36 protein-coding genes and 4 pseudogenes are annotated in these 47478 nt (G+C 68.2%); 27 read left to right on the top strand and 13 right to left on the bottom strand.

Annotation, left to right across the window (positions count from 1 at the left end):
* Positions 1 to 180 precede the first annotated feature (180 nt).
* Positions 181 to 1128 (bottom strand): hypothetical protein, encoded by a 948-nt coding sequence (locus ACH5AC_RS37245; protein WP_398866794.1) that lies wholly within the window; start codon positions 1126 to 1128, stop codon positions 181 to 183.
* Between the two features lie 622 nt (positions 1129 to 1750).
* Positions 1751 to 4051 carry a hypothetical protein gene (locus ACH5AC_RS37240; RefSeq protein WP_398866793.1) on the bottom strand — a complete coding sequence of 767 codons (2301 nt, stop codon included), beginning with the start codon at positions 4049 to 4051 and terminating at the stop codon, positions 1751 to 1753.
* Between the two features lie 137 nt (positions 4052 to 4188).
* On the opposite strand from ACH5AC_RS37240, the gene ACH5AC_RS37235 reads away from it, so the two are divergent.
* The gene (locus tag ACH5AC_RS37235; RefSeq protein WP_398866791.1) at positions 4189 to 5298 is read left to right on the top strand and encodes a three-Cys-motif partner protein TcmP; all 1110 of its coding nucleotides are present in this window, start codon (positions 4189 to 4191) and stop codon (positions 5296 to 5298) included.
* Between the two features lie 33 nt (positions 5299 to 5331).
* On the opposite strand, the gene ACH5AC_RS37230 is transcribed toward ACH5AC_RS37235, so the two are convergent.
* Positions 5332 to 6090 (bottom strand): DUF5131 family protein, encoded by a 759-nt coding sequence (locus ACH5AC_RS37230; protein WP_398866790.1) that lies wholly within the window; start codon positions 6088 to 6090, stop codon positions 5332 to 5334.
* Between the two features lie 164 nt (positions 6091 to 6254).
* Positions 6255 to 6950, bottom strand: a complete 696-nt coding sequence (locus ACH5AC_RS37225; protein WP_398866789.1) for a hypothetical protein — start codon at positions 6948 to 6950, stop codon at positions 6255 to 6257.
* A 611-nt stretch (positions 6951 to 7561) separates the two neighbouring features.
* Between ACH5AC_RS37225 and ACH5AC_RS37220 the strand changes: the two genes are divergently transcribed.
* The 6 genes from ACH5AC_RS37220 to ACH5AC_RS37195 all read left to right on the top strand — a co-directional run bounded on the left by ACH5AC_RS37220 (position 7562) and on the right by ACH5AC_RS37195 (position 17935).
* On the top strand, positions 7562 to 8713 hold the full coding sequence (locus ACH5AC_RS37220) for a hypothetical protein (protein ID WP_398866787.1): 1152 nt from the start codon (positions 7562 to 7564) through the stop codon (positions 8711 to 8713).
* Complete coding sequence (locus ACH5AC_RS37215; protein ID WP_398866786.1) at positions 8710 to 12024, top strand: hypothetical protein; 3315 nt, start codon at positions 8710 to 8712, stop codon at positions 12022 to 12024. Before ACH5AC_RS37220 ends, ACH5AC_RS37215 begins: the two co-directional genes overlap by 4 nt.
* Positions 12021 to 14648 carry an RNaseH domain-containing protein gene (locus ACH5AC_RS37210; RefSeq protein ID WP_398866785.1) on the top strand — a complete coding sequence of 876 codons (2628 nt, stop codon included), beginning with the start codon at positions 12021 to 12023 and terminating at the stop codon, positions 14646 to 14648. Before ACH5AC_RS37215 ends, ACH5AC_RS37210 begins: the two co-directional genes overlap by 4 nt.
* A 226-nt stretch (positions 14649 to 14874) precedes the next feature.
* On the top strand, positions 14875 to 15420 hold the full coding sequence (locus tag ACH5AC_RS37205; RefSeq protein WP_398866784.1) for an SLATT domain-containing protein: 546 nt from the start codon (positions 14875 to 14877) through the stop codon (positions 15418 to 15420).
* Positions 15421 to 15429: 9 nt separating this feature from the next.
* A complete protein-coding gene (locus ACH5AC_RS37200; RefSeq protein WP_398866783.1) occupies positions 15430 to 16299 on the top strand; it encodes a nucleotidyltransferase in 870 nt (289 codons plus the stop codon).
* Positions 16300 to 16687: 388 nt separating this feature from the next.
* Positions 16688 to 17935 carry a nucleotidyl transferase AbiEii/AbiGii toxin family protein gene (locus ACH5AC_RS37195; protein WP_398866782.1) on the top strand — a complete coding sequence of 416 codons (1248 nt, stop codon included), beginning with the start codon at positions 16688 to 16690 and terminating at the stop codon, positions 17933 to 17935.
* Positions 17936 to 18089: 154 nt separating this feature from the next.
* Here ACH5AC_RS37195 and ACH5AC_RS37190 read toward each other — a convergent pair whose 3' ends face one another.
* From ACH5AC_RS37190 to ACH5AC_RS37180, 3 genes are all read right to left on the bottom strand, one after another.
* On the bottom strand, positions 18090 to 19199 hold the full coding sequence (locus ACH5AC_RS37190) for a hypothetical protein (RefSeq protein ID WP_398866781.1): 1110 nt from the start codon (positions 19197 to 19199) through the stop codon (positions 18090 to 18092).
* Between the two features lie 179 nt (positions 19200 to 19378).
* Positions 19379 to 22447 (bottom strand): hypothetical protein, encoded by a 3069-nt coding sequence (locus tag ACH5AC_RS37185; RefSeq protein WP_398866780.1) that lies wholly within the window; start codon positions 22445 to 22447, stop codon positions 19379 to 19381.
* A 727-nt stretch (positions 22448 to 23174) separates the two neighbouring features.
* Positions 23175 to 24347 carry a hypothetical protein gene (locus ACH5AC_RS37180; protein WP_398866779.1) on the bottom strand — a complete coding sequence of 391 codons (1173 nt, stop codon included), beginning with the start codon at positions 24345 to 24347 and terminating at the stop codon, positions 23175 to 23177.
* A gap of 173 nt (positions 24348 to 24520) precedes the next feature.
* Between ACH5AC_RS37180 and istA (ACH5AC_RS37175) the strand changes: the two genes are divergently transcribed.
* The 9 genes from istA (ACH5AC_RS37175) (at position 24521) to ACH5AC_RS37135 (ending at position 32318) form a co-directional block, all read left to right on the top strand.
* Positions 24521 to 25282, top strand: a complete 762-nt coding sequence (gene istA / locus ACH5AC_RS37175; RefSeq protein ID WP_398866778.1) for an IS21 family transposase — start codon at positions 24521 to 24523, stop codon at positions 25280 to 25282.
* 117 nt (positions 25283 to 25399) lie between these two features.
* Positions 25400 to 26470, top strand: coding sequence for a tyrosine-type recombinase/integrase (locus tag ACH5AC_RS37170; protein WP_398866777.1), 1071 nt, complete (start codon positions 25400 to 25402; stop codon positions 26468 to 26470).
* Entirely contained in the window at positions 26470 to 26790 is a 321-nt protein-coding gene (locus ACH5AC_RS37165; RefSeq protein ID WP_398866776.1) for a helix-turn-helix domain-containing protein, read from the top strand. The genes ACH5AC_RS37170 and ACH5AC_RS37165 overlap by 1 nt, the downstream gene beginning before the upstream one ends.
* A gap of 385 nt (positions 26791 to 27175) precedes the next feature.
* A complete protein-coding gene (locus tag ACH5AC_RS37160; RefSeq protein WP_398866775.1) occupies positions 27176 to 28333 on the top strand; it encodes a hypothetical protein in 1158 nt (385 codons plus the stop codon).
* Positions 28334 to 28592: 259 nt separating this feature from the next.
* Positions 28593 to 29072, top strand: a complete 480-nt coding sequence (locus ACH5AC_RS37155; protein ID WP_398866774.1) for a hypothetical protein — start codon at positions 28593 to 28595, stop codon at positions 29070 to 29072.
* Between the two features lie 286 nt (positions 29073 to 29358).
* Positions 29359 to 30159 (top strand): Mu transposase domain-containing protein, encoded by an 801-nt coding sequence (locus ACH5AC_RS37150; protein WP_398866773.1) that lies wholly within the window; start codon positions 29359 to 29361, stop codon positions 30157 to 30159.
* Entirely contained in the window at positions 30156 to 30953 is a 798-nt protein-coding gene (istB, locus tag ACH5AC_RS37145; RefSeq protein ID WP_398866772.1) for an IS21-like element helper ATPase IstB, read from the top strand. Before ACH5AC_RS37150 ends, istB (ACH5AC_RS37145) begins: the two co-directional genes overlap by 4 nt.
* 79 nt (positions 30954 to 31032) lie before the next feature.
* Positions 31033 to 31614 carry a suppressor of fused domain protein gene (locus tag ACH5AC_RS37140; RefSeq protein ID WP_398866771.1) on the top strand — a complete coding sequence of 194 codons (582 nt, stop codon included), beginning with the start codon at positions 31033 to 31035 and terminating at the stop codon, positions 31612 to 31614.
* A 131-nt stretch (positions 31615 to 31745) separates the two neighbouring features.
* Entirely contained in the window at positions 31746 to 32318 is a 573-nt protein-coding gene (locus ACH5AC_RS37135) for a TIGR02391 family protein (RefSeq protein WP_398866770.1), read from the top strand.
* A 113-nt stretch (positions 32319 to 32431) separates the two neighbouring features.
* On the opposite strand, the gene ACH5AC_RS37130 is transcribed toward ACH5AC_RS37135, so the two are convergent.
* On the bottom strand, positions 32432 to 33562 hold the full coding sequence (locus ACH5AC_RS37130; protein ID WP_398866769.1) for a hypothetical protein: 1131 nt from the start codon (positions 33560 to 33562) through the stop codon (positions 32432 to 32434).
* Positions 33535 to 33816: a hypothetical protein gene (locus tag ACH5AC_RS37125; RefSeq protein ID WP_398866768.1), complete on the bottom strand. Its 282-nt coding sequence runs from the start codon at positions 33814 to 33816 to the stop codon at positions 33535 to 33537. The genes ACH5AC_RS37130 and ACH5AC_RS37125 overlap by 28 nt, the downstream gene beginning before the upstream one ends.
* 217 nt (positions 33817 to 34033) lie before the next feature.
* Here ACH5AC_RS37125 and ACH5AC_RS37120 point away from each other — a divergent pair.
* From ACH5AC_RS37120 to ACH5AC_RS37090, 7 genes and pseudogenes are all read left to right on the top strand, one after another.
* A pseudogene (locus ACH5AC_RS37120) lies at positions 34034 to 34570 on the top strand (hypothetical protein); the annotation flags it as partial.
* Between the two features lie 154 nt (positions 34571 to 34724).
* The gene (locus ACH5AC_RS37115) at positions 34725 to 35468 is read left to right on the top strand and encodes a hypothetical protein (RefSeq protein WP_398866767.1); all 744 of its coding nucleotides are present in this window, start codon (positions 34725 to 34727) and stop codon (positions 35466 to 35468) included.
* Between the two features lie 140 nt (positions 35469 to 35608).
* Positions 35609 to 35713 (top strand): DUF6207 family protein, encoded by a 105-nt coding sequence (locus tag ACH5AC_RS37110; RefSeq protein ID WP_398866766.1) that lies wholly within the window; start codon positions 35609 to 35611, stop codon positions 35711 to 35713.
* Between the two features lie 91 nt (positions 35714 to 35804).
* Positions 35805 to 37625: an IS481 family transposase gene (locus tag ACH5AC_RS37105; protein ID WP_398866765.1), complete on the top strand. Its 1821-nt coding sequence runs from the start codon at positions 35805 to 35807 to the stop codon at positions 37623 to 37625.
* A gap of 331 nt (positions 37626 to 37956) precedes the next feature.
* Positions 37957 to 38721 (top strand): TnsA-like heteromeric transposase endonuclease subunit, encoded by a 765-nt coding sequence (locus ACH5AC_RS37100; protein WP_398866764.1) that lies wholly within the window; start codon positions 37957 to 37959, stop codon positions 38719 to 38721.
* Positions 38718 to 39839 carry a hypothetical protein gene (locus ACH5AC_RS37095; protein WP_398866763.1) on the top strand — a complete coding sequence of 374 codons (1122 nt, stop codon included), beginning with the start codon at positions 38718 to 38720 and terminating at the stop codon, positions 39837 to 39839. The genes ACH5AC_RS37100 and ACH5AC_RS37095 overlap by 4 nt, the downstream gene beginning before the upstream one ends.
* A complete protein-coding gene (locus ACH5AC_RS37090; RefSeq protein ID WP_398866762.1) occupies positions 39820 to 41037 on the top strand; it encodes a M20 family metallopeptidase in 1218 nt (405 codons plus the stop codon). Before ACH5AC_RS37095 ends, ACH5AC_RS37090 begins: the two co-directional genes overlap by 20 nt.
* Before the next feature lie 565 nt (positions 41038 to 41602).
* On the opposite strand, the pseudogene ACH5AC_RS37085 reads toward ACH5AC_RS37090, so the two are convergent.
* Positions 41603 to 41839, bottom strand: a pseudogene (locus tag ACH5AC_RS37085) (transposase); the annotation flags it as partial.
* Between the two features lie 338 nt (positions 41840 to 42177).
* On the opposite strand from ACH5AC_RS37085, the pseudogene istA (ACH5AC_RS37080) reads away from it, so the two are divergent.
* The 4 genes and pseudogenes from istA (ACH5AC_RS37080) to ACH5AC_RS37065 all read left to right on the top strand — a co-directional run bounded on the left by istA (ACH5AC_RS37080) (position 42178) and on the right by ACH5AC_RS37065 (position 45867).
* Positions 42178 to 43772: pseudogene (gene istA / locus ACH5AC_RS37080) on the top strand (IS21 family transposase).
* On the top strand, positions 43769 to 44527 hold the full coding sequence (gene istB / locus ACH5AC_RS37075) for an IS21-like element helper ATPase IstB (RefSeq protein ID WP_398866761.1): 759 nt from the start codon (positions 43769 to 43771) through the stop codon (positions 44525 to 44527). The pseudogene istA (ACH5AC_RS37080) and the gene istB (ACH5AC_RS37075) overlap by 4 nt, the downstream one beginning before the upstream one ends.
* A gap of 340 nt (positions 44528 to 44867) precedes the next feature.
* Positions 44868 to 45671 (top strand): class I SAM-dependent methyltransferase, encoded by an 804-nt coding sequence (locus tag ACH5AC_RS37070; RefSeq protein WP_398866795.1) that lies wholly within the window; start codon positions 44868 to 44870, stop codon positions 45669 to 45671.
* Positions 45672 to 45735: 64 nt separating this feature from the next.
* The gene (locus ACH5AC_RS37065) at positions 45736 to 45867 is read left to right on the top strand and encodes a hypothetical protein (RefSeq protein ID WP_398866760.1); all 132 of its coding nucleotides are present in this window, start codon (positions 45736 to 45738) and stop codon (positions 45865 to 45867) included.
* Positions 45868 to 45878: 11 nt separating this feature from the next.
* Here the strand turns inward: ACH5AC_RS37065 and ACH5AC_RS37060 are convergent, their stop codons facing one another.
* The 3 genes and pseudogenes from ACH5AC_RS37060 to ACH5AC_RS37050 all read right to left on the bottom strand — a co-directional run bounded on the left by ACH5AC_RS37060 (position 45879) and on the right by ACH5AC_RS37050 (position 47291).
* On the bottom strand, positions 45879 to 46538 hold the full coding sequence (locus ACH5AC_RS37060) for a hypothetical protein (protein ID WP_398866759.1): 660 nt from the start codon (positions 46536 to 46538) through the stop codon (positions 45879 to 45881).
* A 129-nt stretch (positions 46539 to 46667) separates the two neighbouring features.
* A pseudogene (locus ACH5AC_RS37055) lies at positions 46668 to 46975 on the bottom strand (transposase); the annotation flags it as partial.
* Between the two features lie 130 nt (positions 46976 to 47105).
* A complete protein-coding gene (locus tag ACH5AC_RS37050) occupies positions 47106 to 47291 on the bottom strand; it encodes a hypothetical protein (RefSeq protein WP_398866796.1) in 186 nt (61 codons plus the stop codon).
* Positions 47292 to 47478 lie beyond the last annotated feature (187 nt).

The raw sequence follows: 47478 nt of genomic DNA, 5'->3' as shown, positions 1-47478 counted from the left end.
GATCTTCCCACTCCCGGCACACAGACTGCCCAGCCCATTCAAACTGCTCGTCCGCACCTAACCCGGGCGAACCTTTCCGGTCACAGCACTAGCCGATCCCAACTGCCAGGGGTCGTCGCGCACGCTGCGAGGGCTCCGTTCGCTGGTACTTCACGGCTTCCCGGCGCCGAGACCGGGCGGCTATGAGGAGTGGTTGTAGATCTCGTGGACCTGCTCGTCCGAGGAGAGAAGCCACGCGCGGGTGAGGGCGTCGGGGTGCTCGGCGGTCAGCTCGGACAGGAGATCCCGGGCCAGCGGCACGGGGATGTCGGTCATGGGCGGGGGTGTCTTGCCTGCAGCGTGCCGGGGCAGCTCAAGGCCTGGGGGCCGCCAGCCCATCCGTGCGTCGATCAACAGCCCGGTGGGCAGTCCCAGTTGGTACGCACGGCGGAGCTGGCCGGGTTCGTTGTTCTTGCGCTTGTGCTGGGCCAGTTTCTCGGTGATGGGGGCGGCGAGGATCTCCCGGATGTTGTCGGTGTTGTGGCCCCACCCCCACGGCGTGTTCTGCAGCCGCCAGGACATGGGGTGCGTGGGGATGGACACGGTGATCGTCAGGGGCTCGGCCGGGTTGGTGGGCGGCCACGGTTCGGCGACCGGGAACGGGAAGCGGGGATCGTAGTCGGGGGCTTGGGGGTCGTAGACGGGCCGCCCGGTTTCGGCGGCCTGCCGGCCGAGGGCGGCCAGTCGTTGGAAGTAACGTCGGCGCTCCTTCGGACTGCTCTCGGTCTGTGGCGTGACGGTGATGCGCAGGCCGCCGGTAGGACTGATCAGCGTGGACGCCGCGAGTTCTCGCCGCAGTGCCTCCTCGGCCGTGCGGATGGCTGCCGTCACCCGGGGGCCTCCGGGAGCACGGAGCGTGGTGTGATCGACGAACCAGGCTTCACCGGAGATCGAGACGTGCGCATCCACAGTGAGCACGCCGCGTGCCAGCCCGTAGAGCTGCTGGTAGTGCTCCTCCTGGTGATCAGGACTGCCGAGGAGGGCAACTGGCGTGCCGGCCGCTTCAAGCGCCGTGGCCCAGATACGGAAGGCCGAGTACTCCTGGGGATTGGACGCGAGGAGCTGCCACGGGTCGAGCTCTCGCGGCATGCTGCACCAACTCCCCAGGGCAAGGGCGGATCGGAGGGGGACGTCCGGGAGGACTCTGCGTCAAGTGTCGCAGCAGTGGCGGCGGGACCTATGTTCTGGCCGACACGGAGGACGTACCCCATGTGGAACAGGGCCACACGCCCGCGGCGAAGCCGCGGTCACGTTGGCGGGAGGACGCCGAACTGGCCGTCCTTGCCGGGTAGTCGAGGAGCTGAGGTGGTTCTCGTCACGTCGCACCTATGCCCTGAGGAGCCTGAGCGGTCCCACCGAGGTGGAGGCGGAGCGCACCTGTGAGTTCTGCGGCGCACGCGGCCGCATCCGCACCCGCGATGACCAGCCGGGAGGATGACGCAAAGCCGCATGTGGCCCTGCCATATCGCCTGGTCGGCGACCAGATCATGATCGTCCAGGGTGTCGTGCGGGAGCGCATGGTAAGGCCATCAGCCCGGCGGCATATCGGGCAGACGGACTGAAGGGCAGACCGGACGCAGCGACGCCTGTTGGACTGTCCCTCAAGCAAGAACGTGATCAATGATCAACAGTTCGCTGTGCTTGACAAAGTCGGCGTTGGACGTAGTCGCTGTCGACCGCCAAACGATGCCGCGCCCGGCCGTACGACGCTTCACACCAAGCCGATCTGCCCCAGCAGGCGGCGTGTGTCGGGAGAGGTGTCTTCGAGCGTGTGCCCGTGTTCGAGGCTTTTCAAGACCACACAGCCCGCGGGGACGCGGTCGGCATGGAAGGTCGACCAGGTGCGGCAGGTCGGGCAGTCCCGGCCGATCAGGAACGGGCGCAGCAGGTGCAGCTCGCCGTCGGTGTCGCGGAGGTAGAGGCTGCCGGTCTCCAAGTCGTTGCTGGGTGAGGTCATGGTGCGGGTCGGGACGACGGGGTGGTCGCCGGCCAGTTCCCGGTATTCCACGCGGGCGCTGCGCGCGAAGGCATCCCAGCGGACGTCGGTGATTTCCAGCAGGGGCAGGTCGGCCAGGAAGCGGGCCCGCTCGACCAGGCGGGTCAGGTCGGCGAAGGCGACGTCGATGGCGTGGGGCAGATCGATCGGGTCAACTCGCCGCAGGTGGGCCTGGTTGTTGCGGCGTTCGCTCAGGGCTTGGCGGGCCTTCTCGGCGTCCTGGTGTGCCAGCAGGGTCCGGATGTCGTTGAGGGGGTGGGCTTGGGGAAGGTTGTTCAGCTGCTTGCTGGTCGCGGCTTCATTGAGCACATTGGCCCAGTCGCCGAACCCCGGTCCGCTGCGCCCGCCGGCGAGCTTGTCGCGGATCGCCGTCACGGAGCCCAGGGTGATCTGTCGGGCGTGGGTGAGGGCGAGGACGAGCTGGGCGATGTAGCACAGCAGTTCCTCGGCCGTGTCGAGGATCGCGGCGTAGGCGGCCTGGGCGTCACCTGCGCTGATGCGGGCCTCGGTCTCGCGCCAGCGGTAGGCGATGGGATAGGGGAAGCGGGTGCGGACGCTGTGCCCAAGGTCGTCGAGCAGGGAGGCCGCCTCGACGCGCAGCCGCAGGGCGCGGCCGGAGTCGATGACGCGGGCGCGTGCACGGGCCGCGGTCTTCTCCAGGAAGACGGATTCGATCACCGAGTCCGCCTCCTGCTCCCACCGTTTGAACTGCTGCTTGGCAGCCGTCAGTTCATCGAGGGCCTTGGTCAGCGCCTCATCGGGCTGCGGGACAGGCAGCGCGGACAGCGCTTCCATGCTGGTGATGGCCAGTCGTGGCCCGGCCAGCGTCAGGGCGAGCGGGGTACGCAGGAACATGCTTATCAGGCGGGCCTGCGGCCGGGAGAGCGGCTTGATGGGCCGCAGGATCACCACTTGGTCGGATGCCGCGGCGGGCAGGTCTTCCTCGCTGACCTCGGCGGTGAAGAAGCCGTGCGGAGGCACCATGTTCAGGGCGTTCATGCGGCGGAGCACCAGGTCTCCCGCGGCGAGTTGCTGATCCGCGGGGATGGTCGCCCACAGAGTTTCCTCCGACGGTGGGGCGATCGTGCCGTCCCTGGCGATGTCGCGCGGCCGAATCATGCGCACTGCGCCGGGAGCCTTCGGGGACGTCAGCAGCTTGCCTCGTTTGAGGGCTGCGTCGCTGAAGGAGGAGCGGCGGAACGTGAAGAGATCACCCAGGGCGTTGACGGCTCCGAAGCCAGCGAGGTCCTCGCGGCGTTGGAGGATGTGCGGGTCGAAGCGGTCGAAGTAGAGACTCTGTTGGGGGCCGGGGATCTCCCGCAGCACATAGCCGTACTCTCCCCTGCCGCCCTGACGGTGAAGCAGCCGCTCGAAGTCCTTGACGACAGCCGTCTCGTCGGGGCGGGGGCGCGGCACCTGGAAGAGCTTCAGGACGGGCCTGGTCTGCGCGCGGGCCCGCAGGAAAACAACCGCTGATTCCACGTTCGCCGAAAGCTGCGTCAGCATGCCGATCCCGTAGGCGAGGAGCAGGATGTCCCAGTGCTCGGCGATCTTGGTGCGCATCTCGGCCGCCCAAGGCTGATCCGACACCCACGGGTTTGCCGGCAGCAGCACCGCCATCACGGCGTCGGGTGATGGCGGCCGGCACGCAGCCATGACCTCGACGTAGTAATCCGGAGGCCCAACTGCGCGACGCCTTTCCGAGTCCGTCCTTCGTTCCCAGGTCGGCACCAGGAGCAACGGCCCCTGGGTGAGCAATTCTGCTGCGCGCGGCGCCAGTTGCTCCCACGACGGCTCGCGTACGCTCTGCCAGTCTTCCGGTGCACTGAAGGCCAGCTCGCCGGCCAGTGGGGAGCTGCTCAGCACGGTCGGCGCGCCCTGGGCAAGCCGCTCGAACCCGATGCCGACCAGCTGCTCACTCAACGATGACAACCGCGCGGTCCCCACCACGTTCCCCCCACCCCGGCATGCGCTCTGCTGCGGAAGGAAGCCTAGAGGCCTGCCGATCATCAGCAAACTTCGGCGTCGGCCGTGCCCGTACCGGTACTTGGCGGCTCGTATGTGCTCTTTACACCAAACCGGGTTGCTCTCACCATCAGTGGTCTAGGGGTGCGGCTGGCACATGCCCGCCCATCGACCTGGAGGGGGCCGGGATGGGTGTGTTATGGAAGCTGGAACCGGCGACGGCCGCCAAGCACCGCCCGTACCAGCGCTACTTGGACGCCTGGTGGCCCATTCTGCTGCAGACGTCCCAGCGCACCGGCTACTCCCGCCCCCGCGTCACGCTCCTGGACGCGTTCGCCGGTCCCGGCCGCTACCAGGACGGAGAACCAGGCTCGCCGATCTTCATCCTCGAACGCCTGCTGAACCACAGCGCGGTCGACCGCATGCACCTCAGCCCCCGGCGCGTGCACCTGATCTTCATTGAGAAGGACCATGCCCGGCATCAGCACCTGCTGGGCGAGCTCCACGCCCGCTTCGGACCGTTGCGCGACCTGCCGGTCCACATCGAAGTCCAGCGCGGCGACGCGGGCACCGACAGCCTCCCCCTGCTCACCCGGCTGGGTGCCTGGGGCCAGCCCATCCTCGGCATCTTCGACAGCTGGGGCAGCGTCAATGTTCCGCTGGACGTGATGCGGCGCATCGCCCGCAACCCCTCCAGCGAGGTCGTCACCACTTTCGGACCCAACTGGTTCAGTCGACGTGAGAACCTCAACCCGGACGTCCTCGATACCGTCTTCGGCGGCCGGGCTTTTTGGACGCCTGCTGATGCAGAAAGCCGTCCTGACGAGCGGTGGCGTGTGTGGCTGTCGACCTACCGGGACGCGCTGCGCCGGTCGGGCTTTCCCTACCAGCTGCAGTTCGAACTCGTCCCCCGCACTGGACAGCCTCTCTACCTCGTCTTCGGAACCGGCAGCACGGCCGGTCTGAAAGCGATGAAGGAGGCCATGTGGAAGGTCGACGACCGGGACGGTGAGAGCTTCCGCGACCCGCGCACGCGCGGTGCGATCCCCGACGGCCAGATCGACTTGTTCCAGGCCGCTGGGCTCGCCGACACCGAACTGCTGGAACTGGTCGCGCAGCGCCTGTCGATGGGACCGGCGACGGTGGAGACGGTCGGCGAGTGGCTGCTGACCGAGACCTCGCGCTGGATGCCGAAACACGCGCTGCAGGCCATACGGGAGATGCGGCAAAACGGCCAGGTGACCCTGCTCTCCAGCGGGAAACTCACGACGAAGAGCCAGGTCAGCCTGCCCGCCTGAGGCGACCTCTCGCGATGACGCGGGCAGGGCTGGTCACACGGGGACGCGTGTCCTGGTGTATTCACGTACCCGCAGCGCGGCGGGGAACCGGCTGATCTCCTTGTGGTGCTTGCCCCAGCGGGAGCCGAGCTGCTTCACGAACGGAGCACAGCCGGACTGGCGGGAGCTGGCCACCACGTCCTGTGCCCAGGCCAGGTCCATGGGGCGGGCTCCCGGCCCGGATTCTCCGCCCACGATCACCCAGTCGATACCCGCCAGGTCCAGGCCGGTCAGCGGGCCGAGCAGCGGCTCGCACGACAAGAACCGCACCGCGGCCGGCACCTGGCGCAGGTCCTCGATGCGGGGCAGATCCCTTGCGCTCTCCACCGAGACCCCCATCCACAAATTCGCCGGCCACTCCAGCCGCCCAGCGATCTGCCGCAGGCGCCGGGCGCGCTTGGTGAGGACTTGGTAGGTGTGCTGCGGCGTCTCAGCGATCACCGCAAAGACCTGCCGCACGTAGTCGAGTGGCACCCGGGCGTGGAACAAGTCGCTCATCGAGTTCACGAACACCGTCCGCGGACTCTTCCACCCATAGGGCACGCGCAAGGTGTCCGGATGCAGCGTCAGTCCGAAGCCGGGACCGGACGTACGCGGATCACCGTCGGCCTGGTACTTGGGCGAGCCCATCGCCTTCAGCCGCTTCGCCAGCGTCAGCGCATAGCAGTGATCGCACCCGGCGGAGACCCGGTCGCAACCCGTTGTAGGGTTCCACGTCGCCTCGGTCCACTCGATCGCGCTGCGGTCACTCACCGGCCGGCCCTCCATCCCCTCGAACCGTGCCTCGCCCCGGCGGCAGGATTCCAGCCGCCGCCTTCCCAACGACCCGGCTCATCCCGGGTCACCGGCACCCGACCTCGCCCCGCGCGCCGTAGCCGCCACCCACAATAGAACCTTTGTTTTAATCCTGGCGACTGTCACGACGCTGCGGGCGGCTGCGGCGTCCGGCCCGCGCACGCTGCACGAGGTGTGACGTCGAGGCCCCTGGCGGGACACAGGAGTTCCTGCACAACGACGGGCGGCGCAACCAGGGTGATGACGCCTGCGGCCCAGTCAGCGGTGGTCTTGTAGGCGGCGAGCGCGGCGATCTCCCACATCGACAGCGGCTCCACCAGCCGAAACCCGTCCCCGTCCGGCCCGATGGGAGGAAGCCGCACGCTGACCTCTGCGGTCGCTGTGCTGCGCCCGGCGATGCCGGCTCGTGGAGGGTGCAGCCGGGCGTCCTTGTCGTAGTAGGCGTAGTCCGGGCTGGTGGTGAAGCCCCAGTCCTCCCTCTGCCGCCACGCCTGCCAGAGCTGCGCCGCCTGCTCGGTGGACTGCTCGCGCTGCTGCAGAGCAACGGCGGCCCTCTCGAGTGTGGCCGTGTCGATGAGGGTCCGCTGTTCCTCGCACCGGCGTTCTACATGAGCTGCGGCACGCGTCAGCGCCGGACGCGCCCAGTCGTGCAGCCACGGGTGCGCTCTCACGCCCTCGGCGGCCACCGACAGCCGGAACTGCAGATTGCGCCAGTGGTCACGGTTGAAGTTGGGCCCGAGGAAGTCCGGTACATAGTCCGGTTCTTGACGGTGTTCTGCTTCTTCGGCCTCCTCCTGGAGCACCTCATAGAGAGTCACGAGGTCGGAGTCGGCGTCCGCTAGGCCGGCGTCCGCAGCCACGGACTCCACACGGCAGCAGCCGCACATACTGAATGCGTTGTCCGGGCCGAAGCGGACACGGCGTGTTTCCCCGGGGCCGGTGCCTATCGCCTCGCGGCACGCGGGATTGCTGTGTACGAAGTTGTCGTCGTCCCAGGTGACCATATCCATCAGCCGCCCGTAGAACCTGTCAACTGGGATGCCGCACTGCCTCATCAGGCCAACCGGGACGCTGTTCCCTAACTCACTTTGCACCCGCCCCAGAGTAGACCGGCGGTGCCGTTGCAGGGGGAGGAATGGCGACAGTGCCCCGGATCGGTCGAGCGGGTCCGTCCGCAGCGGCAGCGTCGGCAAGTCCCCATGTGGCCAGGGCTCACGCGTGCAGCGGCACGTGGGACGACCGCTCCGCGCATGAATACGATCGAGATATTTGCTTTTTTACCCCTCCCCGACATCCACCCGGGGCGTGAATTGATCATTTCTCATCTCAACCCGCGTATGTCAGTGGCCCCTTGTACGGTCTCGGCTGTGGTTTCCGAACCCATGCAGCCCCAAAACCTTCGGTGGGGTGTGGAAAGGGGGGCCTCGCGATGAGCGATGCTCAGTACGCCCTCGGGCGGAAAGTGATCAGTGCAGCGTTACGTGCCGGGGTGGCCTGGACCCGGCGGCTGGAGGAGCCGCGGGCCTGGCGTGAGATCTCCTGCATGCACGGCGTCATCCTGGGACACCTCCCCGTGGGTGCCGGCCCCGAGACACCTGCCGGCCTGGTCGGCAACCTCACTCGTCCGCTGCGTTCTTGGATCCCTCTGAACTGGTCCGCCCTGCCTGCAGAGATGGGCGACCTGGTGATTTTAGAGGACGGACACGACCAGCAGTCCGCGCAGTTGACCGAGGATGCCTTCGAAGTCGGCTGCTCCTACCTCGAGGTGCTCTTCGACCCTGCTACCGGCGGACTGGACGGCGGGCGGGACTGGCTGCCGACCTGGTCGTGGCAGACGGCGGAGCAGACGGAACACGCGATCTACCGGCAGTTGGCCAGCGGCAGCCAGTCTCAGTACGTCGCCGGCCGGCTGATGCTGGTGGAAGTACCTACCGGTACCGAGGACAGCATTCTCGAGGAGTACGCGCGGCGTGGTGGTGCGCGTATGCAGGTCTACCGGCCGCTGCCGGCGGAGCGCAGCTGTGTGCGAGGGGGTGCGGTGTGGTGGTGGCCGTGCCCGGTGTGTGCGTATCCGATGCGGCTGACGGGTGAGTTGCTGCGCTGCGACTTTCTGCCGCACCAGCGCAAGGCCCGCGTGCTGCTGCGGCCGGGGCGGCGTCCGGGCGATCCGCCCGAGGTGGTGAACGGGCCCCCGGGACTGGCTGCTTGCCGCGGTGAGGGTGTGCTGTGCCTGGACTGGCCGGTGTGGCGTCATCTGACCGTGCCGGGGCTGACCGAGGTGGATCTGATGCGGTGGCTGGAGCGCAAGGGGCTGGACGTGGAGCGCTGGGGTGAGATGGATTCCTGGGACGTCGGGGTGACATTGCCGGACGGGCGGTGCCTGGTCGATGTCAAGGACGTCGCCAACGAGCAGAGCATCATCGACCGGCCTCCGCGGGCGAAGACGATCGTGGTGCCGTCCTACCGGTCGGAGCAGGTCAAGCCGCTGCGTGCGGCGCTGGAGCCGGACGGGTATGCGGTGCACACGGTGGCGTCGTTCAAGCGCCTGGTCAGTACCCAGTTGCAGCGGGGGGCGGCATGAGCGGCACGGCCGGCAGCGGAAGCGTCACGGTGCCGCTGGTGGTGCGGGCCGCCGTGTTGCTGGCGGCCCGGCTTTTTCCCAACCGGGCCCCGCAGGAGGAGTCGGGGTGGCGGCAGGTAACCCACCTGGACGACGCTCACTTCCTGCTGTCCGGGCATCTGCCCTGGTGGGAGCAGTGGCCGGCGCTGTCCCAGGATGACCGGCTACGGGTGGCACGGTTGCTGCGCAGGCGTCCCGCCTCGCTGGCGCACCGCAGTGTTTTCCGTGAGGAGGCCGCCCGGGTGGCGGCGGCCGGCGCAGGAGCGGAGTTCGCCGCGGCCGACGAGGACGGGCAGGTCGTGGTGATGCCCGCATCCGACTCTGGCGCGCGCATCGACGGTCTGCTGGCGGAGATCGACGACCATGTGGCGCACACGGCCCGTGCCCGGCGGCGGCAGCCGGCCGCACCCGGGCGCTACTTCTCCGAACTACGGATTAACGACCCGCTGAGCCCGTCGCGGCGAGCCGTCGGCGTCCACTACGACCTGCGCATTACTCAGCCCGGGAAGGCCGCGGCCGCGGTGTTGCAGGACAGCACAGACCTTGACGATCTGCGGATCCCCCTCAGCGACCTGGAGCAGCTGGCCGAGCGACTCGACGCCGCCTACGGGGAGCAGCACCGGGTGAAGGCCGTCGCGGACCTGCGAGAGCATCTGCACCATGCGGACGGCTCGGCACTGGGCGAGGAGTTCCATGCGCAGGCGGGGGGCACCCGTGTGCTGCACGCCCCCACCGGGCTGGGTAAGAACATCGCCTCGGAGCTGATCGCCCTGTGGTGTGCGCGGCGGGGTCTGACGGCCGCTGTGGTGGTGCCGCAGAACGCGCAGGTGATGCAGGCGGTGGCACGGCTGCGCCGGGACGCGACGACCCTGCGCCGGACAGACAAGAAAGAACACAGTGGCCGGCTGCCGGTAGTGGTGCCGCTGATCTCCACCCGCGGCATGCAAAAACTCGCCGAGGACACCGCAGGCAGCGTGCACGACGACGCCGAGCACCGCGAGTGGGTGTTCGGGGAAATGTCCTACAGCTGCGCCTTGACCGCGCACGCGGCGCCCGAGTCGCGGGGCGTGGAGCTGTGGGATCCCGGCAACGAACCGTGCGACCAGCTCAAGGACTCTTCCGGCAAGACACGGTGCTGTCCGTGGCGTGCTACCTGCGGCAAGTTCCGTCACCACCGTGCCGCGCTGGACGCGGACATCCTCGTCACCAACCACACCAACTTCCTCATCGGGCGGGTCCACGTTCCGCTGGACGACCGCGGTGTGGAGCGCGGGGATGTGACGGTGGAGGAACTGCTGCTGCGCCGGGCGCATGTGGTGATGATGGACGAGGTCGACGCACTGCAGGCCAAGGCATTCGATGAGAGCGCCAAGAGCGTCCTGCTGGCCCGGTACGGGTCGGCCAGCAGTCCGGTACGCGAGCTGGAGGAGCAGTTCAGCCGTCACTGTCTGCGGCTGAGCCGTGAGGTCGAGGAGTATCTGCACCCCAAGATCAAGAGGCTGTCGTGGCTGGCCGAGACGTATGTGTCGCACCTGGCGCGGGGGGCCATCACCCCGGACCGGGAGCGGCGCAGACTGGTGGTGCCGCGGCGGTGGGATGCGATGCTGGCCCACCGGATCTTCAAACTGAAACCCGGGGACAGGCCCAGCGAAGCACACATGCGCACCGTGAACCGGCTGTTCAGCAAGACCGGCGAGCTGGACGGGAGCGAGGAGGTCGAGGGGCTGGAGGAACTGCGGGCCGTCCTTTCGTCGCTGACCGACTTGTCGGACGAGGGCAGCCTGGGCGCCGACACCCTCGCCGAACTCACCGACCGCTTCAGGAAGGTCACCGCAGACTCTTCGCCCGAGGACGCGGCCGCCGGGGACGCCTCGCCGAAGGACACGACGGAGGATGCCCCGCCGGAGGACGTGACCGATCTCGTCCAGTACGCGGCGCGGCGGGCCTTCTTGGAGAAGAGCCGCGAGATCCTGCGGCAGATCGTCGGCGTGGCACCGGCCTTGCAGGGGGCGGGGATTACGGCCTCCAACGAGCTGGCGGAGGTGTTGTCGTCGCACGTGCCGTGGAGGGCTGCGCCCTACGGGCCGCTGGGACGGCCGCTGTTTGCGTTCAGCGAACACTTCAACGACCAGGACCTGGCGGCAACCACCCTCACCCTCAAGAGCTTTGTGGGCGACCCGCACAGTCATATCAGCCATCTGGGCGACGTCACGGCGCTGGCGCACGGCGGCCGGCGGCGCGTAGTGATCGGGCTGTCGGCGACCGCGCACATGCCGCGCGCGCCGCGGCATCATCTGTTCACGCCGCCGTCGTGGTACGTGCCGGACGACGTCAACGGCTCTCTCAGTGCCGTGCTGGACAAGGTGCAGCACGAGGACGGGACATGGGCGCGGATCTCGGGACTGCGCGGACAGCGGCGCGAAGACGCGTACCAGGAGATGGGTGCGGCCTTGTGGCCGCGGCTGGACGCGGAGCTGGCGGAGGTGGCCGCTGATCCGGCGAGGGCGCACCGGGCGCACGTGCTGGTGGCGTTCGAGGCCTACCACGCCGGACCGCTGCTGGCCCAGGGGCTGATCTCGGCCGGCGCGCCGGCCGGGGAGATCTGTGTGGCGGTGCGGCCGCAGGATGTGCCGCGCTACGAGAAACACCCCCCGGGATGGGTGCCCGTCCCGGCGGACCGGCTGGAGCAGTTCCCCTTCCATGTCGGTCACGGACGGTGCCGGTTCTTGCTGGCGCCCATGGCCCGCGTGGAGCGGGGCCTGAACATCGTCGATCAAGGCGGCCGCTCGCTGCTGCACGTGGCCTGTCTGGTGGTGCGGCCGGTGCTGGTGATGGAAGAGCCGGCCGTGTTGCTGGCCATGGTCAACTCGCTGGCCTACCGTGACGCGCCGTCGCCCGGCGGTGAACCGGCCGCGGCCCTGGAGCAGCTGCGGCTGTCCGCCGGACGCACGTTCGAGGAGATCCGGCGCGGCTCGCACTATTTCAAGGACCTCGGCGAGGACGTGAAGACCGCGATCGTGGCGGAGATCCTCACCCGTCTGATCCAGCTCGGCGGCCGTACCCGCCGGGGCGGAGACCACGGCAGCCTGCATCTGGCGGACGCCGCGTTCACCGAGACCGCGACCGACTCCACCCTCCCCCACCTGCTGTCCACGTTGCGCACGGACTGGCAGCGGCGCGATGAGTGGGACCTCATCGACCGGATCTACCGCTCCACCCTCGATGTCCTTCTCAGCCTGGCCGACCACGACCTTCCCGGGGAGACGCCGTGAGCCGCTCCGCCAAGAGCCCCAGTGAGCTGAGCACCCTGTCGTTCGCACTGACCGGCGAGCTGATGGGCGAGGTGTATGTGAATCCGCTGCCCGAGGAGTTCAGCCAGGCCTGGGCACGGCTGCCTAAGCCGCGCTCGCTCGACGCGCAGCGCCCGACCGCCTCGCTTGCGACGGCGGCCCGGGCAGTCACGGGACGGCGGCTGGTGTTCACCGACCCGGAACGCCCGCCGCTGACCGGGCCGTGGACCAGGCGGGCTTTGATCGTCACGTCGGAGCCGCTCGACTTCACGGTGTGGCGGCGGCTGGTACGGGAATGGGAGGGCCGGCTGACTGGCTGGGAGGGTAGGGACACGCTCAGCCAGTACCTGGTCGACGAGGCAGGCGGCCCCTACCCGCTGCAGGAGGTGCTGCACCGCGACCGTGAGGACCGCATCACGGGACCGAACTGGGCGTTTCGGGTGGCGAGTTGGCGGCTGGCCCAGCTGCTGCGCCGCGAACCGTGGGAGGTCGACACGCTGGCCGAGCCGCTGACGCTGGTCCTGGAATCGGAAGGCGACCTGCTGACCTGGGCGCAGCCGATGGAGCGGGAGGCGAGCTGGATCGACGAGGCCACCGGTGAGCGGCGCCGCCGCGTGGGGCACGCCATGGACCGCATCCACATCGACGTCGACCCGGCTCCCGGGGGCCGGATGCTGGTCGCGCATCTGGAGGCGCGCACCGCGCGGGTCGCCACCGGCTGGTACGGGGTAAAGAACGCGCATGTGTGCCATCCCGCCAACCCCGACATCGTGCTCAAGGCGCCGGTGCACCTGCGGTGGGCCAAGGACGAGCACGGCCAGTGGACGCTGAAGTCGGCGCAGTACAAGGGGGCGACCGCGCAGATCGTCGAGGCCTGCGGGATCGCGCCGCTGCCCGACCCGTTCGCAGTCGACTTTGACAAGCCCGGGCCGGTGCGGGGCATCCACACCACCGCCGTGCACCCGATCGGCAAGGGGGCGGGGTCACGGCTGATGCGCCGGCTGGAGGAGCACGCCAGCAGGATGCTGGACGCCGCCCCCCTGACCTACACCGGCAGCAGCGTCAGGGTGCCCCGGCTGTCGCCCGAACCGTCTCCGGTGGTGGCACCGGACAAGATCCTGCCCGCCGTTGTGGCAGCCGGCTTTCAGAGCCTGCGGATCGTCGCCCTGTATGAAACCGGGGCGTGGAAGGAGCGGATCCTGGCCCAGCTGGGCCGCGACTTCGCCCAGCCGGAGGTGGAGGCGCTCAAGGACGGGCACACCACCGTGCTGGCACCGGGACTGCAGCTGATGACGGTCCGGGTTCCGGAACTCGTGCGGCACGGCCCGCACAACCGGGCCCCGGTTCTCAACGGTCTGTCGATGCTGCGGCCGTCCGATCCGGGCGAGCTCGTCGCCGCCCTGGTCGAGACCTCCCTGCCGGGTCGTGGTGAGGCGGATGCCAAGGCGGCGCTCAAGCCGCTGTTCGCCGCCCGCGATCTCCCGTCGCAGTTTCTGACCATGGCCTCGCTCGGCGACCTCTACCAGCCCAACCTCGCCGAAAAGATCGCCCGCTCCCGCGCGGTGCGAAACGGCCAGGAGCCGCCGCCCGTCACGCGCAAGGAAGACGCCGCAGCGCAGATCGCCACCGGCGGGCTGCTGACGGACTGCGGCGTCATCGACGACCGGCTGGCGGCCGCCGCCTGCCATCCCCTGGCCCGGGACACCGCACTGGACCGGCGAGCCTGGCTGGTGGGTCTGTGGACCCGGCTGCACCGCTTCCCGCGCATCCGCGGCCGCGCCACCGCTCCCCCGGTCCTGGCCGTCACCCTGGTCGCGCTGAAGGCCTCGCCCCATCCGGATGAGAGGTACTGGCCGGCCCTGATGTACAGCGGCCAGCGGTGGCTGCCCTTGGCGGCCGGCCGTACCCGCCACCATGCCGGTCCGATCGGTCTGCCCGGCCATCATCTGCGCGACGAGACCGGCGGCCCGGCGCGGGTGCGGGACCATGTGGAGCAGGCCCTGGCGCAACTGCCCGGCGATCGCGGCGTGGTGGTCTTCACCGAGCAGCACCGGGACCTGTGGCCGGGCCTGGCGAACCCCACCCTGGGCGACGGGCTGCTGCCCGGCCTGACGCTGGCCGACCGCGGCCGGGACATCGCCGTCGTCCGCGTCACGCACGGCAGCCGCACCCCACGCCCCACCCACCGCGTCGGCGGCAGCAGCAAACGCCCCGGCGACGCCGACAAGGCGGCCATGCCCGAGAAGATCCTGTACGTCTCGGACCACGGTGGGGTCAGCTCCTGGCTGTTCGCCGCGGAAACGCGGCAGCACAAGGGCGGTCAGCGCACCGGCACCGACTACACCCGCCGCACCCTGCCGGAGACCTCGCAGAGCAAGCTCGGCGCCGACTTCCACGCCATCACCCGCACCGAGTACACCGTCGCCCGGGCCGGCACCTGGCAGGAAGAGCGGCTTGTCGGGCTCGCGGCCCGCCTCTCCCAGCAATCCGCCAGCTGGAGCGGCCGCACGTTGTTGCCCCTGCCGCTTCATCTCGCACGCAACGCGGACGAGAAGCATCCCCAGTACGTTGCCGCCGGTGAGGAGGACGGGCTCGAGCAGGGGTGACGGCAACCAACCGGGGGGCGCTGGCCGAGACTCGTCCGGCCAGTCCCCTCACGGGCAGCGGCCGGCGCTAGGGAAGGCGAGTCCTTACCAACGCAGTTGGTCCCTGTCCGGGGCCGCTGGCCCGCGATGCCGGGCAGCGCGGGCCAGCGGCCCCGGGCAGCCCGTGCGCTGCGTGCAAGCGGTGAGCGCGAGCATTGATGTCAGTGCCTACCGGTAGCGTTCCTACATGCCGGAAACCTCCCCGCCGACCGAAGCCGAACGTCGCCAGGCCATCTCAGCCGAGCTGGAACGCCTCGAAGAGAGTGCGATGTACAGCGCCCAGTCTCAGTTCGAGCAGGCCAAGCGTTGGCGCCTGATCAATCTATGGCTGGGTGTCCCGGCCAGCGGTCTGGCGGCCATCGCCGGTGCCATGGCCCTGGTGACGGCCGCCGGGCGCGTGATCGCCGGGCTGGTCGTCCTCACTGCCGCTGTCCTGGGGGCCATCTTGACCACCATCAACGCATCGCATCGGATGAACCAGGCCGCCTCTGCAGCCAACGCCTACCTGGAGATCCAGACCGCCGCTCGCCAGGCTCGCGACATCGATCTCCCGGCATGGACCGTGGAAGAGGCGCGGAGCGCGCTGGCTGAACTCACGGCACGACGCGACGAACAGAACAAGACCGCCGAACCGCCCAGCCGGCGCGCCTACCTGCGGGGCAAAGCGAACATCGACGGCGGCGGCCAGACCTACGCAATTGACGCGTCCGCCAACCAGCCCGAAGGGCATTAGAGAGCAGACATGGCACTCTCCGTAAATCAGGGATTCGACCTCTTCTTGCAGCAGTTGACTCCCACCGTGGGTGAGCGCGACGCCAAGGCGCGGCATCGGCGCAGTGTGGAAGCCTCGTTGCAGGCCGCGGCCTTCGGAGTGTCGCTGTTCAGAGAGACAGGATCGTTCACTCATGGGACGGGGGTCCGCGGACACTGCGACGTGGATCTTCTGGCCAGCATCAAGGCCAGTCGCCCGAACAGCTCGGACACCGCCCTGGGCTGGGTGAAATCGGCACTGCAGGCGAGCTTTCCCTCTACCGAGGTCGTCATACGGCGCCCCACAGTCCAGGTCCGATTCGCTGCCGGCACGGAGACGTGGGAAGTCCTTCCGGCATTTCTCACGTTCCGCGGCGGTGACACGTCGGTCTATGACATCCCCGGAGCCGCCGGCGGGTGGATGGATTCCGCCCCCACGGCGCACCTGGAGTACGTGAACGAGGTCAACCAGCGACCTGCTGCGGCCGGCGGCGCCAAGAAGCTCGCCCGGTTGGCCAAGGCCTGGAAGTACTACAACAACGTGCCGGTCTCTTCCTTCTACCTGGAGATGCGCGCCGCCCAGCATATGGCGGGTGAGCCGAACTTCATCGCGATCTGGGACATATGCGGTCTTCTGGAGAAGCTGGATGGCCATCAACTCGCTGCCATGAACGACCCCAAGAACAAGGCCGGACGCTTCGCTGCATGCTCCAGCGATGCGACCCGCCAGGAGGCACTCTCCAAGCTCAGGACGGGAGCGATCCGCGCCAGGAAGGCACTCGACGCCTATCACAAAGACGATCACGCCACTGCTTTCACCTACCTCAGTCTCCTCTTCGGAGGCCGTTTCCCCAGCCGTTGATCTGCATTGCGGACGGCCCAGTCGAATTTGTTGGCCAGCGTGAGTGATCCGCGCGGTATCTCAACTCGGTCCGGTGAGTGGCCCGGAGGCGTCCTCCCCGGTCATTGCAGCCCACTCGCGTTCGCCCTGTTGAGCACTGTGCGAGGACCGCATGCGGCGCGGCGGCGTGCAGACCGTCCGGTCCAGGTGGGCGGGCCCGACAGCGAGGCGCCGTCCCCTAGTGGCGCGGCGCCCGTACGGTCGGCGGCTCATCGACACCGGCAGGCAGGAACGGTGCATCTGCGAGAACACTCGCCGCCAACGCTCGGGCCGGGGGCCGGTATCGTGGTCACGCCTGTGCGTCGCCTGAGGAATCTGCGCCGTAGCACGTACCCGAGAGAGACGTTCCATGATCAGCCGTGACGAGATCGACGCGAAAAGCGCGGAACTCGGAGTCGACCCGTCCCATGTTCAGCGGGACTATGTCTTCGGCTGGTTCCTCGCCGGGCTCTACGGAGAGAGCCGGCTCGCCGATCGTCTCGTCCTCAAGGGCGGAAACGCTTTACGGAAGGGGTATTTCGGGGCCACTCGCTTCTCCGAGGATCTCGATTTCGCCTCCCCCGGCCCCGTCGACGTCCAAGACTTCCTTGAAGCGCTCAACGACATCGGGCGGATGGCGCAGGCCAGGACGGGAGTCCAGTTCCATCTCGATCGCACTGAGCAGCTCAGCAGGGACAGGATCAACCACGAGCAGACGGTCTACACGTACCAGTTGCTCTTCACCGACTTCTACGGCACGACCGGCAGCGTGCCGGTCAGCCTGCATCTGGACGTCACCGAGTTCACCCGCCTTCAGCTGCCACCCCAGTCGCGCACCCTCATTCACCCCTACAGCGACCAGGCGGCCTGCACCGCGGACTTGACCGTGATCAGCTTGGAAGAGGCACTTGCAGACAAGCTCAAGTGCCTCCTGCAGCGCCGCTCCATCCTCGACTTGTTCGACCTCACCTACTCGACGTTCGTCAACAGCGAGATCCCCGTCAACCGGCGCAGCCTGGTCAGCACGTTCCTCCGGAAGACCATCTTCGCGCCCAGCCCTGCCGCGGCCCTGAACCTGCTCACTGCTATCCCCTTCGACAGCATGCAGTCCTTGTGGGACACGACGATCACCTGCGCCCGTGACAGCCTGCCGGAGTTCACCAGCACAGTGGCACGCTGGAAAAGCGAACTGGACCTGCTCTTCGCCGACTTCCGCACCGGCCACAACGCACAGGCCGCTTTCTACCCGGCCCACCTGCGCATGCCGATCATGGAAGCGGGCGCCGAGCGGAAACTGATGCTGGTGACCTACGAGGGACATCGGCGTCTGGTGGAGCCCTACGCCCTGCGCTTCAAAAGGCGCACGGACGGGGTCGGCCAGGAGTACCTGTACGTCTATGACCGCACCGGCGGGCGCTCCGGTCCCGGCATCAAATCCTTCTTCCACCACCGGATCAGCGATCTGAGCGTCACTGACGAGCACTTCGAGCCGCAGTACGAGATCGAGCTCTCAAAGGCCGGCGAGTTCAGTGACCGCCTCGGGTTCAGCCGTGGCCGCACCATCGGCCGCCGCCCCGCCGCAGCCCGGCCCAGACCGCGCGTGCCGCGACGGCGATAGCCCGCGTGCACCACGCGGGTGACGGCGCGGAGCGCCAGGCGCAGACGGTTCTGAACGCGACCAGGTGCGCCCCCCGGAAGCCTCCAACGCGGTCATCAGGTGCCGCCACACCCAGCTTGAGCAAGCCATGGAGGAGCTGGGCAGAGCCGCTCGTCTACCCGTGGGTAAGCGCTTCGACCGTCCACAGGTAGTCCTGCAGAAGGACGTCCGCGGCACGGTCGATCAGGGCGACGGTCTCGGTCCAACCGCCTTGTGGCATGTCCGGCTTCGCGACGCCGTAGGGCAGATCCAGTTGTGTCCAGCGGGCGAGTATGCGCTGCTCAGCTTCCAGGGCAAGTTGTCCGGGGAAGAGATCCTGCCGTACCAGGGTCCAGCCGGCGCGCGCATGATCGCTCATCCGGCGACTGCCCTCGTTGCAGATCCCGATCTGCCCTGCTCCCAGGGCGTCGTGGGTGAGCAGATACAGGTAGCCGGGGCGGCCCGGTTGGAAGCCGTACTTGGCGCAGTGCCGACAGGGTGCGCGTCTGCGCTGCATCACCTTGTCGAGTGCCGGGGCTACTTCCTTGCCGCAGACGTCGTGCTCTGCGGCCCAGGGAAGCTTGACGTTTCCGGGAAAGCGTAGGCGCGGACGGAGCCCGGCGTCCTCCATGATCACGAGAGCGGTCGCGGGATCCGTGGCCCGCTTCGCGCAGAAGCGGCACTTGAACTTCGTTCGGCGGGCGTTGGCCAGGGTCGGATCGATGGTCTTCTTGCACGTCTGGCAGCGGCTACGCCAGTTGGAGTTCAGGCCTGGGTAAGCAACCAGCGGCTCGATGCCGTAGGAGGACATCTCGGCCCGCGCGTCCTCGTCCGCCATCGTCAGGGTGCCTGAGCAGTGTTCACATGGGCCGTTGCCCGCGTAGGCCACGCTGGAGTACCAGACGTCGATCTCCCGTCCGCATCCCGTGCAGCGGCACCGCCACGTGGTCTGTGTGTCAAAGAAGGGCTCCAGCGGCTCGGCGCCGGCGGCACGAACGATCTTCTCCGCGTCCTCAGGTCGGACACGCCGCTTCTCCGCCGCCTTCGCGGAGCTCTTGCGCTGCCCGCAGTTGAAGCAGACGCCTTGCCCCTTGGTGACCACACTGGTGTAGGAGGACTTGGTCTCCTGCTTGCAGGTGTGGCAGATACCCTTCCACGGTTTGTCCGCCCCCGGGTACGGCACCTGTGGATCCGTGCCGCGGTCCCGCATCTCCTGTGCCCGAGCGATCGGGTCAATCCGCGCCATGAAGTACCCCCGCGCCAAAAATCGTGTCGTTGCCCAGACACGGCAAACTCCTGAACATACAACGCGTGGCGTCGTCCAAATGCCTTGGAGAGCAGGCGCGTTGCTGGGAGGGGGCTTACATTCCCCTGGGGGCGGGCCTTCCGGTCTGCGGCCGGATCGCTGCCCGGTGGGACGGCCCTCTACTCGTCGATGCGCTGGAGATCGACAGCGCGCCGGTCGCCGGCTGCGGCAAGGCCGTCGACGACGCGGCGCCACTGGCTCAGTGCTGAGGTCTCGAGTGTGGCGGTTTCGCGTAGTTCGGTCAGCCAGTAGGTGACGTACCAGCAGTGATTGGCGAAGGCGTCGTAGCGGCCTTCGATGATGCGCTCAAGCCATGTCAGGCCGGTCGTGCACTGCCATGTATAGGAGGTGGTACGGGCGAACTGCGCTACGGCGTCGGCGGCTTTGGGCTCGCCCCGTGCCAGGACGATCCACCGGTCAGCCAGTTCGTCCAGGGCGTGGGGCCCCAGCCAGTCGCGGCGTGCTCGGTTGAGGCTGTCGTCCGGGTTGGGGTCGGCGGTGCGCACTTGCGGGGCCGGCAGGAGAGCAGCGATGGCGTAGTCAGACCAGTGGCCGTTTCCGTGCAGGCAGGCTCCCGCGTCAAGGGCATCGAGCACGGTTTTAAGGGCCAGCGGCCACACGGCCGGGAGCAGGGTGCGCAGCTGGGCGTCGTAGGTGAACAGGATGGTGAGGTCGCGCAGCAGCTGCTGCAGGGCGTTGGCATTGGCGGCGAACGTCGTCAGATGCGCGGTGAGGTGTTCAGGGCTGCCCTGGGCGGCGAGGGTGATCAGGGCGCGGGCGACGAGTTCACGCTCGGCGTCGTGGTATCCGCCGTAGCCCTGGGTCATCCAGTGGTCGGTAGCGGTGCGGTGCGAGTCCATCAGCACCGGGAGCAGGGCAGCGCTCTGCGAGGCCAGGCAGGCGATGCCGCGGGCGGCGGCGGTGCAGGCGATCGGCATCGCGAGCCGGCTCACGAGCATGTCGGCGGGAGGGACGGCGGGCAGGGTGGCCGTGTAGGGGGGCGACAGGAGGAGTGGCTGCCGCCTCTGTGTCTCCACGTTCCAGGGACCGAGGCGGCAGTCGCTGATACCTGCCTGGGTGGCGGCCCACAGGGCCTTGTGCCGTCGGCAAGGGAGGCCGTCGTGCGCTTCGTCGCAGGGCGCCTCCCACATCGGGGCGCAGCCGGTAACGAGAGTGGTGCGAACGGCCTCGGACCGAGTGGCCACGGGAGGCCCGTAGCGGCCAACCGAGCCGTCGAGCTGGTCGAAAGCGCGGCGCAGGTCGCGCCAGACACCCGCCTGGTCGCCGGTCAGCAGTTTCGCCTGGCAGGCGAGCCGTACCGCGCGAATGGTCCATCGGGGTGCTCCGGCCGTCCTCAAGGGCTCCCAGCCTGCTGTCAGGAACAGCCGGCACAGCGCGAAGTCGCGGATCAGGTCGGTGGCGAACTCCTCGCCCGTGCCGAACGCGGGATTGCCCGGCGCTCGCAGCACTGCATCGGAGCGCAGCTGTGGCAGTGCTCCCGCGTCCACGGGTGTGCTGCCGGGCAAGTTGAGTGCGCGGCGTGCGACGGCCAGCACCGCCCGTTCACGCTCGTCCGGCGACGCGCTGCCCGGGGGATGCTGTTCGTTGTTGCGGACCAGGCCGTTCCAGACAGCCGCGAACACGTCGGCTTCGGACAGCAGGTCAGTCGTCTCGTTCACGGTGCCGGCCCGCAGGAGTACGTCCACGAGGCCGGGCCGGCCCACCAGCCACTCGGCCCGTGCATCGGCGCTGAGGCGGATCAGGGACCCAAAGGTCTCCACAAGCCGACGGCGCTCCGCTGGGGTGAGCCGCGCCACGGCATGATCGGCCACGGCCTCGGTGCCGCCGGCCAGGGAGGTGCCGGTCTGCAGTACCTCGCGCACGCGCGCGGCTCCGTCGGTCCGGGTGACCGCAACCATCCCCAGCCCGGCCCTGAACGCCGCAGTGGCGATTTCCCGCAGCAGGTCGCGGCGGCCTTCGAGGACAGCCTCCGCTCCGTCGACCACCAGCAGTCGCACCGCGCGGGTCTCCCCCGCCGCAAATACGTCCGCCAACGGCCGCCCGCCCAAAAGGTGTTCGGTCTGTGCCACCGAAGCGGGAAGATCACGCAGGCTCAGGCAGACCACTGCGGCGCCGTGCTCGGTGAGCTGTTCCGCGGCACGCAGCGTCAGAGCGGACTTCCCGACGTCGGGCTCCCCCGTCACGACCAGGCCCGTGCCGGCCCGGCCGGCCTGATCCATCGCGTCGGCGAGCCGCGTGCGCTCCTCTGCTCTCTCCAGCTCCAGCCGTACCGCGCCGGCTTCCAAGTCCGGGCGCGTACCTTCGCGCAGCCGCCTGCCCATGCCGTCCAGCACCAGCCAGGCCGGACGGTAGGAAACGGCCCGGCCCAGCGGATAGCCACTGAGTGCGCGGCGCACCAGTGCCATGTCCAGGTGTGCGGCGGACGAAGCCCAGGCGCCGGCCTGCTCAGCCAGCTCACCGAACACCTTGTTGGCGGTTTCGGTCCTCTCGTCGGCCACGATGCGCCGCAACGCGGAGACAGCTGTGGTCCGGTCGGTCTCGTCCACGCCCTCCAGCCGCATCTGCCGCACGCGCAAAGCCGAGAGCCAACGCCACGTCAACTCGCTCGTATCGACCTGGAGCAGCGCAGGCTCGTCCTCGGCAGCCGCATGGGCGAGGGCATCCAGATGCCTCAGGCGGGTCCGCACACCGGCGTTGGTCGCCTTCGGCCGGGCAACAGCCTCCCGGAACTCGGCCGCGGAGGGCACGGACTGTGCGATCCGGGCCAGCGCATCCATCTGCTGCACAGCGGTACTCGAGACCCCGACCGCGAGCGCCACCCGCCAGCGGCCCGCCACCACCTCATCCCAGTGCTCGGTCACCACCCGCAGAAACGACCGCACCAACGGCACCGACTTCTCATCGCTGGCGGTCAGCTCCGGGTCCCTGCGCACCCCGATGGACACCCGCCGCACCCGGCCGTCGGCCGTACAGCCCTCCACCACGACATCGTCAACCGCACTGACATAGCTGGCCTGCAACCGCACGCCCAGCGGGACGACGCCATCACCGAGCTCGCTGATCGGATCCTCGCTCAGCAAGGCCGCAACCAACGTCGCCGCGTAACGATGCTCCAGCCAGACACCACCCCCACCCGTGGCATAAGGGGAGGCAGCACCGGTCGTCACACCACCACCTTACGAGCCGCCGCCACACGCAGCAGAACAACCAAGCCCATACTCCCCCCTCGTCCCCCCTCTCGACGGCTTGAGGGGGCCCCAGCGCCCCTACGCCTCCTGCACCGCCGTGATCCACACCAGCCCCAGGGCTGGGCTAAGCGAGCCGCCGTATGGCCGCGGGACCCAGCGCAACGAACCTCCGGGCGACGAGGGGGCCGCATACTCGGGGCCCGGCTCGAAGATCGCCGCCCACCTCCAGGATGTAAGAACGGGTTCCTGTACACCTACACGCGGGCCGCCTGCCGCTGCACGCCTCTCCAGCGGCCTGGTCCTCCCCGGCCCACGACCTCGCCGACCTGATCGGGCGGATGCTCGGCGGCGCCCTGCACAGCTATACCCCGAACGCTCCCGCCACGGCCTTGCGACTGCAGGGCGTGCTGGCCGAAGTCCGCCAGCAGGTCGTCCGCAGGACGAGCTCTGGCCGCCAGTCACCCGCAGGTGCGCGCGCCAGAGACCACCTCACCCACGACCTGAAGGTCACCCACGCCGCGGCCGCATCTAGCACCCAAGCCAAGAAACTATCCGTCTAGTTACGACATCTTCCGTCTACTCACAGCATTACAGGTGAGATACCCAGCCAGCCTGTCGGCCTGCAACGCGCTTGATGAACCACAGCAGTTCAGGTGCCATACCAGTCAAGATCACAATGTCATCTCTGAACTCTAAGCACAGCAGGTCAGAAGCGTTCTTGTGTCGTAACTACATAGAAGATCGACAGGCTGCTGTCAGGTGTGCGGCCCAGAAGCGTTCGGAAGAAGTCGGTGAGCACGGGTCGGGCGCGCTCGCGGTCGCGCAGTTCGTCGTGGCCGAACCGGAACACCTCGTATCCGCGGAACTTCAGGTCGCGGTCACCGGCCATGGTGGCGGCGTACTTTGCGCTGTCGGTTACGGCTCCTCCGTCGCGCGTGTAGTGCTGCATGCCGTCGACTTCCAGCACCACGCGGCGGTTCCCGGGCAGCAGCATGAGGAAGTCCATGCGGAGGTTCTGCATGGCACGCTCCCCGCGCTCGCGGATGGTCTTGGGGTCCCAGTGCACCCATATCTCTGGCAGGAGTGCGGGTACGTCGGGCAGTTGGCCCTTGTAGAGGTTGTGGTAGAGCCAGAACAGGTTCTTCTGGCCTGCGGATTCACGTGGCAGGGAAGCCTGCATGCGGTCGTAAAGGGTGCGGCTGGCCGTCTCCGTGTCCGCGATGCTGCGGGTTTCCTGCCACCAGGACAGCAGGTCGCTCCAGAGGAGCCCGTTCTTGCCTACCGGGTGGTTGTAGACCAGGATCTTGTCGGCTTGTTCGGCGATCTCGATGTCGTTGTCGAGGGCGCTGGTGAAGCGGATGTCGGGCTTTCCCTGGGTGGCGAAGATGAGGTTGCGCGGCCGGCGGGCGGTGCCGCGACCGAGCTTGTGCAGGTGGAACTGGGGGTATCCGTCCGTCTCCCCTTCTTGACGGAGCTGTGCGCCGACAGGCTGCAGATGGCGGTTGGCCAGTTCGACGAAGCGGCGCTGTGCCTGCTCGTCAGGAAGAACTTCTGAGGCGGCCAGGCCCTCGAGAAAGCGGCCGAATCGAGGATGTGGGGCTTCGAAGGCTCTGAGCTGCTCGAAGAGGTCCTCGGTCGACCAGTCGTCTGGAAACCTGATCACGTGGCGCTGGATGTCGGAGCGCAGGGTGCCGAGGTGGGGCCCCCACACGTTGAACTCGTCCTCGCCGAGATCCCACAGGCTGCCCAGCAGGGTCAGAAATCGGTCTGGATACTTGAGGTGATCGGAGAGGTCGAGTTCCTTGGCCAACTCTCGCCGCGTGCGGCCGGGTATTTCTACGTAATCGCCACCGAGCCACACAACGTCCTGCAGTTCCATCTGCTGGGGAGCTATAAGCGGCTCGCTGTGGCTTTATCGAGCAGTAGCGACGTCGCTTGTCGATGGGTTTGGGAGGCGCCCCGTTCCACGGATGGGTGATGTCGACGAGTTTGGGAGGCACCGGGGTTCTTGCCAGGGCAGCATCGACATGCTCCTGGTGAAAGGTGCTGGTCATGCCGCGGATGTCGAAGGTCGAGCTGTACGCGGCGATCCGGCGTGACCACCGTGGCGGCATGTCGATGCGGGAGCTTGAGCGCAAGTACGGCGTGACGTGGCGGACGGTGAGGAAAGCCTTGGACTCGTCCTGGCCGGAGCCGCGCAAGAAGCTGCCGCCGCGGGCGACCGGGCTGGACCGCTACAAGCCGGTGATCGACGAGATCTTGCGGGCGGACCTGGACGCGCCGCGCAAGCAGCGGCACACGGTCACCCGGATCTTCCATCGGCTGGTCGAGGAACACGGCGCCGATGTCTCCTACGGGATGGTCCGCTACTACGTCGCGGCCCGGAAGCCCGAGATCCTGGTCGAGTCGGGCAAGGCCCCGCTGGAGGCGTTCGTCCCGCAGACCCACCAGCCCGGTCACGAGGCGGAGGTCGACTTCGGTGACGTGACGATCCGCCTCGCCAGCGAGCTGGTGACCTGCTACCTGTTCTCCTTCCGCCTGTCGTATTCGGGCAAGGCCGTCCACCGCGTGTTCGCCTCCTGCGGCCAGGAGGCGTTCTTCGAAGGCCACGTCCACGCACTGCGGACGCTGGGCGGAGTCCCGCGGACCAAGGTCCGCTACGACAACCTCAAGGCCGCCGTCGCCCGCGTGCTCGGGCTGAGCCGGGCGAGGGTGGAGGCGGACCGGTGGATCGCCTTCAAATCGCACTATGTCCATGTTCCCGTGAGTTCCCGCCGTCTCCCGCCCCCAGGGATGGCTTCGGCAGCTGCCTGATCTGATGCTTCCCCTCGTCTGACCACGATCGGGTGATTACTGCTCGTTCCTCGGAAATCCCGAAGTCTCCTCGGCTGTCATGGCGGAGTCGCCCGATAGCTGAAGGGGAGGAACGGCATGGCTCTGGCTGTCGTGCGGGATCTGCGGCCGGAGCTTCGGCTGGAGACCGTCGAGGAGATCGCAGCCTTCGAGCAGGACCTGCTGGCCGAGTTTGTCCTCGCCCGCGCTTCGGCCGGCGTCCTCGACGACACCATCCGTGGCGACGTCGGGCCCGTGATGGCCCTGCGCGAGTGGTTCGGCCGACCGTTGTGGGAGATGGAACCCCAGGACCTCGACAGGTACTTCGGCCGATACCGCCGCGACTCGGCTGCGGGCACCAAGGTCCGCCAGGCCATCGCCTTCTCGGTGTTCTTCGAGTTCCTCGAACTGCGGCACAAGGCCGCCATCCACGCGGCCACCGGCTTCGTCGTCGAGTCCCCGCTGGACGAAGTCAACCGGCCACACGGCGGCACCTCGGCGAGGCTGCGGATCCCGCCGCCGGAAGGCGAGATCGCCGCCCTTTTCGGCGGCTGGCGGTGCGACATGGAGGAGGCCCGCAAGTATGCTCCGGCCGCCCGGAACTACACCGCCTCGCGGCTGACCAGCCTGATCGGGCCGCGGATCTCGGAGTTGTGCCTGTTGCGGATCGGGGATGTCCGCTGGGACCTGGGCCGGTTCGGCAAGGTCTTGCTGAAGGGCAAAGGCAGCCAGGGCCGCGGCAAGAAGGAACGGCTCGTCCCGCTGATCAACGGATCCCGCGACCTGCTGGAATGGTGGGTCACCGGGCCCCGCTGGGAGTTCGACGACAAAGTCAACGACCCGCGGGCCCCGCTGTTTCCCTCCGAGCGCCGGTACGGCGACGGCTCCAGCCGGCCGGTGACCGATGACGCCCTGCGGACCGGGCTTGCCGAGGCGGTCGCCCGGCATCTGCCGCACCAGGCAGGCCAGCTCACCCCGCACGTGTTGCGGCACTTCGCGGCCTCAGACCTCTACCGCAACGGCATGGACGTCGTTGCCATCCAGGAGATCCTCGGACATGAATGGCTCAACACGACCATGATCTACGTGCACGTCGAGAAGTCCCACGTCGAAGACGCCTGGATCCGCGCGGGCCAGCGGGCGGCAGCCCGATTCCGAGGGGCCCGCTGATGAAGTGGAACCTAAGGATGGTCGCCGCCCAGCGCGACATCTGGAAAGCGTCTGAACTGCAACGGATGCTCGCGGGCGCCGGCCTGGTCATCTCCGCGGGCAAGATGTCTCACCTGTGGTCCGGCCGTCCGCTGACGATCCGTCTCGACGACCTCGACATCATCTGCGAGGTGCTGGACTGCACACCCGCCGACCTGCTCGTCCCGGAGAAGCGGGGTGACCGTCAGGCCACCCCGGCGGCGGAGGCGGAGAAGCAGGTGGTCGGCGGCACCCCGATCAGTCACCAGCGGCGGCCCGGCCGCTCGGGGCCGCCGCTATGAACCGGCCTGTTCGACGCTCACGGCCCTGGGCCACCCGCAGCTGCCAGGACTGCCTGGGCTGGGGCTGGTTCGACCGCCCCGCTGCAAGGCATGCTGGGGCTTCGTCGCGAAGGCAACGAGCAAGCTGTGCGACATCTGCCACCGCGACGTCGCCGCGATCGACGGCGTCTGCCGGCTCTGCCGCCGCCAGGCTGGCCTGATCGCCGGCCCCGGCAACAAGACGCGCGTCGACCTGACGGTCGCCGCCCGCACCGGCCACCAGCTGTTCATCATCGGCACCCTGCGGCCCCGCGGAGGACCTCCGCCGCGGCCGGCCGCACTGGAGCCGACCAGGGTGAGTTTGCACTCCGTCCCGCCTCGCTGGACGGAGCTAACGTTGTTCGACATGCCCCGCACCCTGCACGGCGTCAGCAGCAAACTGCCGCTGCTGGACCCGGAATTGGCGGCATTCTTGATCAACCGAGCCGCACGGATCGCGGAACTGCGGGGCTGGCCGTCTCGCACTGTCGGCTCGGTGAGTCGCGGCATCCGCATCCTCTGCACGGTCCACCGGCCCGGCGAGCGGATCAGGGCCTCGACCATCGCCCAGCTCACCCACACCGCGGTGCCCGCCAATCAAGTGCTGGAGGTATTCGAGGACCTGGAGATCTTCCTTGACGACCGGGCTGACTCGCTCGACCGGTGGTGCCAGAAGCACTTTGCCTTCCTGACCCCGGACATCCGGGCAGAGCTGGACACGTGGATCGGGCTCTTGCGACACGGGACTTCCCGCCGCAGGCCACGGGCCCGGTCCACGGTCGTCACCCTGCTCAGCCTCGTCTTGCCGTTCCTCACCGAGTACGGCGGAAAGTACACAACCCTGAGGCAGATCACGCGTGATGACCTCGCCATGTGGCTGGCCAATCGGCCTCACCGGGCCTATGAGGCCAGTGCCTTGCGGTCGCTGTTCGGGACGCTCAAGGCCGAGCGGCTGATCTTCAGCAACCCGATGCGCGGCATCAAGGGCGGCAGGCCCACGACCACGATTCCCGCCTCGCTCACCACGGAAGAGGTGGAAACGGTCGCTCAGGCTGCCCTGCAGGATCCGGCCCTGCGGGTGGTCGTCGCCCTGTCTGGGATCCATGCGCTGGCGGCTCACCAGATCCGCAGCCTGCTTCTGGACCGGGTGGACCTGGCCGGGTGCCGTCTGGATCCCCAAACCCTCAACCGTCCCCTGGACGAGTACACCGCCGAGGCGATCACCGGCTACCTCGACTACCGGCACCGCCGCTGGCCGAACAGCACCAACCCGCACCTGCTGATCAGCCGGAACACCGCCACCACCACGACGGCAGTCGGCACGTTCTGGCTGGACAAGCTGGTCAGATCGCTGCCCGTGGGCCTCGACCGGCTGCGACAGGACCGCATCCTGGAGGAAGCCCTCGCCAACGGCGCCGACCCTCTCCACCTCGCGCACGTCTTCTCCCTCGGAGCCAAGACCAGCCTCCGCTACACGACCGCCGTCGCCACCTCAGGCGCCGAACACGCCCCGCCCACGAATTGAGCGGGGCCCTTGAACTCGGGTCGACAGCCGAAAGCGGGCCGCTTGGAGGTCAGGGAGCTCCAGGGAGAATGCCGCTATGGCACCTACCTCTCCCGCATCGCGACTGGTGGCTGCGGCCGCCCAGGCTCGGCTTCGTCCCCTCGGTATTCGGCAGCGTGGTCGGTCGCGTCTTTGGCTGGACGATCACGGTTGGTGGCTGGGTCTGATTGAGTTTCCTTCGCCCAGGTGGAGCCAGGGCAGCGGCCTTCACGTCGGTGCCATGTGGCTCTGGCAGGACATCGACCACTTTGCCTTTAACGTCAGCGAGCGGATACGCGGCAGCGAGGACTTTCGTAATGAGGCCCAGTTCGCATCGGTGGCAGCGGACCTCGCTCTTCGAGCGGAGAGACAGGTGGAGAAGTGCCGTCACCAGTTCCCGGACCTCCAGGCGGCGGCAAACTACTTGATGGCTCAGCCGGTCAGGCCGGGCTGGTTCTGGGAGCCTTGGAACGCAGGGGTGGCCGCAGGGCTCGTCGGCGACGCCTCAACGGCCCGGGACAGGTTCGCAGCGGTCCTTGCCGAGGACCCCATCGCCCCCTGGATGCACGATGCTCAGGAGACGACACGAGAATTGCTGGACCTGGTAGGCAACAGGGACGCCGTTCGAAGCTGGGCAATGAATCGCATCGCATCATGCCGGGAACGGCTGGACCTTGATGTGAGGGATGACCTCAATATGGCCCTCGGCTGCAAGCCCTGAGACTCGACGCCCCAGTGCGGTCCCGCTCCCTACTGGACCTTGCCGTCGTCGGCCTCGGAACCCAAGTGCTCACGCAGGCCAATTCCTTCCTCTTCACCCGTGGGTTTGTGCCGAGACGCCTTCAGAATCCACGAACCTGCGGAGGTTCGGCATCGAAAGCTTCCACTGCCGCCCAGGCATTGAGGGCGCCCACGAGAAGGGCGGCGTCGAGGGCCAGATCGGCTACTTCCGCCGCAACCACTTCGTCCCGGTTCCCGAGGTCTCCTCACTCGCCGAGCTCAACGAGATGGTCGAGCAGTGGGACCGGCAGGACGACGCCCGCCGGATCGGCTCCAGGTCCCGGACGATCACCGAGGACTTCGCGCTCGAACGACCGCTGCTGATGCCGTTGCCGGAGGAGCCGTTCGAGACCGGGCGGCTGTTCACCCCGCGAGTCGACCGCTACGGCCACATCCCGGTCCGCACGAACCGCTACTCGGTCCCCATCCGGCTGATCGGCAAGCGGGTGAGGGTCATCCTTCACGCCTCTCACCTGGTGGTTTACGACCAGAACGTGGAAGTCGCCCGCCACGAGCGGCTGATCGCCAAGGGCGCCGTCCGCCTTGACCTGGACCACTACCTGGAGGTCTTGGTCCGCAAGCCCGGCGCCTTCCCCGGCTCGACCGCTCTCGAACAGGCCCGCTCGGCCGGCAAGTTCACCCCGGTCCACGACGCCTGGTGGACCCAGGCCATAAAGATCCACGGCGAGCGGGACGGCACCCGCGCGCTCATCGAGGTGCTGCTGCTCGGACGCCACATGACGCACGAACATGTCGTCGCCGGCCTTGCCGCGGCCCTGCGGGCCGGGGCCATGACCGCGGATGCGGTCGCGCTGGGGGCCCGCAAGGCCGCCCAGGCCGAGACCGAGCCCGCACCGGATGCCCGGAACCTCGGCCAGCCACCGGCGACGGTGACATCCCTGCACGAGTGGAGACTCGCGCATCTTCCGCCGGACACCAGGCCGCTGCCCTCGGTGTCTCACTACGACCAGTTGCTCCGACGCCGCCGCACCAGCGGCAGCAGCCACCGTGAGGGAGAAGCGCAGTGACCATGCCCCGCCAGCGAGGCTTGACCGAGCAGGCCGCCGACGCCGCGATCGACTCCGCCTGCCGCCTGCTGCGGCTGCCGTCGATCCGCAACGAGTTCTCCGACATCGCCGACCGGGCGATCAAGGACCAGATGACCTACCGCGGCTTCCTCGCCGAACTGCTGATGGCCGAGTGCGACGACCGGGCCCGCCGCAGGTCGGAGAGGCGGATCAAGGCAGCCGGATTCCCGCGGGAGAAGTCCCTGCGGACCTTCGACTTCGACGCCAACCCGAACATCGACCCGGCCACCATCCACACCCTCGCCAGCTGCGAATGGATCAAGCAGAGCCAGCCCCTCTGCCTCATCGGCGACTCCGGCACCGGCAAGTCCCACATGCTCATCGCTCTGGGCACAGAAGCCGCGATGAAGGGCTACCGCGTCCGCTACACACTCGCCACCAAGCTGGTCAACGAGCTGGTCGAGGCCGCGGACGAGAAGCAGCTGAACAAGACGATCGCCCGCTACGGCCGCGTCGATCTCCTCTGCATCGACGAACTCGGCTACATGGAACTCGACCGCCACGGCGCCGAACTCCTCTTCCAGGTCCTGACCGAACGCGAGGAGAAGAACAGCGTCGCCATCGCATCCAACGAGTCGTTCGGCGGCTGGACGAAGACCTTTACCGACCCGAGGCTCTGCGCGGCGATCGTCGACCGGCTCACGTTCAACGGCACCATCATCGAGACCGGCACCGACTCCTACCGCCTCGCCAGCACCCGAGCCCGAGCCGAGGAGCCGGTCAAGGCCGGCTGAACCATCCGGGTCCGCCCCGCCTGCGGCGGGGCGGACTCACAGCCAGGACACCTGGGCCAGCCGTGAGATCCTCTCCGTCATGTTCGAGAGCGAGCGCAACCAGCGGGCGATAGCAGGCGTCGAGGCCCACGTTCGCGACTTCTTCACCGGCCATGCGATCACGGTCAGCGACTACGACCTGGGACCTGGACGAAGGGAAGCGGTTCCCAACCTGAGGATCCTCACCGTCAGCCCAGGACCGCGCGCCGACAGCTGGGCCTACATCACCGCCGGCTGCTGGTCCACGGTCAAGACGGACGGCCACGGCCACGAGTTCGTCCTCACCGCTCCTGTCCGCGACGAACGCTTCGCTGAGCTCCTGGCCATGACCGCCTACTACCACGCCGATCACCACCTCGATCTTGAGCACAGCCTGCCCATCGGGGAGCCGTGGCTGCCCGGATCTCACTGCGACCACCTGCTCATCAGCCTCCCCTACCTCCACGGCCCTGACCTGGAACACTGCCCGCTGCCGGACGGCCATGCCCGCATCCTCTGGGCCCTGCCGGTCACCGCAGCCGAGATGGCATACCGCCGTGAGCACGGTCACGAAGCCCTTGAACAGCTCTTCGACGAGCACGCGATCGTCCCCACCGATCCAAGGCGTCCATCCGTCGCCTGAACCTCGCGGGCACAGTTCGGGCAAAAGCGGCAGTCGAGGAGCCCTCCAGCGCCATCAAAACTCGTCGACAAGTTGAGGCCCATTGATCACCGATTGCCGCCCAAAGTCATCGACAAACGCTGTCCGCCTTCATGCACGAAGCCATTCAGCAGCCCCACACGTTCTCACGCCGGCAGGACGACCTCAACGAGGTCCTGGTCCATGTCGGGCTGCGGGTCAACGACCAGGGGCAGGTGGCCAGGGGGCCGTCGGCCGCCACGCTGAGCGAGGCCGCACGGCACGCCAGTTCCCTGCGAGCCGAGCTACGCCGCCGCTCCCCGCATCCGGAGGTGCTGCGCTACTGCACCCTGGAAATCCTGGCCAAGAACCCCTTCCACGCCAGCATGGAGGCGGTCAAGTCCGTGGCCGACCGGCTGCGGCAGCTCACCGGCCAGGGCCTGGACGGGGCCCGGCTGGTCGACGCAGTGCTCATGCCCGGCCACGGAACGGCCCGGGTGGCCATCAACGCGAACGCCACGGGGCCCGAGCTGGATGAGCAGAAAGGGCTGGCGAACCTGGTCAAGGGCCTGTTCAGCATGTACCGCAACCCGGCCGCACACGAGCCGCGCCTTCACCGCACGGTCACCGACGAGGAACTGCTGGAACTGCTCACCACACTCTCGATGGTGCACCGACGGCTCGACAGCGCGCACGTCACCCCCTGATGCCCCAGTCAGTGCAACTCGTGCCTGAGTTGCACTGACTGGGGGGTTGCCGAGCCGGAAATCCGGCTGCGGCGTGCGGCGACGCCGGCCGCGGCAGCGGAGGCAGTGCTGTCTCAGGCCCGGACATCCTCCTGTGGCGGTGATGCCTGAAAGAAGGCGCGTAGGGGTTCGTCGATGGCGCGTGAGCAGCTGGTGCAGTGGGCTGCGGCGTCGAGACGAGGTGCGAGGTCTTGAGTGTCGTAGGGGGTGAGGATGAGCCAGCGCAGGACGACCTGCCGGACGAGCAATCTGAGTTCACGCAGTTCGGCCTCCTTCTGGTCGGCGAGGAGGTCTCCGTGTACGTACTTCGATCGCGCGCTGTACGCCTTCTGCACTCTGCTCTCGACGCCCGCGCGCACAGGGCTGGGGAACAGGGCCGCCGTCCGGGTCCGGATCCTCTCGCTGATGCCCTCGTGCTTGTCGTCGGGGCTGACCATCAGGGCTTCCAGCGCGATGACGTAGTCCAGAAGCCGCTCGTCGGCTTCTTCCTCCCACACACCGTCATCTCTGTAGGTGCGCTGGTAGGCCTGCAGCAGGTGACGGGCAGCTCGCTCCAAGCGGCGGGCTCGCTTCCTGGGAAGACTCCGTCCGCTGGTGATGCCGTCCATGACGGCATCGATCTTCGCTGTCACCGCGGAGCAGAAGGCCTGCAGCCGCGGGAGAGCGGCTGAAGCAGCGTAGAAGCTGCCTGTCTCGCGGACTTCGACTTCTTCCGGGACGCCGTGACGGTCCTCGTAGATCTGGATGGTGGTGGGCACCTGGTTTCGGTTCAGGTCGAAGTAGCGGCCGCGCTCGACGCCGAACACCGCGTCGACGTGCAGCAGCTCCTCACTCCACAGGATCAACGGCAGCAACGCCCTCCAGTGCAGGGATTCCGGACGTGGACCGGCGAAGTCGAACCAGCCCGTGTCCCTGCGGTCCGGCGCGCGCTCGGGGTTCGGGGCGTGGACGAACGGTGCACCGGCCAGGAGATCGAGATCGAGCCCGCCCGGCTGGAGGCCCTGGAGGGCCGGCATGGGGCCCAGCTGCCTCAGTTCGTCGGCGGTGAAGGCCTGCAGGGTGTAGCGGCCCAGCGGGATTCGTGTCCCCACAGGGAGGTCACCGGTGAGGAGCAGCCAGTCCTCCGCTGCCGGAGCGGGGGCCGTGCAGAAGGCGACGAAACTGTCCGCGACGTCTTTCACCGGCACCGTCGCGCCCTGGGCCACCAGACGGATCGCATCACCCAGTCTCGATCTCCCAGGAGCGTGGACCACCGGGGCAGCCAGTCACCGTCGACCTTGCCGTACAGGTCGCGGTGCTCGGATTTCGGCGCGGCACTCACCACCGCGTTGATCACAGCTTCGAACTCCGGCTGCGCCGACAGTGCTACGTCGGTGATGGCCTGGGGTATGGAGGGAAGATCGCGTGCCTGCTCGAGCCAGGTAAGAACGGCCTGACGCAGTTGGGATGTTGCTTCCATGCGGCACGAACGTAGCGCACTTCGCCGCCCGCGAGACCCCCATTACCCGGGGCACAGCTCCGGGCGGTGAAGCGCGAGCGAATCGAACGGCGGGACGGGTGGTCCTGGGGACAGCTCATGGGCCGGACCGGGCCGTCCCCCTGGGAAGCGTGGGCTCCGGGCCGAGTCGGTCGTGGGAGAGACTGGGCCCGTCGGCGGTGCACCCTGTGTCCGGCCGATGCTGCCGCCGCCGGGCACCGCCAGCCGCCGGCCGGACCGGCTCATCGGCGCACGAACGGCCCGAGCCGCGCGTCCGCATCCGGTGTATCGCCGTCCCAGCGGGAGGGGATGCTGTCCTTCTCGGGCCACACGGGAGGGGCCGATGGGGTACACCGCTGTGCATGCGCGCTGGGGCCGGCTGGATGCCTCGCTGGACGATCTTGGGTGTGGCCGGTCCTGGGCGGACGTCCACCGCGTGAAAGGTCTGGAGCTGGCGTGTCCGGAGTGCCGGGGAAGGGTGTTCGCGCGCATCTCCCCCCACCGCGCCAGGCACTTCTACCACCAGGTGCGGCCCCACGACTGCGCGCTGGCGAACGAGTCGCCTGAGCACCATCTGCTGAAGCTGGAGCTGGCCACCGCCGCCCGGGCGGCAGGCTTCAGAGCTGAGCTGGAGGTCAGCAACGAAGCCCGGACCTGGCGTGCCGACGTGCTGGTCTTCGATGAGCAGGACCGGCCGTTCATGGCGCTGGAGGCTCAGTTGTCGCCCATGACTGCGCAGGACGCGCGGATGCGGACGGACCGCTACGCGGCGGACGGAGTGGCGGTGTGCTGGGTGGCGGTGGAGAAGCGGCCGTGGGAGCGCGGCGTGCCCTCCCTGCGGGTAGCGCCCCCCCAGGGACCGCGGGGACGCATGGACGGTGCGCTATGGCATGGCGCGCTACAGCTGGGCGGCGCCACGCACGGTGAAGACGAAGGCGGCGTGGACGCACATCAGCTGTTGTCTGGACGAGGCGGTCCGGTGGATCCTTCAGGGACGGGTCCATGCCCATACCGGTCCGGACGGCACGGTGTGGTGGACCGCCCACTCCCACGTCCAACTGGCCACCGCCCGCGCCCGGCTGGAGGCCGATGCCGAAGCCGTCCAACAGGCGGCTGCGGCCGAGCAACGCCGACGGGCCGCACAGCAGCAGGCCGCTGCTACCGAGCGAGCCCGACTGGCCGCCGAGCAGCGCAGACTGGCCGCCGAGGACCGTCGGCTGGCCGCCGAGGAAGCGGCGCACGAGGAGCAGCAGGCGGAGCAGGAGCGGCTGAGGGACTTTTTCGACCACGCGGGCATCAAGGCTGCGCTGTGGCCCGCGTTCATGCAGTTGGTCTGCTCCGCCTCCGGCAAGGCCGTCGCATGCGGCGACCAGAGCCCCGCCCATGGCAACGGGCTGCTCCTCTACAGCCGGCCGCGCCCGGGGGCCGCGTTCCAGCTGGCCGGTGTGGTGTGCCCGGACCCCTCGGCGCTCGCCCGGTGGCCTGCCGACCTGACCATCCTGGTCCCCGGCCGGGCCTGGCTGTTGCGTATCGAGGAAGCCGCCCAAAGCCCGCTGAAGGTCGCCGTCTTGGATCCGGCCACCAAGCACTGCGCCTACGAACGGGTCGGCCCCCGGACCGCAACGCTGACGTGAAACGCATCAGGTTCCGGCGGGTGAGCGCCTATCGACGGCAGCGAGGGGTGCCGGGGGGCGGGGCACGGTGCGGGTGAGGGCGCTACTCGGTCGAGTGAACGTGCCATGGCACGGGAACTTGCAAGGCGCACGGCCGCGTCATGCCGGGCATGAAGCCGACCAGCGAAGCGCACGTGGCGCAGCCGGGCCTGGCCGTCGTCCACGTCGCAGCGTGTTCTCGATGTGAGGTCTCAGGAGATGCTTGACCGTTTGTGCTCTGGACATGGTTGACACGTTCGGCTGAACGTCCGCCATCTCCCGTCCCCCGGTGAGGCAGCGGTGCTTCCGTAAGTAGTCGTGGATGTACAGCAGTTGGCCGAGTACCGCTACCGGGCTGTCCGCGAGGTGCTCGGCGGGTCTCCGATCGGTGAGGTCGCGGCCCGGTACGGCACCTCGCGTCAGACGTTGCACAGCTGGCGGCGGCGGTTCGAGCAGGAGGGCATGCCCGGTCTGTTGGACCGTTCCCGGCGCCCGCGGAACAGCCCCACCCGCCTGTCCGCCGAGGTGGAAGCCGAGATCTGCGAACTGCGCCGCCGGCATCCCCGGTGGGGTGCCCGACGGATCTCCCACGAGCTGGCCGGCCGCGGGCTCGGGTCCCCGCCGTCGCGGGCCACGGTCCACCGGGTGCTGTCCCGCAACGGCCTCGTCCGCGCCCAGGAACAGCAACATCCCCGCAAGTACCGCCGGTGGCAGCGCGAAGCGCCCATGCACCTGTGGCAGATGGACCTGGTCGGCGGGGTTCCGCTGGCCGACGGCCGGGAGTGCAAGATGGTCACCGGCATCGACGACCACTCCCGGTTCGTCGTGATCGCCTCCGTCGTGGCCGTGCCCAGTGCCCGCGCGGTGTGCTCGGCCTTCACCGCCGCGATGCGCCGCTACGGGGTGCCCTTCGAGGTCCTGACGGACAATGGCAAGCAGTTCACCGGCCGTCATACCCGTCCCCAGCCGGTGGAGGTGCTCTTCGAGCGGATCTGCCGGGAGAACGGCATCACGCAGCGGCTGACCAAGCCTCGCTCGCCCACCACGACTGGCAAGATCGAGCGTTTCCATCGCACCCTGCGGGAGGAGTTCCTCGATCACGTGGTGCCGTTCGAGTCGCTGGCCGCGGCCCAGGAAGCGATCGACGGCTGGGTGCATGCCTACAACCACCAGCGCCCACATCAGGCCCTGCACATGGCCACCCCCATCAGTCTCTTCCGGCCCCACGCCGTCGTCGGCCGCGAGGGCGAGCATCCTGAACAGGTAGTGGCCGAGCCGGAGTTGTCCATCGAGGTTGTCGAGCCACCGGTCCTGCCGCCGCAGGGGACCGCGATCGAGTTCGCAGTGCGGGTGCCTCCCAGCGGTGAGATCACCCTGGTGACGGGCAGGCAGCGAGTCGGCATCCACCAGGCACTGGCTGGCAGGACGCTGACGGTCTGGGCGAACCACCGCAGCGTCCACTTCCTTCTCGACGGACACCTCATCACCACGGTCCCGTCCCGGCTGCGGCCGGAGGACATCGCTTACCTGACCATGCGCTACGGCGCCCGCCCGGCTGGCCCTGAACCCGCAGCCGCCGCCCTGCCCAGGGCCCGCAGCGGAAAGGCCGTCCTCGCGGCCGGCGAATCGGTCGAGGTCGACCGCAAGGTCATGCGCGACGGGATCGTCTGTCTGGCCGGAGGCCGCTACCAGGTCGGATTCGCCCTCGCCGGCCGCACGATCACCCTCCGCCTCGACGGGCACCTCATGCACGCCATCGCCGACAACGCACTGATGGGAACCTGGCCCTGCCCCGTTCCGGCCGACCGTCTGGGGCAGATCCCCGGGGCACGAACTGCGACGTGCCCGCTGCCTCCACCGCCTCTGCCGGCCGGGGCCATCCGGGCCCAACGCAAGGTACACGCGAGCGGCCGCTTCATGATCAACGGCCAGTTCATCAAGCTCGGCCCGCGGCATGCCGGAAAGATCGTCACTGTCGTCATCGAGGACACCCACTACCGGATCCTGCACGGTGAGGACGAACTCGCGGTCAGGCCCCGCAAGAACCTCGGACCGATCACCAGGCTCTACGTCAAGGGCGTGGGCACCCAGAAGGACCGTCAAGGATCTCCTGACGACAAACCGTCAAGGAAGTCCTGAGACCTCACACCGACACCGGCTCCGCCGCACCCAGAGGGGTAGCCAGCCGCCGTCCGGCCCTCGCCCCCAGGACGCGGCGTCTCACTGGACCTGAAATCTCCCGAAGTGGAACGGTCGAAGCAGCCTGGTTGTCACAAACACAGCATTCGACTTATCGCATGCGCTCATTCAGCACTCTTTCTGTCACCAGAAACGAAGATCGGGAGCCGGGGGCTCTCCGCGGCGCTTCCATGGGCTCATGGTCGCTACGCGCGCTGGGGCGGGAAGGGTAGTCGAAGCCGTCGACACCGGGTCCGTGTGGTCGCATCAGTGCAGGTGGGAGGAGCTTTTCGTGTCGACGGACGTCGACGCGGGCAGGTCCGGTCTGGATCTGCGTGACGGCTGGACGAGACGGTGGGCGGTCTCGTGGCGAGCGGACGGGGACGATGCGTCCTGTGCGGTACAGGATCTCGTACAGGAGCCGGTGCTCACGAGCGACCCGATGCGGCACTTCACCTGGCGCCGAGACCAACGGCACCGTCCCGGCCTGCAGTTCCTGACCAGCACCGGCCGTCACCACGGCGCGGAGAGCTTGCAGGAGAGCCGGGTACTGCTGGCCCCGGACTTCGCCGGCGACGTGGTGGACGTCGTCTCGCAGCCGTTGAAGATCTCCTTCGGGACCAGCGGGAAACGCCGCTCCCACACCCCCGACTATCTCGCGGTGACGCGCCACGACGTCTGGCTGATCGACGTACGCCCCGAACCTTTGATCAGAGAGAAGGACTGGGAGTCGTTCGCCGCGGCCGCCGAGGTTGCTGTCGCCTGCGGCTGGCACTACGCGGTGGCTGCGCGCTGGCGCGAGCACACCTTCGCGGGACTGGACGCGATGGCGTCGCGGCGTCGGCTGAGGTCCGATCCGCTGGGTCTGCGGCCGGTGCTGCTCGCCGCAGCCGCGGGCGGGCGGAGGTTCGGCGAGCTCGCGGCGGCGACGGGCTGCGAGCCAGTTGCCAGGGCCCACTTGCTGCACCTGCTGTGGTCCCGGCAGCTGGGAGTCGACCTGACCGGCCCGCTTCAGGAGCGCTGGGTCGTGATGCCCGCCGGGGAGACGGGCAGGTGACCGCAGCGGCGGTGCTGGACCTTTGCCCCGGCGCCGGGCTGGTGCTGGACGGGACGGAGTGGACGGTCGAACGGCGCGAACCGCGCCTGGGCCGGGTGCAGTTGGTGAGGGACGACGGCATCCGGGAGAGGGTGACCTTCAGGTTCCTGGCCAACCATCCGCAGTGCCGACCGTCGTCGCGGACGTCGTCGGCGGGGGCCGACCGGGGCCGCCAGCGCAAGGCGTCCGAGGACCTGAAACCGGGCCGGCTGGAGCTCTCCGAGCTGCGGATGGCACACCTGCTGGAAGTAGCGACCGGCTTCTGCTCCGGTGGCCCGTTCCACCCGGGGCCGGGCGAGCCGAAGCCCGAGTACGACCCGGCGACGACGCTCACCAAGCGTCGGTATGCGAAGGTGGCGGAGCTGGCGGCCCTGGATCCGCAGCACGCGAAGCTACTGGGGCTGGGCTCGGTCGGCTACCGCACGCTGATCCGGTGGGAGAACGCCCGCCGCCGGTTCGGGCTGGTCGGCTGCGCGGACGACCGATGGCTGCGCCGCAGCGGCGGAACCCGGACGGTTTCCGAGGATGTGCGGGAGGCCGTCCTGGCGGTTCGCGAGGAGACGAAGCGGATGGCGAAGGTGTCGATGCGGACCAAGGACCGCATGATCCGCCAGTACGTCCGCGAGGAGTTCGGGCCGGAGACCAAGGTGCCCAGCTACGACACCCTGCGCCGCCTCTGGCAGGAGTGGTTCGACCCCGACGGCGCCCGGCAGCGCTACGCGCGGTCGGCCCAACTGCCGGAGACGGACGGGCACATCCTGGTGCACCGGCCGAGCCCGGTCGTCGCGCTGGATACCACGGTGCTGCCGGTCATGGTCCGCGAGCACGTCTTCGGCGACCCGGTGAAGATGCAACTCACCCTGGCCCTGGACGTCTGCACGCACTCGCTGGTCGCCTTCCGGCTGACGCTGGTCTCCGACACATCGGTCGACGTCGCGATGCTGCTGCGGGATGTGACGATGCCGCTGCCGATGCCGGCGGACTGGGGCGAGGACCTGGAATGGCCCTATCCCGGTCTGCCCGCATCGGTAGTGAGCCTTTTTCAACTTCGAGGCCGGGTTGGAGATCGGCTCGTGTAGCCTCCGGCGCATGTCTTCCGCGCTGGACCACGCGATGATCGACAAGATTGCGGCCGAGATCGACGATGAGCTGATCGGGATGCGCCGCGACATCCACCGGCATCCCGATCTTGCCGGTGAGGAGCGGCGCACATCAGCACTGGTCGCCGAGCGGCTTCGCGCCGCGGGTCTGGCCGTCGCAACCGGCGTGGGCGGCCATGGTGTGGTGGCGGTGCTCGACGGTGCGGGTGAGGGCCCGACCGTCGCCTACCGGGCCGACATGGACGCGGTCGACGACGACGAACTGTTCGACTGTGCCTTCGCCTCGCAGGTCCCGGGGGCGGCCCACCTGTGCGGCCACGACCTGCACACGGCGATCGGGGTGGGCATCGCCATGGTTCTCGCACGGCTGCGGAAGCGGCTGAACGGCCGGGTCGTCTTCGTCTTCCAGCCGGCCGAGGAGACGTGCGAGGGCGCCCGGGCGATGATCGAGGACGGGATCCTGGAGCGAACCGCGCCGCAGGAGATTTACGCGTTGCACTGCGGCCCTCTTCCGGTCGGCACGTTCGCGGTCGGGCCGGGTCAGCCGGGGCAAGACCGTTTCCGGATCGAGCTGGCGGGGCCGGGCGCCGCCGACGACACCAAGCGGCTCGTCGCCATGATCGACGGATTGTCGACTGTCGGGCGCCCGCAGACGCCCGGACAGCTCCAGCAGCTCATGGACGACATGCAGACCCCGGACGGCCCGCTGGCGCGCTTTGTCCACGCCCTGTCCCATTCGAGCTCGGGCGATGATGGCGCGCGCGTGCACGCCTATCTGCGGGCCTGGCCCGATGACCGGTACACCGAGATCCGCGACGAGGTGCAGCACCGGGTGGATGCGATCCCCGGTGCGCGGGCGCAGTTCACCGAGCAGCCGTTTCCCGCCATGGTGTCCTCGCCGGACCTCAGCGCGGCGGCAGCCACGTACCTGCGAGGCGCCCTGGGCGAGGACGCGGTCACGGTGCTGCATGCCGCGTATCCGTTCAACGGCGACGACTTCGCATACTTCCTGCACCAGGTGCCCGGAGCGATGTTCTACCTCGGCGTCGCCAACCCGGAAGCGGGCATCAACGGGCTCCCCCACTCCCCGGACTTCGCTGCCGACGAGCACGCGATCGGGATCGGGGTCCGGGCGATGGCAGGGTTCCTGTCACACCGTCTCGATGCCCTCGCCTGAGCTGCACCCGGTCGGCCGGGCAGCACACCTCGCCAACGTGAGATGCAAAAATGCTCGCCGCCCGCGCAATGTCCTCGCGCGTGCCCATCGCATTCCCCTCCCTGGCCTGCACGTATGACAGGGCTCCCCTGCGTCCGGCGGATGGGCCCTGACGCGTCACACGCCCGGCTCGGCCCCGTCGGACACCGATGCCACCGGCAGCAGGTCACGAGTCCGAATGGACAGTACCGACGGCCGTCGGCCGCCGTGAGTCTGCGCCCACTGGTCGGCGTACCGCTGTGCCTGCGCGACGAGCCGCACCGCCTGTCGGACAGCATCGGACGCCGTCACGCCGGGCCCCTGCAACAGGGCCAGGCCGTCATCAAAGTTCGCCGTACGACGCACGGACACGCGCTGCGTTGGCGGTGGCTTGACAGCTCACTGAGGCGGTCCGGCCAGAGGGGGATGTGGAGGCGCCTGCGACCGCTAAACCTGCTTTGACCTGCTGGTTCTCCGCACCCCACAGGCTTTAGCCCTTATCCAAGCCGGGTGGGATAAGGCTACTGACTTTCAAAGCGTGATGTCGTCATGGTGAGGCGAGCGACAGTCCAGTCCCGGTGAGACAGCCGTCGAGGACGTCGTGACAGTACCGGAGCTGACGTAGGCCCCGCCGGACGGCGGTGATCAGGTCGTGTGGGTCGGCGAAGGCGCGGTTGGCCGTGGTGGTGCGCCGTAGTACCGACCAGATGCCCTCGACCGGGTTCAGGTCCGGTGTGTAGGCCGGGAGTTGGTAGACGGTGAGCCAGTCGCGTTCGGCGATGTAGCTGTCTCTTGACAATGAAGCCAGCCGTTCGGCCAACGAATCCAGCCGAGTGACGAATCGCATCCAATCCTCAGGAACGGGAGGAGCACTTCAAAGCCCGGCGGATTGCTCTTTCGGGCGCCAGTCCGCCTCAGACCAGTCGTATGTCGACGATCAAGTTTTTCCCAGGTTGGGCGGTTTGAGCGTCATGTAATTCCCCATCCCGAATTCTCCTAATTGGCCATGGGTAGCGCGGAGGTCGGGATCGAGGGACCTGGTCGTCGCGGAGCTGCTCATGTTCCTCGTTCCGTGGTTCGGATGGCCGATGGGCAGCCCGGATGGCGAGGAGAACGTTCGTCGTGGTCGACATCACCGAGATCTACGTCCACTGGTACGCGGGTCGCTCGAAGAGCGAGCTGGCCGCGTCGCTGGGGGTGGACCGCAAGACGGTCAGGAAGTACCTGGCCCCGGCGGAAGCGGCCGGGATCAGCCCGGGCGGGCCGCCGATGAGCGAGGCTGACTGGTCAAAGCTGATCAAGGAGTGGTTCCCCGGACTCATCGACAGACGGCTGAGGCAGGTGACCTGGCCGGACATCGACCAGCACCGCGACTACATCAAGAGCCTGCTCGGGACGGTGACCGTCTCGACGATCCACCAACGGCTGCGCGACGAGCACAAGCTGCAGGTGTCGATCTCCTCGTTCCGTCGCTGGGTGCACGCGACGCTGCCGGACGAGGTGGCAAAGTCGCAGGTCACCGTGTTGCGTGACGAGATCGAGCCCGGTTCGGAGGCTGAGATCGATTACGGCATCCTGGGGCAGTGGATCGATCCGCGGTCCGGGAAACGCCATCGGGTTTGGGCGTTCGTGATGGTGCTGCCGTGCTCGCGGCACATGTTTGTCCGGCCGGTGCTGCACCTGGACCAGCATGCGTGGACGGAAGCGCACGTCGCGGCCTTCCGCTACTTCGGCGGCGTCCCGCGCCGGCTCGTCCCGGACAACCTCAAGACCGGTGTCGACAAGCCCGACCTCTACGACCCGAAGATCAACAAGGCGTATGCGGAACTGGCCACTCACTACGGAGCGTTGGTCGATCCGGCCCGGGCGGCGAAGCCGAAGGACAAGCCGCGGGTCGAGCGGCCGATGCCCTATGTCCGCGACTCGTTCTGGCGAGGACGGGAGTTCGCCTCGATCGAGCACATGCAGGCCGAGGCCGTGACCTGGAGTCAACAGATCGCCGGGCGGCGGAAGTGCCGGCCGCTGGGCGGGGCCGCCCCGATGGCCGTGTTCGACGCGTTGGAGGCGGCCGAACTGCTGCCTCTGCCGCCGACTCCGTTCGTGCTGGCCCGCTGGTCGACGGCCACGGTCGGCCCGGACATCCACATCAAGGTCGGCCGCACCCTCCACTCGGTGCCGTGGAAGCTGGTCGGCCGCAAGGTCGACGTCCGCTCCACCGCCACGATGGTCCAGGTCTTCCACGACGGTTCCCTCGTCAAGACCCACACTGCTCTTGAACAGGGAAAACGCACGGACAAGAGCGATTATCCGCCGGAGAAGATCGCCTTCCAGATGCGGACGCCGGTCTGGTGCCGCAGCCAGGCGTCCGAGGTCGGTGACGCCTGCCGCGAGGTCGTCGACCAACTGCTGGAGGTCAACGTCCTCTATCGGCTCCGCGCTGCCCAGGGGGTCCTCGGGCTGCGGAAGAAGTACGGCGACACACGGCTGGAGGCTGCCTGCGCGAGGGCCATCGCGGTCGGCGACCCGTCCGCACCATCAAGGGCATCCTCATCGCCGGCACCGAGACCGACCCCGAGCCCGAGACCAGCGGAGACGCGGGGGCCGCGGCATTCCTCCACGGTCCCGCCCGGCTCTTCGCCACCGTCGCGACCTCCGACACGACGGACGACGACCACGACGACCAACTCCACGACGAAACCGAGGTGGAAGCCCGATGACTGTGATGGACGCCGCCCTGCGGGAGTCGCTCAAGGCCCTGCGACTGTCCGGCATGCTGGAAACCCTGGACGCCCGCCTCGCCCAGGCCCATGGCGGCGAGCTCGGCCACCTCGACTTCCTCCAGGTCCTCTGCCAGGACGAGATCACCCGTCGCGAGACCGCCGCGTTCCAACGGCGCTTGCAGCGAGCGAAGTTCGAACAGCAGGTCACCCTGGAGGAGTTCGACTTCACCGCCTCCTCGAAACTGCCCGCCGCCCAGATCCGCGACCTGGGAGCCCTGCGCTGGCTCCACGCCTGCGAATCGGTCATCCTCTTCGGCCCCGTCGGCGTCGGGAAGACCCACATCGCCCAAGCCCTCGGCCACCTCGCCGTCCGCCAGGGCGCCCACGTCCGCTTCGCCAAGACCAGCCGCGTCCTCGCCGACCTCGCCGGCGGCCACGCGGACCGCACCCGGGAGAAACGCGTCCGCGAACTCGTTCGCCCCGACGTCCTCATCCTCGACGACTTCGCCATGCGTCAGCTGTCCGCGGCCCAGGCCGACGACGTCTACGAGCTCGTCTCCGAGCGGCAGGGACGCTCGCTGATCATCACCAGCGACAGGGCGCCCAGCGACTGGTATCCCCTCTTCCCCAACCCCGTCGTCGCCGAGTCCCTCTTGGACCGGCTCATCAACACCAGCCACCAGGTGATCATGAACGGGCCCAGCTACCGCCCGACCAAGCGGCCCAGGAACCCCACCGACAAGACCAAATAGGAAAACCGGTGGACGTCGTCGGAATACGTGGCAGTAGAGGCAGTCGCTGGCGGTCCTTCATCCGGACGCGGCGTTTCGGCAATCAGTTTGGATGGCTGAGCCTAAAGCGCTCCGCAGTGAACGCGCGCTTGCTGGCCGCGGCCCCATCGGGGCCGTTCGGGCGCCGGTGGAGTGGGGACCTGCGTCGGTGCGGCGTATCGCGGTTGCCCACGAAATCCGGTGGAGTCTCAGCGGCCGGAAGTGGTTGGGTCCTGCTCAATGCTTCGCTGACACGGCCCGGCACAGTGCGAGGCGCAAGGTCCGAATCGCAGGCGTGGTCTAGCCCGCGTGTCGTCGAATGATGGAGGTTATCGCGGTGGCTGGTTATAGGACGCTTTCCGACGTATACGAGTGGCTGATCGGGGACGACAGGCTGACCCCCGCCAACGCAGCCGCGGTTTACTACAGTGATGTCGTGGGCTCTCTGCCGCCCAACGCGCGCGTCCTCGACTGCGCGTGTGGAACCGGCCAGCTCGCCGTCGGTCTCGCGAGTCTTGGCCTTGACGTGGTCGCCTCAGACGCTAGCGACGGGATGGTTCGCCGGACCGAGAAGGCCGCCGACGAGCAGGGTGTCTCGCTTCGAGCCCTCCGCGCGAGCTGGGACGAGCTGCCCGACCACCTGGAGGACTCCACGTTCGATCTGGTGTTCTGCGTCGGCAACTCGCTCGGGCACGCCGAGGGCGCAGCCGGGCGCCTGACCGCACTGGACGCGATGTCGCGGCTGCTGAATCCGGGCGGACGCCTTGTGCTCCACTCACGCAACTGGGAGCTCGTGCGCTCCGCCGGCTCACGGGTAGACGTCCGCGATCGACTCATCCGCCGCAACGACCGCGATGCGGTCGTCAGCTACTACTGGCAGATCGAGCAGCACTGGGAGCAGGAACACTTCCTCGAGATCGTGGTCGCCCAGATCGAGCCGGATGGGGCAGTGCGAGCCTGCTCGGAGCGGTTGTCCATCTGGCCCTACCGGTACGAGGACCTCGTGGCGCAGTTGCGGAGCGTCGGGCTCACGGTGCAGTCCACCACCTTCGACCCCGAGAGCGATGGATACCTGGTGGTTGCCAGCCGAGACCAGGCGCGAGGCACGTCTGAGCCTGCGCGCTGATCCGCTTCGTCGTTGTCGCTGCCGACCTGCCGACCTGCCGACAGACGAAGCAGAAACCGCCTCCTTGATCGGCAACGGCGCAGACAAGATCGTCGGTGGCTCGAAGAAGTACGTGCTGGGGCGCTTGAATGCCCTGCGCGAGTTCTACCGGGGTGCATCCCAACGGCAGCCTCTCGTCGTGCTCTGGTGGGACTGACACGGACCGCCTCATCGTCGGCTCGCGTCAGCAGCTGGGGAATTACGTGAACTTCCGCATGAGGAATTACGTGAGCGTCCACATCGTACTCCAACGAACTCGTCGGGAACCTGCCCACAGGGGGCGTAGACGCTGATGAACAAGGTCGTGGTCGAGTCGTTCCACCGCACGTCGACCTGGTCGCCGCCTTCCGGGTTTTCGAATCGGAAGCCCAGTTGGCGGAAGGTTGCGCCTGCACGGTCACCTTCGTGGGTGAGTTTCCAGCCCTTCTGCACCAGCTGCTGGCGCACGCGCCGCTGCGCGTCTCGGGCGGTGGCTTCGGGGATGTCGGGCACGCTCCAATCGAGACCGAAGCTGCGGACGTCGCTTCGTGCCTCGTCAATGTGCGCGATGCTCCTCAGCCCGCGGTAGTAACAGGCGCCGGTATCGACCCTGCCCGAGTCCGCGGTGTACTTTTCGGGCAGCGCGAAGCCGTCGTACACCTCGTCGGACCGGGCCTTGAGCCGTTGCGCGACCGCGTCGGGGTCGACCGAAGGATACGGCGCGCCGTTCCACAGGACGTTCCCCGCCACCACGGCAGCCACTACCAGCGCCATCATCACGAGCGCTGTGACGGCATACAGGACGGACCGCCCGAAGGCCCGGGCTCCACGTACACGGCTTTTGGACACGCATGTGACGGTAGGCGCCAGCATTGCGCGACGCATGAGTAGCCGTACCCAGGAGAGTTCTGGAGCACTCACGAAGTTCCTGCGCCGAAGCGACGAACGCTGAGGGTCAGGGCGCATATTGAGTCGTGATCAACGAAAGGCTCGGGTGAGATCCTTGAGCCAGATCATCGAGGCGCGCAGGTGTCATAGCGCGTGGCAATGCCTCGCCATGCCTTGAGCTTGTGGATTAGGCGCTCGACGGTGTTCCGTTCCTTGTAGAGGTCCGCGTCGTGACTGATGGGCCGGCCATCCCTGGAGCCCTTCTTCTTCCGGTTGGCGGCCTGGTCCTTCTTCTCCGGGATGACCGCCTTGATTCGGCGTTTGCGCAGGTGGGCGCGGTTGCCGCGGGACGAGTAGGACCTGCTGTAGGTTCCAGGTCTCCACGTCCTCCGGGAAGCGTATGAGCTGCTGCGGATCGGCTGTCTGGTCAGTTGTCCCCGGCCAGTCGTCTGAGTTATGTGTCCCCGGAGGCACGGGCGCAGCCGTTCCTGAGCTGGCTCGACATGCCCCGGGCTTCGGAGATCGCCGTCAGCCGCCGAATGTCTGCCATGGAATGTCGAGCGGGCGGAGAGGATGCAGTGCGCTGCGATGCGTGGCGCCGATCCAGACCTGGAGCTTGTTCTCGTCCCAGTCCGGTGTGACGTCGGCGACCAGGCCGGGGGCGACCAGGAAGTCCCTCGGTGCGACGGGTGACAGGAACGGCCGTAGGGGCACGCGCCGGAGACAGCTCTCAAGCGCTGACAGGGAGTCTCTTGGAACGTCGTGGGAAAGGGCCAGGTAAGGGGCGGTCAGGGCGGCTTCGTGCAGGGTCACGTCCGCTGGAGTGGTGTATCGACGGCCACTCGGTGATCTCGTCTTTGAGGCTATGCAGTGAGTTCGGTCGGGATGGTGGGTTCGTCGG

This window comes from Streptomyces sp. NPDC018693 (genome assembly GCF_044391385.1).
Classification (GTDB): Bacteria; Actinomycetota; Actinomycetes; order Streptomycetales; family Streptomycetaceae; genus Streptomyces.
Note: the sequence above shows the minus strand (reverse complement) of the source record. Positions and strands in the feature narration are given on the sequence as shown.

Excerpts from the sequence above, each read along its gene's own strand:
- ACH5AC_RS37245 (WP_398866794.1), bottom strand. The coding sequence starts at position 1,128 with ATGCCGCGAGAGCTCGACCCGTGGCAGCTCCTCGCGTCCAATCCCCAG.
- ACH5AC_RS37235 (WP_398866791.1), top strand. The coding sequence starts at position 4,189 with ATGGGTGTGTTATGGAAGCTGGAACCGGCGACGGCCGCCAAGCACCGC.
- ACH5AC_RS37220 (WP_398866787.1), top strand. The coding sequence starts at position 7,562 with ATGAGCGATGCTCAGTACGCCCTCGGGCGGAAAGTGATCAGTGCAGCG.
- ACH5AC_RS37215 (WP_398866786.1), top strand. The coding sequence starts at position 8,710 with ATGAGCGGCACGGCCGGCAGCGGAAGCGTCACGGTGCCGCTGGTGGTG.
- ACH5AC_RS37205 (WP_398866784.1), top strand. The coding sequence starts at position 14,875 with ATGCCGGAAACCTCCCCGCCGACCGAAGCCGAACGTCGCCAGGCCATC.
- ACH5AC_RS37200 (WP_398866783.1), top strand. The coding sequence starts at position 15,430 with ATGGCACTCTCCGTAAATCAGGGATTCGACCTCTTCTTGCAGCAGTTG.
- ACH5AC_RS37195 (WP_398866782.1), top strand. The coding sequence starts at position 16,688 with ATGATCAGCCGTGACGAGATCGACGCGAAAAGCGCGGAACTCGGAGTC.
- ACH5AC_RS37190 (WP_398866781.1), bottom strand. The coding sequence starts at position 19,199 with ATGGCGCGGATTGACCCGATCGCTCGGGCACAGGAGATGCGGGACCGC.
- ACH5AC_RS37180 (WP_398866779.1), bottom strand. The coding sequence starts at position 24,347 with ATGGAACTGCAGGACGTTGTGTGGCTCGGTGGCGATTACGTAGAAATA.
- istA (WP_398866778.1), top strand. The coding sequence starts at position 24,521 with ATGCCGCGGATGTCGAAGGTCGAGCTGTACGCGGCGATCCGGCGTGAC.
- ACH5AC_RS37170 (WP_398866777.1), top strand. The coding sequence starts at position 25,400 with ATGGCTCTGGCTGTCGTGCGGGATCTGCGGCCGGAGCTTCGGCTGGAG.
- ACH5AC_RS37165 (WP_398866776.1), top strand. The coding sequence starts at position 26,470 with ATGAAGTGGAACCTAAGGATGGTCGCCGCCCAGCGCGACATCTGGAAA.
- ACH5AC_RS37160 (WP_398866775.1), top strand. The coding sequence starts at position 27,176 with ATGCCCCGCACCCTGCACGGCGTCAGCAGCAAACTGCCGCTGCTGGAC.
- ACH5AC_RS37155 (WP_398866774.1), top strand. The coding sequence starts at position 28,593 with ATGTGGCTCTGGCAGGACATCGACCACTTTGCCTTTAACGTCAGCGAG.
- ACH5AC_RS37150 (WP_398866773.1), top strand. The coding sequence starts at position 29,359 with ATGGTCGAGCAGTGGGACCGGCAGGACGACGCCCGCCGGATCGGCTCC.
- ACH5AC_RS37140 (WP_398866771.1), top strand. The coding sequence starts at position 31,033 with ATGTTCGAGAGCGAGCGCAACCAGCGGGCGATAGCAGGCGTCGAGGCC.
- ACH5AC_RS37135 (WP_398866770.1), top strand. The coding sequence starts at position 31,746 with ATGCACGAAGCCATTCAGCAGCCCCACACGTTCTCACGCCGGCAGGAC.
- ACH5AC_RS37125 (WP_398866768.1), bottom strand. The coding sequence starts at position 33,816 with ATGGAAGCAACATCCCAACTGCGTCAGGCCGTTCTTACCTGGCTCGAG.
- ACH5AC_RS37115 (WP_398866767.1), top strand. The coding sequence starts at position 34,725 with ATGGCGCGCTACAGCTGGGCGGCGCCACGCACGGTGAAGACGAAGGCG.
- ACH5AC_RS37110 (WP_398866766.1), top strand. The coding sequence starts at position 35,609 with ATGCCGGGCATGAAGCCGACCAGCGAAGCGCACGTGGCGCAGCCGGGC.
- istB (WP_398866761.1), top strand. The coding sequence starts at position 43,769 with ATGACTGTGATGGACGCCGCCCTGCGGGAGTCGCTCAAGGCCCTGCGA.
- ACH5AC_RS37070 (WP_398866795.1), top strand. The coding sequence starts at position 44,868 with ATGGAGGTTATCGCGGTGGCTGGTTATAGGACGCTTTCCGACGTATAC.